A 42,371-nucleotide genomic window follows, 5' to 3' on the forward strand; every position below is an offset into this window, starting at 1 on the left:
ATGAAGCAAAAGAACTTAGTGAAAGCCAAGCGGATTCGGTACCTGAAGGGTTCAATAATAACATCCGTTGGAATCTTGGGCATGTTTATCTGGTTCAAGAGAAATTTGCCTTTGGTTTTACAGAAGAACCGATGCAAGTACCAGACGGATTTACAGAGTTATTCGGAGGAAAAACCAAACCTTCTGATTGGAAGGTGCAACCGCCATCCTTGCCAGAGCTGATTAAAATGTTGGAAGATCAAACAAGCCGAATCAAAGAAAAGTTAAGTGATCGACTGAATGAAGCAGTTGCTAAGCCATTAACTATGCCTTCTGGGTTAACATTAAAGACGATCGGCGAATTTCTTACGTTTTCCATGTATCACGAAGGGATGCATGTTCAAACCATTAAAATGTTGAAGAGATTTACAGCGTAAAGCTGAAATGAATATGGTTCTCAAAACGGGGCTCCAGTTCACATTGAACTGGAGCCCTTTCTCTGTTTTAATCCCTTCTTTTTTGAAAAGAAAACAGCTAAGAATAAACATTATAGCGTATACCCCCTTTTAGAGGTGGATAAACTGGATGAATAACTATTAATTCTTAATAAAAAGAACACAGAATAGCTAATAGACAAAGCGAATGAAATAAGTGATGAAAAACGATCGTTGCAACTAAAAAGAATATGGGTATTTTTGAGCTTTTCCCTCTACTTTGCTTAAATCTTCACAATCTTGGACATACTGTTATTAGCGTAGATGTTACAGACAGCTGATACGATGTCCATGTGAGAGGGGTTTAAAATTTTAATGAAAGTAGTAAGGGCAATAATTATAAGTTTGATAGTATTTATGCTAATTGGGGCTTTTTGGGGACCTATTCGTGAGGGAAATGCGATGGAAGCCTATAAAATTACTGAATCTTCATCTAATGAAGAAGCAATCGCTTCAACACCGGATCAACTCATTCGATTTCACGTCCTCGCTAATTCTGACAGTGAACAGGACCAAGCGCTGAAGCGAGCTGTCCGTGATGCCATTCTCAAAGAAGTTTCTCCAAAGTTGGCAGTCTCTCAGTCATTGGATGAATCACGGCAAATTCTTAAGCAAATTCGTCCAGAGATGGAGGATATTGCCCGTGCGGTGGTAAAGGCCTGGGGTAAGGATTATTCGGTACATACTGAGTATGGGCATTTTAGCTTTCCCACAAAATCCTATGGGTCTTTGGTCTTACCTGCAGGCGACTATGAAGCCGTACGTGTGGTGATCGGAGAGGGGCAAGGATCAAACTGGTGGTGTGTACTTTTTCCTCCGCTCTGTTTTATCGACATTGAGCATTCTACGGCTGTTCAGGTCGATGGAAAACCGGGGATTCCCCTTAATAAGGAGCCCAAAGTTCAGCCCATAAAGCAGACGTCAAAATCCACGGCAGGTTTGCCGAAGGTACGCTTTTACTTTTGGGATCTGATCACTCGACTATTTTAAATTAATCAGGAGCGACTCACTCAGGGAGTTAACAATCCGTTGTTGGGTATCGTTTTAATAGTTTTAACCAAGTTATGGTATAATGAAAGCGTAGCCTCGATTATCATGGTTGACGAATAATTTTGGCTCCAAAAATTATTTTTCTAAATAGGAGATGAGTATTGATGAAAAATGTAATCATGTTTACCAATCAGACTTGACCTTATTGTACGCAGGCGAAAGAGTTTCTCTCGCAGAACAAGATACATTTCGAAGAAAAAAACATTAGTTTAGATACTCAAGCCAGGTTGGAACTACAGCGAAGAAACATTAGTGGAGTTCCTACTTTTATAATTGGTGACGATGTTGTTGTAGGACTAGATAAAGAGAAGATCCTTAAGTTGGTCGATCACCGTGTTATTGAGTGCCAAAAGTGTTCAAAGAAGATGCGAGTGCCCATTAAAAGAGGTAATATCCAAGTGACCTGCCCGAAATGCAATTATGTATTTAATGTACAGACATAGGAATAGCTAAATTGAACAAATAATAGGGACTTTGCCATCCAGCAAGAGTCCCTTTCTTGATTAGGTCTGTTTAACTTTAGGTATATTCCTCCCATAGAATATCTCCGACATTTCTTTGGTGAGACGTTGCTTAATTTTTTTTTTCCCCATTTGGGGAGAGTTCTTTTTTTGCCATACCGAATAAATAATTATCTAAATCAAAATCTTTTAAGAGCATCTTGGTGTGAAAGATATTTTCTTGGTAGACATTAACATCAATCATTTGATAAAGTTCTCTCTTCTCCTTGGATAGATAATTTTGGATGGAATTGATTTTGTGATCTATAAAGAATTTTTTGCCATCAAGGTCACGGGTGAATCCTCGAACTCGGTAATCAAGGATGGCAATGTCTGCGGAAAAACTAGTCACGAGGTAATTGAGGGCTGCTAGGGGAGAAATTTTTCCGCAAGTTGAGACATCAATGTCTGCTCTAAAGGTACTAATCCCTTTATTGGGGTGACTTTCTGGATAAGTGTGAACTGTGATGTGGCTTTTATCGAGATGGGCGACAACAGCTGATGGGGATAGGGTAGCTACCTCTTGGTCTTCAGATACAAGCATTGTAACACTGGCCCCTTGAGGATCGTAATCCTGTTTGGCAATATTTAAAACATGCGCTCCGATGATGTTAGCTACATCTTTGAGAATTCTAGCAAGGCGTTCGGAATTATATTCTTCATCAATATATTCAATATAGGCTTGACGATGCTCGGGCGATTTCGCATAACAGATATCGTACATATTAAAACTGAGGGTTTTAGTAAGGTTATTGAAACCGTATAATTTAAGTTCTCTTAAGGGTTTAATCTCCATTTACATCCTCCAAACTTATTAGTACGATCGAAACAATAACAAAAAGGTGCGCCACTGCAATAAACTGATACAAAGGTTACTCTACGATATTTAGGGTGAAAATATTCAATTTGCTATTTTACATATATTAACATGTATTTAATCGTTGACTCGCTTGTCTCTCTGAGGTATAATATCCCTTGTTCACTATATTCACCGAAATTGAAAAAGTATTTTGAGGTTTTAGGGACATGGAGAGGTGGCTGAGTGGTCGAAGGCGCCCGCCTGGAAAGCGGGTACATTGGGCAACCGGTGTCGAGGGTTCAAATCCCTCTCTCTCCGCCATTTTAGAGGACTTTAGCCAAAGTATTCGACTTCGGCTTTTTATTTTGCTATAATTGATTTAGCCGTACTAGACGGGGAGGTAGCGGTTCCCTGTAACTTGCAGTCCGCTCTAGCAAGGTGGAATTCCCACGATAGGTCCTCGTCTGTGAAGCCGTCTTTGGTAGGCGGCGATGAGATTTTGGTCTTACGCAACAGGACACTCCGAACCGTGTCAGATCTTGACGGAAGCAGCACTAAGGAGAGCGTTTTGTGTGCCGTAAGGTTGCCTGAATCGAGTTTGCTAACCAAGGTAACGTTCGGAGGCGATGGTTCAATCAAGGGTGTACGGCTATTTATAACTGCGATAAAGGTGGGCTATTGTACCATCTTTTTTGGTATATAGCGCACTCTGTTTATTGAGGGTGAAAGTATGGCTTATTTGGCACTTTACCGTGAATGGCGTCCTAAAACATTTGCAGACATAGTGGGTCAAGGGCATGTAACGAAAACGTTGGTTAATGCTCTTAAGCAAGAGAAGATCGCCCATGCGTATTTGTTCAGTGGGCCCAGAGGTACAGGTAAAACAACCGCGGCTAAAATCCTTGCTAAGGCTCTAAATTGCGACCAACCTAATGGGGTGGAACCCTGTAATCATTGTGCTTCCTGCCTCGGCATCGACCATGGTTCGTCCATGGAGGTTTTCGAGATTGATGCTGCTTCAAACCGGGGGATTGACGAGATCCGTGATTTGCGCGAAAATGTCAAATTAAGTGCGATACAAGGGAAACATAAGGTTTATATTATTGATGAAGTACATATGCTGACGACAGAGGCTTTTAATGCCCTGCTCAAGACATTGGAAGAGCCTCCACCACAGGTCATTTTTATCTTAGCAACAACTGAGGTTCAAAAAATACCTTTGACAATTCTATCGCGCGTACAACGTTTTGAATTTCATCGCATCTCAGTGGAAGATATTCATTCAAGACTGGCTGAAGTATGCATGTCTTTGGATCGGAAAGTCGATCCAAATGCCTTCGTGGTGATTGCCCAGAAGTCAGAGGGGGGACTCAGGGATGCCTTAAGTATTTTAGATCAATGTCTTCTCCAGGATGATCCGATCGGAGTAGAAGAGGTTTATCTAGTACTGGGGATGGTCGGTGAGACGTTTAGTGCCGAGTTAGTAGACGCTCTACTCTCCTCTGATTACGGTAAGTGCTTATCTTTTTTATCAGAAGGAATTCAACAAGGGCGTGACCCAAGGCAGATCATTAGAGAACTCTTAGATTATCTTCGCCAAATGCTCTTAACTGCGTCTGCCGGAGAAACCCCTTTGGTAGCACCTCATATTCAAGATAGGTTGATCAAACAGAGTACGCAGATCGGGATTTCCCGAATGTTGCGCTGGATATCGATACTATTACAAGGAGAAGGTCAGCTTAAATATGCCACCAATGCCCGGTTGGCGGCCGAACTCTTGTTGATTCAGACCATCCATGAGAGTATACCCACGGCGTTGAGTGGGCAAGAAGAGATTTTAAAGAGGTTATCCGCGTTAGAACAACAGATTAAGATCACCGGTTCAGTACATGATCCTATTCTTGAAAGGAAGTCACCGGTAAGCTCTAAAACTAATCGGGCAGTCTCAAGTGATTCTTCCCCATCTCCGAAGACTCCTAAGGTAGAAGCCAAAACTGTGGATTTAGGGGAAACTTCGGAAGGGTTCGTAGGTACCTTGAGCATAGAGGGGATTCAGGAGCGTTGGAATGACGTTTTGGACGAAGTTAAAAAACGCAAAAAATCCACTCAAGCCTTTTTAATGGAAGGCAAACCAGTTCAACTTGAAGAAACTACCTTGACAATCCTTTTCCGAGAAGGATGTTCCTTTCACAGGGACAAAGTCAATCAGCTTGAAAATCGTCAGACGATTGAAGAGGTTTTAAAACAATTACTTGGTGTTTCGCTAACCTTGCAGAATTTTATGGTCAGTGAATTTCAAACCAAGGAGACACCAGAAGTTAAGGACTTGAAGAGGCAGGAACAGGCTTTGATTGACAAGGCCAAAGACATGTTCGGTGATGATCTCGTGGTAGTGAGGGAATAGGAGTCTTAGCAGAGGTAGCCTTGGATCAAATTAAACAACAAGAGTATGGAGTATTTAGGGAGCTTAAGATTTAAAAGATAGGAAGTGTTAATATGGCAGGTTTAAAAGGAATGGGCGGCGGTATGGGTGGTAATATGAACCAGATGTTGAAGCAAGCACAGAAATTACAAGAGGATATGGCGAGAGCACAGGAGGAACTCCAAACCAAAACGGTGGATGCCTCTTCGGGTGGTGGAATGGTCCAGGTTGTCGTGAGTGGGAAAATGGAATTAGTAGAGTTAAAAATTAAACCTGAAGCGGTTGACCCTGAGGATGTGGAAATGTTGGAGGACCTTGTTAAGGCCGCATTAAACGAAGGGTTAAGGAAGGCACAAGAAATGGCGAACAATGAAATGGGTAAACTGACCGGTGGTTTAAAGATCCCCGGATTGTTCTAGGTGATCTATGGATTTTTTACAGTACCCACAACCTATGGCAGATCTCATTAGTAGCTTGGCTCGTCTACCGGGGATCGGCCCCAAGACGGCAGGACGGTTGGCTTTTTACCTTCTTCAACAACCACAGGTTTCCGAGGATTTGGCTAAGGCTATTGTTGTGGCAAACCGGGATATTATGAAATGTTCAATTTGCTCAAACTTTACAGATAGAGACCCCTGTGCACTTTGTCAAAATACCCAAAGAGATCAAACATCACTTTGCATTGTCGAGCATCCAAGAGATGTTGTGTCCTTGGAGAAAACTAGGGAATTCAAAGGGCTTTACCATGTGCTCCACGGTGTCCTCTCACCAATGGATGGAATTGGTCCAGAGCAGTTGACCGTCAATCAGCTTCTGAAACGATTAGATGGAATAAAAGAAGTGGTCATGGCTCTAAATCCCACCGTAGAAGGGGAGGCAACGTCTTTATATTTGGCGCGTTTACTCAAACCCTTGGGAATCAAAGTAACTCGCATTGCGCATGGCCTTCCTGTTGGTGGAGATCTGGAATATGCTGACGAAGTAACTATTGCTCGAGCTTTAGAAGGTCGAAGACAACTTTAAATAACTTCAAATCTCAATTACAATTTAAACGGTTATTTTATAAAGAGCATGTTCACTGTTGTTAGGGTTATATCAGTGAACATGCCTTTCTTATTAAGTGGGCAATTAGAGGTTTATTGACTAATTTAGAGTTCTTCTTTGTCCAGCGTGTGCATATTTATAGGACTAGCACTGACAGGACGAGGAGGAATATCCATGACCCTGATCTTTCTTGGTCTGCTAATTTTACTAATAGGCTTTGTTGTTCGTTCTACCCTTGGGAAGCCTAATTTATTTTTGAAGGTTATTATTCATATGTTAGGGGGAATTGTCGGACTCTGGTTGTTCGATTTTTTGCTTAGTATTTTGGGGTTTGCAATTCCCATTAATCTTTTTACGATCATCTTGGTCGGTTTCCTAGGGTTTCCAGGAGTTGTAGCTTTAGGCGTGCTCCAGTTTCTGGGAATCTAACATAGGTTAAATTATCCTACAGTTTTACTGCTGAGGAATTATTTTCAAGATACCTAACTATAAATTATTGACGAATGAAACAATTAAGGGGTATACTGCTTTATAGGGGGACTATTCGGGTCAGAACTGAAATAGTTCCCTTCTGTGTATTATTTTCTGGTCGGTAGGTTGCTCGATGTTAGAAATTAACAAATGAAGTGCGACAGAAATTTGACTATAATGTGAATTATGTTTTTTTTGTACAAACACTAAGGTTATGTTATGCTTACTTATATAAGTGAATTGGCTAGACGGTCAGACCGGATTTCTACAATTGTTTAATTTTTTCACAAGCTACTTTTACTTTTTCTTGGACTTAGGGGTAGCGAGGGTTCGCCCTCCATAAAGCCTTTAAAGTTAGATTAATCACATAATTAGGAGGATACAATAACATGGCAAAAATGAAGACAATGGATGGTAATGAAGCGGCCGCCCACGCGTCCTATGCGTTTACTGAAGTCGCCGCAATCTTCCCGATCACCCCTTCTTCGACGATGGCTGAATTAGTCGATGAGTGGGCTGCACATGGAAGGAAAAATGTATTTGGGCAAGCTGTAAAAGTCGTGGAGATGCAATCCGAGGCTGGTGCTGCCGGTGCGTTACACGGTTCCCTTCAGGCCGGAGCTTTAACGACCACTTATACAGCTTCACAAGGCTTACTTTTGATGATCCCTAATATGTATAAAATTGCGGGTGAGCTTCTGCCTTGCGTATTCCATGTCAGTGCTCGTGCCTTAGCAACCCATGCACTTTCAATTTTCGGTGATCATCAGGACGTAATGTCCGTGCGCGCAACGGGTTTTGCTGAGCTTTCTTCCCATAACGTACAAGAAGCATTAGACTTGGGCTTTATTGCTCACCTCGCATCGATAAAATCTCGCGTACCATTCCTTCATTTCTTTGATGGATTCCGTACTTCACATGAAATCCAAAAAATTGAAGTCCCGGAGTATGAGGAAGTTGCTAAACTCTTAGATATGGAAGCAGTTCAAGCCTTCCGTGACCGTTCTTTGAATCCGGAGCGTCCAGTTCTTCGCGGAACTGCTCAAAACCCCGATATCTATTTCCAAGGCCGTGAAGCGTCCAATGGTTTCTATTCTGTGATTCCTGACATGGTCGAACATTATATGCAAGAATATAAGAAACTCACTGGCCGTGAATATCATCCTTTCCAATATTATGGGGCTGAAGATGCCGAGTATGTCATTGTGGCCATGGGCTCGATCTGTGACACGATTGAAGAAACCATAGACTATTTGGTTGCCCAAGGGGAAAAGGTTGGGGTCATTAAAGTTCATCTGTATCGTCCGTTTTCTAGTGATTACTTCTTTAAAGTTTTGCCACCCACTGTTAAGAAAATTGCTGTTCTTGACCGTACTAAAGAGCCTGGCGCCAAGGGTGAACCTCTTTATTTAGATATTAAGGATATTTTTTACACGAGCGATATTAAGCCAGTGATCGTCGGTGGTCGCTATGGTTTGGGATCGAAAGATACCACACCTTCCCAAGTTTTGGCTGTATACAAGAACCTCAAGGCGGAAAACCCGAAAAATGGCTTTACCGTCGGTATTGTGGATGACGTAACCCATACCTCCTTAGCTGAAGAAGAAATTATTGATACTGCTCCAGAAGGGACTATTTCCTGTAAATTTTGGGGCCTTGGTTCAGATGGTACAGTCGGCGCAAATAAGCAAGCCATTAAGATTATTGGGGATCACACGAAGCTCTTTGTACAAGCTTATTTTCAATACGATAGTAAAAAATCAGGCGGAATCACGGTTTCCCATCTTCGCTTTGGTAAAAAAGAAATTAAATCGCCCTATTATGTTACGGGTACAAATTACATCGCTTGCTCTAACCAAACCTACGTTTACAAATATGACCTCTTAAAAGGTCTAAAGAAAAATGGTATCTTTGTCTTGAATTGCAATTGGAGTGTTGAAGAACTAGAAGAAAAACTTCCGGCTGACATGAAGCAATTCATTGCGAAAAACAATGTAAATTTCTACATTATTGATGCGATAGAGATTGCTGGTAAAATCGGCCTCCGTTCTCGTACTAACATGATCATGCAAGCCGCTTTCTTCAAGCTCGCTAACGTCATTCCTGTAGACGAGGCCATTGACTATCTAAAAGCTTCCGTCGTAAAATCCTATGGTAAAAAGGGCCAAAACATTGTAGATATGAACATCGCGGCGATTGATCTTGGTGTATCTTCCTTTGTTAAAGTGGAAGTGCCAGCGTCTTGGGCTGATGCAGACAATGCACAAGCACAAGCTGCTGCTGCAGTTGAAGAACCTCAATTTGTGAAAGATATTCTCCGTCCAGTGAACGCTATGGCAGGAGATGACCTGCCAGTTAGCACTTTCTTGGGCCGTGAAGATGGAACTTCACCGCTAGGAACGGCTGCTTTCGAAAAACGCGGTATTGCCGTCATCGTACCTGAGTGGCAAGTGGATAAATGTATCCAGTGTAACCAATGTTCTTATGTTTGCCCTCATGCAGCGATTCGTCCGTTCTTATTGAACGAAGAAGAAGTGAAAAACGCCCCGGAAACGTTCAACACTAAGAAGGCAAATGGTAAGGAGGCAACGGGTCTGCAATTCCGCGTTCAAGTAAGCCCGTTGGATTGCACTGGTTGCGGAAACTGTGCCGAAGTTTGCCCTGCTAAAGGGAAGGCCCTTATAATGGAACCTGCCTCTGAACAAATCGAACGTCAAGCTGAGAACTGGGAGTATGCAGTTAGTCTGACAAACAAGAGCAAGCTCTTTGACGTGACTACGGTTAAAGCGAGTCAGTTTGCTCAGCCATTACTGGAGTTTAACGGCGCATGCCCAGGGTGTGGTGAGACAGCTTATGTTAAACTAATTACTCAGCTTTATGGTGATCGCATGATGATTGCTAACGCTACAGGCTGTAGTTCTATCTGGTCCGGAAGTGCTCCTTCAATTCCATACACCACTAACCAAGAAGGCAAAGGTCCCGCTTGGGCTAACTCCTTGTTTGAAGACAATGCTGAGTTTGGCTATGGTATGTACGTAGGGGTTCGTCAACAACGCGAGAAACTGGCTGATTTGATGAAGCAAGCACTTGAGCTGGAAATTAGTGCTGAGCTAAAAGAAGGGTTCCAAGAGTGGCTTAAGGGTTCAGATGATGCCGACGCCTCCAAAGCTGCATCTATTAAGATCCTTGCCGGTCTTCAAGCGTACGCAGGGGATAATGAAGTTCTTGCAGAGATTTCTGCTAAGAAAGATCATCTTGTTAAAAAATCCCAGTGGATCATCGGTGGAGATGGTTGGGCATATGATATTGGATTTGGAGGATTAGACCACGTCTTAGCCTCTGGAGATGATGTCAACGTGCTTGTGGTTGATACGGAGGTTTACTCTAATACCGGCGGACAATCTTCGAAATCAACTCCTAGCGCTGCAGTTGCCAAATTTGCAGCTTCTGGCAAGAAGATTCGCAAAAAAGACTTGGGCGTTATGGCTATGAGTTACGGTTATGTTTATGTCGCGCAAATTGCTTTGGGTGCAGACATGGCCCAAACGCTTAAAGTTATGAAAGAAGCGGAAGCTTATAAAGGACCTTCTTTGATTATTGCTTACGCTCCATGTATCAACCATGGTCTCAAGTCGGGTATGACTAAGAGTGTACAAGAGGCGAAGAAAGCAGTTGATTCCGGCTACTGGCATCTTTATCGCTTCAACCCAGAACTTGCAGATCAAGGAAATAATCCATTTAGCCTTGATTCCAAAGAGCCGACTTCGTCCTTCCGTGAATTCATCATGGGAGAAGTTCGTTATTCTTCCTTGTTGAACACTTTCCCGGAAAGTGCAGAGGAACTTTTTGTGGGCGCTGAGAAGTACGCGAAAATTCGCTATGAGTCCTATAAACGTCTCGCTGACCAAAAGTGGGACTAGAGATAGAATCGAATCGTTTCATTCTTCATTGATCTGAAAGAGCAGGGTTACCTGCTCTTTTTTTCTTGGGTTCCCCTTTAATTGTATATGAGGGTAGACTAGAGGAAAATACAAAGAAAATCTCCTCCAATTTCCTAAAATGTTCGAAAGAACTCAGGGCAGGGTATATCAAAAGTACGCATGGGGAACTATTTAACAGTAGTTCCCCAAACTTTATTTTATGAGTCCATGGATTTACAACTTAACACAAAGAGGTGAGACTCTGAAAAGAATAGTCGAAGCATATGTAGGGGAATATGCCAGTGGAAAAAGTGAATGTGCAGTGAACCGTGCACTAGAGTTGTTACCCTTGCCAAGTGTCCAACATCCAATTACTTTAGTAGATTTAGATACCGTCGAACCAACCTATACCTTGCGTCCAATTCGAGAGGAACTTATAGGGCTTGGACTCGATGTTGTGGCATGGTCAACCGCCGAAACGACGGGATTGGGAGAAGCTGGATCTGTAATTCGTCCGGAGATGCGTTGGGTTCTCAAGCGCCCTGGCAGTCTTATCCTTGATATTGGCTATGGCGTGCAAGGGGCTAAAACTTTGAATATCATCGAAGGAGCTTGGGATGACCAAGACCTCAAGATTCTGGCAGTCCTCAATCTTGGGCGTCCATTAACAGGATCGTATGAAGATATGCTGGATTATGTCCGAGAACTGGGGCCGATACACGGACTGATTAATAACTCCCATTTAGGGGAGGAAACAACGGTTTCCTTTATCCAAGAAGGGGCTCGGGTTGTGTCTGAAGTTGGAGAAGTGCTACATATTCCAGTTGTCGCCACGACAGCGGATGAGAAGTTGCGTGATAAATTAGGTTCTAGTGATGGGTTGGGGCACCCTGTGCGTTATTTGACACGCTTTATGCCCCATGCCTTTTGGTAATAGGGGTTTCAACCCTTTTGCATTTGCTTTAAAAACTTAGGAGGTGTAAAACTAAATATGGCAGGAAAACCAATTGAGGGTGAAAAACGGGCATTTATGACCGGTAATGAAGTTTGTTCTTGGGCTGCACTTGCTGCTCAAGCAGACATCATGTATGGTTATCCGATCACGCCCCAAAATGAAATTATGCATTATTGGACTCGTCTAGCCCCTAAATATGATAAGAGGTTCTTACAGACCGAAGATGAACTCTCGGCTGGTTTTACAACGGTAGGAGGGGTGTTATCCGGAGCCAGAGCATTTACCGCGACGGGTGGACCAGGAAACGTCCTAATGCAAGAGCCTATCTCCATGGCAGAAATGATGCGGGTCCCGACCGTGATGGTGATTCAACAGCGAGGGGGCCCATCCACAGCGACTGTAATCTACTCTCAGCAGGAGGTTAATCTGACAACCTATGGTGGAAATGGAGAAGGTCATCGTATCGTTTACTCAACAGCCACACATCAAGATCTTTTTGACTATACGATTAAATCGTTTAATATGGCTTGGAAATATCGCTTTCCAACCTTCGTGTTAGGGGATGGTTACCAAGCTAAAATGCGTGAATCCTTAACGATTTATGATCCGGAGTTTAGAGGAATCAAAATGGTTCCGTCTGAGCCTTTAGTTGGACAACCTGGTATGCCCGGTGTGGAGAGGGATCCTTCTCTTTTGCGCAATACGTATAACACGGAAGAAGAACTTTATGCCGTCATTAAACAGTATCAGAAAGATTACGACGAAATGGCTCCTCAAATTGTTGAGCATGAGGAATTTGACTGCCAAGATGCCGATGTGATCGTGCTGACGCACGGGGTGGTGAGTCGGTCAGCCAAAATGGCAGTCCGAGAACTTCGGGCAGAGGGTCTCAAAGTTGGGTACTTCCGACCGATCACCTTGCGTCCCTTTCCAACCGAAGCTCTGAAGAAGGCAATCTCCTCGGCAAAACGCATTTTCTTGGCAGAGTCTGCTGAGGGACAATTCTACCGTCTCGTAAGGCAAAGCATTTACGGTGAAACCGTGCCAATGGATACCCTGTTTAAACCGGGGGTCGGGATTACGAGCGAGGAATTGATCGAGAGACTAAGAACCTTTTTTTAGGATGACTGACGGAAGGAGGTATTTGTTGTGACTGTTGAATTAAATATGCCAAACTCATGGAGACAAGAAACGAAACCCCATAAATTCTGCCCCGGTTGCGGACATGGCCTAGTTTTAAAGGCCCTTGGACAAGCAATTGACGAACTTGGGATTCAAGATAAGGTGGTTTTTGGGTGTGATATCGGCTGTTCCCTCTTGGCGTGGGACTTTTTTAACTGCGACACAGTTCAAACTCACCACGGACGGACAACTCCAGTCATCACTGGGGTTAAGCGTGCACGTCCAGATCGTGTGGGCATTGCCTATATGGGTGACGGCGGTGGTTATGCAATTGGATCTCAACACTTGGTTAACGCTGCCATGCGAAACGAGAAAATAACGGTAATACTTGTAAATAACGCCAATTATGGTATGACTGGTGGCCAAATGGCTCCGACCACACTACCCGGTATGAAAACTGAGACAACTCCGTATGGTCGTGATCCGGAAATGACGGGTTACCCGATGCAAGGGCCGGAAATGGTCGCTGCCATTGTTCGTGAAGGGGGCTATGTTGCGCGTGGTTCGATTGCTAATGTTCGTCAGGTAAAAACCTTTGTTAAGCGGGCACTGGAAAACCAATTGGCTGGTAACGGGTTCTCGTTCGTAGAGATCCTGTCCTCATGCCCAACCAACTGGAGTACGAACGCCAAGGACACCTGGAATTTCGTAGAGCAGGAAATGCCCAAATTCTTTAAAGTCGGCGAACTCAAGGTTCCCGCGAAGAAGGAGGAGTAGTTCAATGGCAAATGTCATTAAAATTGCTTTAGCAGGCGAAGGCGGCCAAGGGGTACAATCTGTGGCTCAAATCATGACCAATGCTGCTAATGATGCGGGAAAAGAGGCCCTCTATATTCCAAACTTCGGCGTGGAACAACGTGGCGGTGTTTCCATTGCGTTTTGTCAGATTTCGGATGAGAAAATTGGAGCTCCAAAATTCGAAACAGGAGATATTGTTATTGCATTGAGTGATCGTGCCGTCGTTCGTTGTCAACAGTATGTCGGTCCTGGTACGATCTTTGTCTACGAGGCTTCAATCGAAGGGGTTGACGAGTTCCTACCGAAGAATGCCAAAAAGGTTCTGGCTATTCCGGCTTTGAAAATTGCCAAGGAAGAACTTCATCCGCGTGTCTTTAACGTCATCATCTTGGGAGCAACCCTCAAAGCCACTAATATAATGAGCATGGATGATGCTAAAAGCGCTTTGGAAAAAAAATTAGGGTATAAATTTGAGCAAAATCCAAAGCTCCGTGAGCTAAACTTCAAAGCACTTGAGCGTGGTGCTGAGATTATCGAACAGCTCTTAGCGAGCAAGTGATGTATTATAAGATGCCACTGAGAAAGGAGGGACCCCCCTGTGTCCTTAAAGGATAACGCCATCACGATCGACGGACCCAAAGCCGAATGGACTATTTTCCCTCACCTTTGCAAGGGTTGTGGTTTATGCATCGAGAAATGCCCGGTAAAAACCTTGGAATGGTCTGATAAACTGGGTGTTTATGGAACCCCAGCACCACACGTGAAAGAAGAAATCCCTTGTATCGCCTGCAACATGTGCGAACTCGTTTGCCCGGATGCTGCGATTAAGGTTATTAAAAAAGACGTGCGAAAATAAGTGATTTTCATGGGGTGTCCTTGGAATGAACGAAGAAAAGAACTGCCGAAATTTGACGGCAGTTCTTTTCTTTGTAACATAGGTGAACATTGTGATTTGATGAAGAATAATATGAGCAAAAGAAGATAGAAAGGGGTGCTGGTTACGGGTAGTGTGCCGCTGGTTGGAAATTTCGTACGTGAGTCCTTGGATCTTCACTTGTTTTTTGCCCGGATTATGAGAGAACACGCCATTTTTATGCAAGCTGGTTTTTACCCAAAAGATGTTACTTATGTTCAGCAAGCGGAACAATTTAAGTGTCAATATGATGAACTTCTTAAGGAAGCCATCATGCTGAGTGATTGTACGGCATCTGTGGATGTGCTGAACTCAAGGGAATTGGTAACAGACAAAACGCTTCGTGCAGAACAAAAGACTCAGGAGTTGACAGGGATCTTCATTGATATGGTATTAACGACGGAAGAATTGAAGTTGATACCGGATTTGGGGACGATTCCACCGGGTATCGAAACCCAAGTTAGTGGCTTAAATCAGAAAGCAATGGTTTTAACAACCTCCTTTGCAGAGTTCAAGGCTATGGTATTAGATCAAGTCACCCAGTGCTGTCTGGCTACCAATCTATTTCCTTCACAGCTTGAACATGTCTATAGAGAAGCCTTGTTTTATCTTAAAATTTTGAAACGACTGCAAAACAATCAATTTGTGGATGCTCGTGTGGACCTGCTTGAGCAAGAAGTATTTTGGGATGAAATTATGGGTGAACATGCTGAGTTTGTTGCGCATTTCTTAGATCCGTCTGAAAAGAAACTTTGCCAAAAAGCGAGAGACTTAGCGCGACGCTTTGAGAAGTTGGAACAAAAGATGAAGGGGGAAGGTATACCGGCTTCCGGCTTCGGACAACTAACCCAAAAGAATCTCAGTGCAACTTTAGCCGTTGCCGAATTTAAAGCTAGAGGAACAGAACTCATCCTGGACTGTCAGTTAAAGTCGTTGTTATCCCCCCTCTTAATCGATCATACACTGAGGGAAGCTAACTATTATTTAAGGATTTTACAAACGTGGAAACCTGGGTATCTCGGAAGGGGTTAAAAACACATTCCTTTCTTCGTTTGAGATTTATTAATTTAACTTAGGGGCCGGTTCTGGGCTTACATGCAAGCCCAAGAACCGGCCCCTAACTTGCGCGGGGAGAAGGGGGTTTGGTTATGCGGAGTAGAGAAGAGAACCACAGACTGGCGCATAATCGACTCGTTGTCGGACAAAATAAGCTAGATAAGGGGGGAGAAAACGTGCGCAGCTGGATGAAAATGATCAAAGAACTTACCATTCGCCCGAAGGTGAGGCAGATACGGAAGTCTCCCTCGTATTCTTTTGACGAGGAGCTGAATAAGCCTTTATCCGGACAGACAGTGAAGGAGATCTTATCAAAGAGTAGCGATGTCTTGTTCAGAGAGTTCTTCCTCCAAGGGAAAGAACGTATTCCCTGTATATTAGCTGCAGTGGATGGGCTAGTTGATAAAAATCTGCTGGACCATTTTATTTTAAAACCTCTCATGGTGGATTTGGCAGGACATCAGGAATTAGCTCAAGTGACATTATCAAATGTTGTGGATAAAACACTCCAGAGTCTACTCCCCGGCCTAGAGATTAAGAAAATATCCAAAATGGGAGAAGCGGTTGATGCCATCTTATCTGGCGATTCAGTAATTTTCTTCGGCGACTTGACGGATGCTATCGTCATCGGTGCCAGGGGATGGGCTAATCGCGGCGTTGCTGAACCGATCACGGAGTCGATCGTCAAAGGGCCACGTGAGGGATTTTCGGAAACGCTTCGAATTAATACCTCACTTTTGCGGCGCAAGATAAAACATCCCTCCTTGCGGATAATCTCTTTAAAACTTGGAGATTTAACGAATACCGATCTAGTAGTTACCTATATTGAGAAAATAGCAAGTCCAGATATCGTCTCGGAAGTCCTGAGGAGGATAGGCACCATTAAGATGGATGCCATGCTAGGGAATGGATATATCGAGGAAATGATTGAGGATAATCCCTATTCGCCCTTTCCTCAAATCTCCTTTACGGAGCGTCCAGATGTCCTGGCGGGAAAGCTTCTAGAAGGGAAAGTGGGCATTATTGTCGACGGAACCCCCATAGTACTTATGGTACCAGTAGTATTGACGCAGTTTTTAAATGTGAATGAAGACTATTACCAACGGGCTATGGTTGCAATCCTTTCTCGCTTTGTCCGGTATTTAGGAGCATTTGTATCCATCTTGGCTCCTAGCATCTATATAGCAGTAACGACGTTTCATCAGGAAATTATACCGACAGATCTTCTGATGAGCATATCGGCAGGCCGGCAGGGAGTGCCCTTTCCAGCCCTTCTAGAGGCCTTAACTATGACGGTTGTTTTAGAAATATTGCAGGAAGCGGGGCTCCGCTTACCAAAACCTATTGGGTCGACGATTGGAATTGTAGGGGCACTTGTCATCGGCGATGCAGCGGTGAAGGCTAGCCTGGTCAGCCCACTGATGGTCATAATCATTGGATTGACAGCTGTAGCGAGTTATGCAATTCCAACTTTCGATTTGAGTTTAGCGGTTCGGCTCATTCGATTCCCACTTATGATTTTGGCGGGTATCCTTGGTTTCTTTGGGGTCTCTGTAGGTCTATATGTGATCACAATTCACCTGCTAAGCCTTCGTTCTTTCGGAGTGCCTTACCTAAGTCCGATTGCCCCTTTGCGGATACGGGCTTTATTACAAGATACGTTTGTTCGGGCACCCTGGTGGGCGTTAAAACGTCGTCCTCAACTTTTAGACGTTGAGGAACCCCGATCAGGAGGGAAAGGGAAAGGGTAACGATGGAAAGAATATCTCCGCATCAATTCATGATATTAGGGGCAGCCGTACTTATGGGTACAACGTTTCTCCCTGTAGCATCGATAGTTACTGTAGCCAGTGGACGGGATGGCTGGATGACGGTCTTACCGGGATTTGCCGTTGGAATTCCTTACGGATTAATGGTGCTTTCCCTTCTATCCCAGTATCCTAGCAAAAATCTATTGCAGATTACAGAAATACTCCTTGGAAAATGGATGGGAAAAATCATAGGAGTCATTTATATTTTAATTACAGGTTATTTTGGCGGCTTGTTGCTAGGTCAAACTGGGGATATTTATGAGAGTTCAATTATGCCCTTAACCCCCATCTGGTTGTTCTACTTAGGTGGATTATTACTTGTTTTCTATTTGGTGAGTTTTGGGATCGAAGTATTTGCGCGTTTTTCCGAAGTCATCTTTCCAATAATCGTGATTGCGCTGGCTTTGAATATTGGCCTCTCCATACCGCGGATTGAACAGGGGGAACTTTTGCCTATTTTAAGTGAGGGATTAATACCGCTTTTTTGGGGGGGACTCAAAGTAGCACCCTTTGCAATGGAATATATTCTTTTTTTAGCGGGAATCCTTACGTTTCTACCTACCGGTGTGAAAGAGCTTGGACAATTAAAGACAGGGGTTTGGCGAGCAGTTTTCTTGGTAGGAACTTTAGACATGTTGGTCGTCTTAATACAAATTCTTGTTTTTGGACCGATAGAAACTACCCGTTTGGTATATGGGTTACTTGTATTAGGCAAGATGGTGGAAGTAAGCCGAACAGTTGCTGGAGTGGAATCCTTATTTTTAGGGGTTTGGCTTGGGGCCCTGGTGATAAAGATCAGTGCTTTCTTTTTCACGGCGACCTGGGGCTTAGAAACCGTTTTTTACTTGAAAGGGTTAAAATGGAGACTTGCTACGGGTGTCGTATTTTTGGGGATCGCCTTTGGTTTTATAAGAGGCCCTAATTTGATTAGGGAAATTTCGCTCGTTGACGATTATTTGATTTTACCTTTCGCGTCCGTTTGGATCCTTACCCTTTGGGGAGTCTCGCGTTGGAAGAAGGGAGCAGGTGTTTAATGAGAAGTAATGGGGGAAAAGAACGCAAAATAGGACTTGTATTAATCTTGATTGCCTGCCTTTTGTTTTTAACTGGATGCTGGGGAAAGCGGGAAGTGGAGGAATTGGCGCCTCTAATCGGGATAGGATTTGATCCCGGGCAGAAACCAGGGACTTATATCATTACACAACAATTAGCAAAACCTAAACAAGCTGGGGCAACTGCTGCAGACGTTGAAGATCGGACCTTTAGTATAGAGGCATCGAGCGCCCGGGAAGCGTATGAGAAGGTTTATAAGATCTCAAGTCGCATGCCTTTTATGGGTTCCCTGAAGGTGGTCGTTATTGGTGAGGATGCGGCGAAAGCCGGTTTTAAAGATATCTTGGATTTTGTCCAACGTTTTTCTGAATTTCGCCGGTCGATGTACATAGTTATAGCTAAAGGAAAAGCTCAAAATTTATTAGATTTGAAATTACGAAATGGGCAATTACCAGCTATGAGTATTAAAAATCATATTGAGCAAGGGGAAAATTTATCGACATTCCCGACGGTTCGTTTAGGGCATTATCTTACCGTTTTAGGTACAAAATGTACGGCGCCAATTATCCCTGTGGTAGAGAATATAAAGTCGGGAGACGGAGGCATAAAATACAAAGACGGAAAGGAGGGTGAAGAGATACAGATACAAGGTGCGGGTGTTTTACGAGGGGATCACCTTGTTGATCTTCTCACGGACGAAGAAACCAAAGGGTATATGTGGCTAGATAACGATGTTATACATCGCTTAATCAACACGGTGGGCATCGGAGAAAGTAAGGTTAACTTTGGTGGGCAAGTCCTTAATTCTACGACTAAGTACAAAGTGCCCGATAAAGATGGAACAATAGAGCTGCGATACCAGATCAAAACAGATATTACGGTTGATGAAGTCATGGGATTAAAGAAACAGCTTTCTGAGACGGAGTGGGTGGATCTTATGAAAGAGGCAGAAAAGAGCTTTGCTAAGGAGATTGAGAAAGAATGTGAGCTTTCTATCAAGAAAGAAAGAGAGCTGGGTCTTGATTTTTTGGGAATTGGACGGCACATCGAACAGAAAAATTCGGCGTATTGGAAGACGGTAAAGGATCATTGGGAGGAGAAGATTGCGGACTTCCCGGTTTCAGTCAATGTAGAAGTCACGATTCATCATTCGGGAATGTCAAGCAACAGCGTAACGACTAATTCAACGGGAGAGGGGGAAGAATAGAGGAAGAAGTAAATAGGGGGAATATAAGATGATTATTCATGAAGAAAAAATAGAAGGGCAGGAAACCCTCGTGAACGAGGGAAAAGTTCTCCCAGTGTGTTATCGTTGCGCTCAGGTACCGAAAAATGGGCTATATGATGGTTTCCGAGTTGAGGGAATGTTTTTCTGTTCGGATTGTCAGCAAGAACTATTTACAGCTGAGCAAGGTTCGCCAGAATATCAAGAATTTCTATTTTTAATCAAGGGGCTTCTTTTTTAAACGTATCAGATTCGCATGACACATCACGGTTAATTGCGACTGTGATTTCCCAATATGGATGAAAAATTCCCTAACTTATGTTAAAATGTAAGGAATACCATGTGTCAGGTTTGTGTTCTGTTTACTTAGGTTGAATGGAGGGTCATCGGTGGGTGATCTTGGAGAGGGATTGATCCGTTATCAGAAACAGGGATTTTGCTCTTTCCATACTCCTGGCCATAAAGGTCGACAGGAGTTTTTTAATGGTTTAGACCTTCTGGATTCCGACTTAACTGAGCTTCCAGGGCTTGATATGCTTCATGCACCAAGTGGGATAATTGCTAAAGCGCAAAAACGATCGGCTGAGGTTTTTGGAGCGGAGGAAACGTATTTCCTGATTAATGGGGGAACCGTTGGAAATCAAGCGATGTTTCTTGCTTTGGAAGATACAGCAGATAAACGGGTGGTTGTGGAGAGAAGCTCCCATCGTTCCGTCATGTCGGCCTTGGTGTTAAGTGGCCTGAAACCAGACTACCTTATGCCGACAGTTCATCCGGAGTTTAATCTTCCCTTAGGATTAGATGTGGAACAACAATGCATTTTATGGTCAGAGATGTCTGCCTGTCATGTCACGTATCCCAGTTATTACGGGACAGGCTTTGAATTAAATCGTTTATTGGATGAGAGAAAACGTTTGGGATTAAAGACGCCGATTCTTGTCGATCAAGCCCACGGCTCACATTATCTTGGATCCCTCTTTCCGCCGAGTGCTTTGAAGCTCGGAGCTGACCTTGTCTTACATAGTTCCCACAAGACGTTAAGTGCCTTGACCCAGTCCGCAATGCTCCATGTCCAAGGGGAAAGAGTCTCTCGCACTCGTTTGAGGCAGGGCTTGGAACTTTTGCAATCATCGAGTCCGAGCTATTTGTTTCTAGCTTCGTTAGAAAGAGCTGGAGAATTCGCTTTGGATTTTGGACGGTGGGAGTGTCTTCAGGAAGAAATCGCAAATCTCCATCGAAAAGTGGGCGAAGACTTTCGTATTCTTTCTCCCAAAGATATTGGAACTTACGGCATTCATACCGTGGATTGGTCCAAAGTCCTGATCAATACATTGCCGTTAGGTGTTTCTGCACCTCAGTGTGTGAACTATCTCAGAGAGGAGTTCCGCATTGAACCGGAGTTATGGGACGAGGAAAACATTTTATTTATGTTAGGAATTGGGAACACAGCGGAGGACGTGCGAAGGCTTACGAAGGGGTTAGAGGGTTTAACGCATTTTGCACACTCGGTTGGCCGTACCGAATTAAAAAAGAAAAGGGGAAATGCGAGGAATCGAATCCCTCCTTTACCTCAACTCGTTCTATCTCCAAGGGAGGCTTTCTTTGCGCCTAAACGTCAAATCCCTCTAAAAGAGAGTTTAGGTCATATTGTTGGGGAAACGATCTCTCCCTATCCGCCGGGAATCCCAGTCGTTGTCATGGGAGAAGTAATGACTCATGAGATTCTGGATGCGCTACTCGCGTCTGGAGAGGGGCGATGGCAAGGGTGGGACGGTTTCGAAAGTCAAAGAATCTGGGTGGTCGAGGAGGGGTAAGGGTGAAGATCATGAATCTACAGTTAGCACTTTTGGAGAAGGCGGCACGTGAAGAACGCTTAGCACATCTCTTATTGTTTTATGGAGAAAGTGCTTTGCATCAACGGGAAGTGGCTCTCAGGTTAGCACAGATTTTAAACTGTAGCCATCCTACGCCAGAGGGACCGTGTCAAGCATGTCCATCTTGCCATAAGATTCTTAGTGGAAACCATCCGGATGTTCTGTGGTTGAAACCGCCTAAAACGAGCCTCGGGATCGAGCAGGTTCTTACCTGGCAGGAAAAGGTCTACCTTAAGCATTACGAGGGAAAGTATAAAGTATCTGTTATCGAGCACGCGGAGTCCTTAACATTACCCGCAGCAAATGCTCTCTTAAAGGTTATTGAAGAGCCTCCGGAGCGGACGGTTATTATCTTGAGTGCGGAAAATGCCGAAGGAATTCTACCGACAATCCTCAGCCGTGCCCAGGTTGTCTATTTCCCCAATTATTCTGAAGAGGTCTGGTTAGAGGGAGAGGAAGACCAGCTGGAAGCTGTTCAAGCCTTAGAGTTAAGTGGAAAAAACCAAAATTTGGCGACAGCTATTTTGGAACACGGTGTTTCGTCACTACAAAAGTGGGTAGCAACCTTTCGAACTGTAGTGGAAGAAAGAGATTTTCTTAAACTCTTTCTTCTTTTCCCGATTGACAAGCAGCACGCCAGTCTTTATTTGCAGGTCATGGCGGTTCAGACCCAAGAAGGAATTCAAAAAGGTATCATTCATCCTTTTGAGCTTTTGGCCATCGGAAAAGCACTTGATGTCTTACGACAACAAGTTAATCCGAGACTAGTAATTGAAGTTCTAGCTTTAGAATTATTCCAACAAGGAGGGGCTCTCTGTGATTGAGGTTGTGGGCGTTCGCTTTAAACACGCTGGGAAAATATATTATTTCTCTCCGGGAGACCTTAAGCTTGCTGCATCTGATAAGGTGATTGTGGAAACAGCAAGGGGTATTGAATTTGGGGAATTGGTCATCCCCCCTCGTCAAGTTGCTGACGAGGAAGTGGTTCTGCCTTTGAAGCAAGTTATGCGTAAGGCGACGGCCTCGGATGAACAGTTCGTCGAACAAAATAGAACCAAAGAAAAAGATGCTTTCCAGATCTGCTTGAAGAAAATAGCAGAACATCAGTTACCCATGAAATTGGTCGATGTTGAGTATACGTTTGACGGGAATAAGATTATCTTTTCCTTTACGGCAGAGGGGCGAGTGGACTTCAGGGAATTGGTGAAGGACTTAGCGGCAATCTTTCGGACGCGCATAGAGCTACGCCAAATTGGGGTGCGAGATGAAGCCAAAATGCTCGGTGGAGTTGGTTCTTGTGGGCGGATTCTCTGCTGTACTTCCTTTTTAGGGGATTTTGAACCCGTCTCGATTCGAATGGCTAAAGATCAAAAGCTCTCTCTTAATCCAACTAAAATTTCAGGAATTTGTGGTCGGCTTATGTGCTGTCTTAAGTATGAAAATGGCTGCTATAAATCCGAAGAAAAAGAGCATTGTCCACGTAACAACCCTCAAGCTGGGGAAAAGATGGTTGAAGACATAGATGAACAGACTATCCGGGTAGAGAGCACTTTCTCTCCTAAACCTGATGGGAGAGTGCAACAACGCAACCGGAAAGGGGAAAGGCCTAAGGGAAAGAGTGATCGAGTATGAGCCAGTTGACTCAGGCTCTTACCGAAGTGGAAGAAAAATTACGGTCCCTTCTTGAAGAGGTTAACCGTTTGAAGCCTTATGTACAAGCTTTGGAGGAAGAGAATATAAAGTTGAAACGGGAAATGGCCCTTCCAGAAAAAGAAACGGAACGTGTTATTGCTAATGCTGAACACATTCAAGGAGTCGCGCATGATAATCTTGTGCGACTGTATCAAGAAGGTTTCCACGTTTGCCACCTTCATTTTGGGCAACCATTGGAAGGGGATTGCCTGTTTTGTATGGGCTTTTTGAGGAAGGATTGATAACAAATTTGGGGGATTTGTGGATAACGAGGAGCCGAAAGCATGTTGACTAAAGGTACGTTATATGTATGTGCGACGCCGATTGGAAATTTAGGAGATATCACGTTACGGGTTTTGGATACTCTGCGGGAAGCAGATTTGATTGCGGCAGAGGATACTCGCCATTCTCGCAAGCTTCTGCAACATTTTCAGATCAAGACTCCCCTGACCAGTTATCACGAACATAATGAGAAGAAGAAGTCGTTGGAACTGGCGGAGAAACTTAGAGACGGCCAGACGATTGCGCTTATTTCGGATGCGGGTTTACCGGGTATTTCCGATCCAGGATGTGAAGTCATTCGTCTTTGTCGGGAAGAGGGTATTCCAGTCGATGTTTTGCCTGGACCTAATGCAGCACTCACGGCCTTGGTTTTATCGGGAATGCCGACGGAGCATTTTGCTTTTCACGGATTTTTGCCTTCGGGAACAGGGGAGAGAAAACGAAGCCTTGAACAGATGGTGAATCTACAGCAGACGCAAATCTTCTATGAAGCCCCTCATCGTCTGGTGGCGACCCTAAAAGGAATGTCAGAGTTCTTTGGGGAACGCGAGGCTGCTGTGGTGCGTGAGTTGACAAAATTGCATCAGCAGGTGCATAAGGGCACGGTCTTTGAGTTATTAGAAACCTTCGAAGAAACCGCACCCCGTGGGGAGTGTTGTATCGTTATCGCACCTTACGTCCCTGTTAAACCGGTTGGGGGCCCAGAAGAATGGTGTCAAGAGGTTAAAGAAGGAATAAATCGAGGGTTAAATAAGAAAGATGCCATGAAAGAAGTGGCGAAGCGCTATGGGGTAAGAAAGACTGAGGTTTACCAGGCGTTATTGGATGCGCCGGCCAAGGATGGCCAAGTGTCCCTGTAGCCATGACTCAAACAAGGATGTTTGAGATTAGACACCGCCATGGATGGCAAGGTGTCGTGAGGGCGGGAAGGGACCCACCCAAACGTTACACGTTCAGATTGGTGGAAAAAAAGAAGGCCTCAAAGGCCTTCCGAGATAAATTCACCGTTTAGAATAAATTTATCAATTAATAAGTTGGATTTTCGTCTATGTAATGAGCATTTTGAAATTATACGGCTTTTGAATCGGATTCTACATTGCCAGCAACGATTTCTCCCATGGCTGTTGCACACTCACGGCAGACGTTTTTACCATGAAAAAGTTGATTATAGCTGGCATTACCACAAAAGACACAAGCAGGCTCATACTTCTTAAGAATGATCTTTTCTTGATCCACATAGATTTCCAGAGCGTCTTTTTCGTCAATACCCAAAGTGCGGCGAAGCTCAATCGGTAGAACAATACGTCCAAGTTCATCTACTTTTCTCACGATTCCAGTTGATTTCATCATCGGATTTACCCTCCCCTTACAACAACATTCGACAGGAAACTACAACCTTATGATACCAACTGTTCCATTTAAAGTCAACCATTTTTTGATACCCAATCCATATATTTAAGCATTTTGTACATACTAATTCTTAATTGTGGATATACTTGACAAATCTGAGTTTCTATACTATTAATTCCAAAGATATTGAGATGGGAGACGTGAAGGTGAAATATTATATAACAACTCCAATTTTTTATCCGAATTCAAGTCCTCATATTGGAACAGCTTATACGACGGTTGCGGCGGACACGCTGGCCCGGTATCATAGATTGTTAGGGGATAACGTTCATTTCCTCACGGGCACGGATGAAAACGCCCAGAAGATTGTCCGTACAGCCGAGGCACACCACACGGACCCGAAAATTTATGTTGATGGCGTGGTAGATCGATTTAAGGAACTTTGGAAAGCCTTAGATATTTCGTTTGATGACTTTATTCGAACGACAGAGGAACGTCATCAAAAAGTAGTTCAACAAATTTTCACTAAACTATATGAACAAGGAGACATCTATAAGTCGGAGTATTCCGGCTGGTATTGTACTCCTTGTGAAACATTCTGGCTGGAAAATAAGTTGATCGAGGGTAAATGTCCGAACTCGGATTGTGGTCGAGATGTGGAGCTACTCAAGGAAGAAAGTTATTTCTTCCGTCTTTCAAAATATCAAGATGCCCTGCTTAAATTTATTGATGAGCATCCGGAATTTATCCAACCTGTGTCCCGTCGCAACGAAATGATTCGTTTTATTGAAGGTGGTCTAGAGGATCTTTGCGTTTCGCGTACCACGTTTCAGTGGGGAATCAAAGTCCCGTTTGACCCCAAACATGTCGTGTATGTATGGCTGGATGCCTTGATTAACTATATTTCAGCGCTCGGGTACCCTGATGGGGAAAACTATCAGCAGTATTGGCCAGCGGATGTGCATATCATGGGAAAGGATATTGTACGTTTCCATGCTGTCATTTGGCCAATTATTCTTATGGCTTTAAATCTTCCGCTCCCTAGAGCGGTCTACGGGCATGGCTGGTACTTAACTAAAGATGGCGGAAAAATTTCTAAGTCCCGCGGAAATGTGCAGGATTCCTTCGAATTGATTCAAAGATATGGCTCAGATGCCATCCGTTATTTCTTGTTGCGCGAGATGCAAGTGGGCACTGATGGAACGTACTCTGAGGATAATGTGGTTGAACGAATCAACAGTGATCTGGCTAATGATTTTGGGAATTTCATCTCTCGCAGTTTGGCTATGGTTGTCAAGTACCGAGATGGGGTTGTTCCTGGTTCTAGGCAAAACGGGCCTCTGGAGCAGGAACTGAACGTCTTGAGTCAAGAGGTTAAAAAGGCAGTCGAAGAGAGTCTCAATGGGTGTGACCCAGCGAGTGCGCTGGAACAAATTTGGCATTTTGTGGCACGCTGCAATAAATATGTCGATGAAACAGCGCCTTGGGCACTTGCAAAGCAAGAAGATCAGCGAGACCGTTTGGACACTGTCCTTTATACCTTTGTGGAATGTATCCGGATCATGGCGATTCTGACGGCCCCATTCATGCCAGGATTACCACCTAGAATTTGTCCGCTTCTCGGCAAGGACGAGAGACTCATCCGCTGGGAAGAAGCGGATCAATGGGGCATCATAGAAGCCGGAACTCGTGTGCAAAAGGGAGAACCGCTTTTCCCGAGAATTGATGTATCGCAATATACGACAGCAGGGGAGACGAAAACAGTGAATCAAGACCAAAACCAAGCTCTGGAGCAAATCGAAGAACATGTTCCAGCGCTCGAATTTGAGCCTATCAAAGAAGAAATCAGTATTGAAGAGTTTGCCAAACTGGACTTACGTGTTGCAAAGATCCTAAGTTCCGAGAAAGTAGAAAAGACGGATAAACTGATGAAGTTGGAAGTCGAAGTGTCAGGTGAAGTACGCACGGTGGTTTCGGGTATTGCCAAGCACTATGCCCCAGAAGACCTTGTAAACCAACATGTTGTCTTGGTCGCCAATTTGAAGCCCACCAAGCTGCGAGGAATCATGTCTCAAGGCATGATCTTGGCAGCCTCACAGGGAGAAGTGTTGGAAGTTCTTACGGTCAACAAAGATCTTCCCGGAGGGGCGCGGGTCAAATGATTTGGGATACACATGCACATTTAGATGATCCTGACTATTCTGAGGACTTTCAAGAAGTCGTGTTGCGAATGAAGTCCTATGGGATTTCGCGCGTGACAAATGTCGGATATGATCTTGCTTCTTCGGAACGATCTGTGAAACTCTCTCAAGACTATGATTTTATATATGCGGCGATCGGCATACACCCTCACAACGCCGAAGGAATTACAGCGGAAACTTGGGAAAGGCTTAAAGGGTTGGCGAAACAACCGAAGGTATTGGCCTGGGGCGAGATCGGACTAGATTATTATCGTGATCTTTCTCCGCGCTCGATTCAAAAAGAAGTATTTATTCAACAGATTAAATTAGCCAATGAGGTGGGCTTGCCTATCGTGATTCATAATCGGGATGCCCATCAGGATGTTTTGGAGATTGTTAAGGGCCACCCCCCAAAATATGGGGGGGTATTCCACTGTTATTCTGGGTCTCGGGAAATGGCAAATATTCTTTTGAAGCTAGGATTCTATCTATCTTTTGCTGGACCAGTGACGTTTAAAAATGCTCGGCATACAGTTGAGGTGGCCGAACATGTCCCAATTGATCGTATCTTGGTAGAGACTGATTCTCCGTATTTGACCCCCGAACCGCGCAGAGGAAAGCGCAATGAGCCAACATATGTAAGAGAAGTTGTTAAGAAAATCGCTGAGATCAGAAACTTACCGTTTGAAGACGTTGCTTTGCAAACTATGCGCAATGCTGAAACAATTTTTAAGCTTGTTAAAAAGGACCTTCGTTAGAGAAGGTTCTTTTTTTAGTTTGCTTCATAGGTTGTGTTAAGGGGGGATAAAATGTATTTGCTACCGGTTACCACCTATTCCGATTATTGGCGTGCAACCAGAATTTGGAGCTCGTACATTGGCGGGCTGGCAGTGTTCGCTGTCGGTACGCAGTATTCAACGCTGACCACTTCGGATAAAACGCAAACTACGCCACTGCCAGTTCAGGTAGCTAAACAATTCTTAAGCTCAAAGGAATCCGGTTTAGAAGTAGGCTTTTCGGAATCCCGGCTGAGGGCACTTAATCAGAGTAGCCGAGGAGTACTTGGTCAAGGCACACAGCAGAGGATTAGCCAGCCAAGGAGTAGTAACAAGCCAAGAGGCAATAGTAGCCCAGGAAGCTAGTACTAGGTTGACGAGCAAAACTAAAATTGAAGACAAAGAAATCCCATTTGAAACTCAATATGTAGAATCGGATGAACTTCTTCCTGGTAAGAGTAAGATACAGGAGGTAGGAGAAAAGGGAATATATCGCCGGGTAGTGAAGACGTTCGAGGTCGGTGGAAACCCTGTGGATCAGCGAGTGCAATCTACTTTCGAGCTTAAAAGCCCGAAAAAGGAAGTAATTCTTCAGAATTCCAAACCAGTTCCTAAGAAAAAAGTGGTTATTCAGAGATCTACATCAGTTGCCGATGCAGCACTTGAATTAGATAAATCAAATATTCAAAAAACACTGACCGTTGAGTCGACGGCTTATACGCATACTGGCAACAAAACGGCTACGGGTGTTGAACCACGAGAAGGGTTGATTGCGGTCGATCCGAAGGTCATTGCTATGGGAAGCAAGGTTTACGTAGAAGGGTACGGATATGCTATAGCCGCAGATACAGGGGGAGATATTCGTGGAAATCGAATTGACGTGTTCTTCTCGAGCTTGCGTCAATGTATCGACTGGGGGAGAAGACCTGTTCATATTTATGTATTAAATACCATATAATGTAAAATAATTTTGACAACAGACTACTTATCTATTAAAATGAAGTTGCTAGGCTATTTAGTTTTTGGAGGGATTCAATGTTTGTATTAATTCGAACCCGGGTTTTATCCTTGGTTCGGACGTCTCGTATTGCTCAAATGGTCGTTGCCGTCTTTGTTATTCTGCTCATTGCAATTGGGACACTCGCTTATAATTCTAAAACAATCGAAGCCCACATTGATGGAAAAACTGTTCAAATTACGACAATTTTTGGGACGGTCGGTCAGGCACTTGCCCATTCAAATTTGGAGACTTATCCTGAAGATATCGTAACCCCTTCTCGTGACACAAAGATCACCAAGGGATTGACAATAGAAATTACGAAGAGTGTGCCAGTTCATCTCTCAGTCGATGAACAAAATTTTGTGACACGGACTTCAGCAAAAACTGTTGGAGAGGTTCTTGCCGATTTGTCGAAGCGTTACGGGCTTCAGATTAAAGATGTTGATGAAGTCAATGTCCCACGTACGGCTTTAATCGCGGACCAAATGGAGATTAAAGTGCGGAGGACTATCCCCATTCTCGTGAGTGCGGATGGCAAGAATGAAAATACCTATATTGCGCCTCGAACCGTGGCAGATGCGCTCAAGAAACTTGGCATTGTCCTGGGAGTCAAGGATAAAGTCTCGCTGCCTCTTGATCACATGCTGACGGCTAATGAGCAGGTGCATGTAGTTCGGGTTGCGGAACGAATAGAAACTGTTAAAAGCGAGGTCCCTTTTCAGATTGTTACCCAGCCAGGGGATTATCCAGTCGGGTTACCGGACAAGATTGTCAGTCGCGGTTCAAACGGCCTTCAAGAGCAGACGGTAAGGATGACGCTAGAAGATGGTAAAGAGGTTGATCGTGAGATACTTGGCCAGCGCGTGGTTGTAACTCCTACCAATCAAGTGATTTCTCGTGGTGCGCAAACTTCAATTTCGCGGGGCGGTAATGTTATTAATTTCAAGCGTGCCTATGTGATGACAGCAACAGCCTATTGTGAACCTGGAGGCAGAACAGCTACGGGGGCAGATGTCCGTTGGGGGATTATTGCGGTTGACCCTAGCGTGATTTCCCTGGGTAAGAACGTCTATGTGGATGGTTATGGAGAGGCTCGTGCCTTAGATACTGGTGGAGCAATTATCGGTAACCGCATCGACCTTTACATGAATTCTCAAGAGGCAGCGGCAGCATGGGGTGTTCGCAAAGTAATGGTGTATGTTAAATAGTTAAGAACAGGGGGACAGGTACGTCGTTTGCTTGCAAACGACGTACCTGTCCCCCTGTTTCGCTCGCTCCCTGTTCCGCTTCTAACTTGATTTATCAGCACATACTCTTTAATAGTATTGAAACGGGGGAGTGCTGAATGCGATGTCCTATGGTGATCTTGGGTAAAAAATCTGCAGTTTTACTTGTACTTGGCGTGATGGGGATGCTGATGTTTTCGGTATTTTGGCAGGGCTCGAGTGCTGTGGTTAGCCATTTCGGGGGCCACCACGTGGTGATGCTCGACCCGGGGCATGGAGGATATGATCCCGGAACGATCACTTCTCAGGGTGTTTATGAAAAAGAAATTAATCTTCAGATTGCACAAAAGGTTAAGGAAATGCTTGGGCCAAGTGGAATTGAAGTTTTTCTTACTCGGGAAGAAGATATAGACTATGTTCCGGATGGTGTCAGAGGAAAAACGACAAAGAAGCAAATTGACTTAAATCGACGCATTGAACTGGCGAAGGAGGCCAAAGCAGATGTTTTTGTCAGCCTGCATGTCAATGCAACAGCGTCGGGGCAGCAGTCAGGTGCGGAAACGTTTTATCATTATCGGTCAGAACCTGGAAAAAGTTTAGCTGAATTGATTCAGCAAGAATTGATTAAAATACCAGGAATGAATCGTAGAATTGCCAAGCCTGGAGATTTCTATGTTATCAAAAACACGAGTATGCCTGCGGTCATAGTAGAAGTGGGTTATTTGTCCAGCCCAAAGGAGCGGAAAAAACTTCAACAATCATGGTACCAAGAACAACTATCCCGTGCTATTGCTAAAGGGATTGCCAATAATTTTGAAATCCATAATTAACCTTAGATGGATAAAAATAACGTTTATTATTCAGATACATAACGCCCTTTGAAGCGGGGAAAATAAAGTCAGTTACCGAATCTAGATTAAGGAGTTGAAGCGCAGCATGAAACGGTTTCTGACTTTTATGATGAGCAGTGCCCTTGTTTTGGGCCTTGCCTTGACAGGTTGTACCAATGTATCCCCTCCTGCTTCTCCTAACACCCCAGAGAAGACCACACAAAGTACAAAACCGCCGGAAGCAGAGGCTGGTGCAACACGAGATTCCGTAATAGGGCCTGAGAAGCGTGTGGTTATGGGATTTTACACTGATCCGGAAGGACCAACCCCTGGCTCAAAGGACTCAATGGTCAAAAATGCAAAATTATTGGATGAAGTTGCATTTTTCTGGTACTCCTTTGATGCAACCGGTAAAGTCATTCCGAACGGTAAAGTTGATTTAAGTATTAAGCAGAAGGCTCAAAAAAGTGGGTCCAAAGCCTATGCCCTGGTGCATAACATGAATTTAACTGGGGGTGTTGGCTTTGATGCTAACCTTGCTCACCGAGTTTTATCCAATCCTGCAGTTAGGGCAAACTTAGTGACAAACCTGGTCAATTTGACGACAAAAGATGGTTGGGACGGAATTTCTGTGGACATCGAAAAGACCCCTCCTGGAGATCGCAACAACTTTTCTGCATTTGTGGCTGAGTTGGGAAAAGCGTTAAAAGCCAAAGACAAAGTTTTGAACATTTCTATTCCGGCTAAATTTGTGGATTATCCTTCTGATTTGTGGTCAGGTGCTTATGATTATGCGGCGATTGGAAAGGCTGCCGACCAAATCATTCTAATGACATATGATGAGCATGGACTAGGAACGACCCAAGGGCCCATTGCCTCACAAGGCTGGGTAGATCGCGTAATTACCTATGCAGTTGGGAAAATACCTAAAGAGAAAATTGTGATGGGTCTCCCCGTTTATTCCTTTGACTGGGGATCGAACAAGCCCTTAATGCCAGATTATCTATCCCATAGTCAAACAGTTGATCGTGCTAAAAAGCATGGGGTACAAATTCTAACTGATCCAAGTGCCAAGGTTCCACAATTTACCTATACTGCCAATGGGGTTCGACATGAAGTCTTCTTTGAGAATGCCGCCAGTTTGAAGATAAAAATGGAGTATGCGCTCAAACACAAATTACATGGGGTTGCAATTTGGCGTTTGGGAATGGAGGATCCTGCGATCTGGGATTCACTTATTAAAACGTATGGGACAAATAAAGAAACGAAAAAATAATAATAGAGTTTAAACTCTATAAAGGACGAAAGAGGCATTTTCTTTCGTCCTTTATAAGTTTCCAACTGAAAATTTGAGTCTTTGAACATTCTCAGTTAAGATAGAGAGGGGAAACGGAGGAAATCAAGGAATGATTAAGGAACTTATAGTGGTTGAAGGAAAAAATGACGCTCATGCGGTACGACAGGCCCTCGGGGAAGTGGATGTCATTTGGACGGAAGGGTTTGGGTTGACTAAGAAAAAGTTAGAATACATAGCAGAAATGGCAACTCGTCAAGGGGTGATTGTCTTGACGGATCCCGATACGGTTGGAGAGCAAATTCGCAATCGTATTAGGACTTATGTTCCTCAGGCCAAACATACTTATTTAACTAGGAAAGTGGCAACAAAGCAAGGAGATATTGGGGTCGAAAATGCAGCACCCCATGACATACGTCAGGCTTTTGCCCATATTCAACAAGAGCAGGGAACATCCAGTGAGAATTTTACAATGGAGGATTTATTCACAGCTGGTATAGTTGGATCAAAGCAAGCGAGCAACTACAGACTAGCACTAGGACGGAAGTTGGGAATCGGGGATACCAATGCCAAACAATGCTTACATCGGTTGAACCGTTTTGGAATATCGCGCGAGTTGTTTTTTCAAGCGATGGAGGAGGTTCGTGATGGAGAGCGCAGCTGAATATACGCTACGACTCGTCAAAGGAGGGGCCCGTGCCCATAAATCGATGGGCCAAGTGTTCCTGATGAGTGATGAAGTGATTAACAGGATTGTATCAGCTTGTACCTTACAGCCGGGTGTTCCACTTGTGGAAATTGGGCCTGGTCTTGGGGTATTAACCCGGGTCTTAGCCCCGAAGGTGGAAAAGATGTGGGCGGTTGAGTTAGACAAACAAAAGATTAGTATTCTTAACCGGGAATTGAAAGGGTTGCCTATTGAAATTGTCAATCAAGATGCTTTAAAGGTGAATCTCGATGAGTTATGGGGAGCACAAAAAGGGTATTTAGTTGGTAATTTACCCTACTATATTTCAAGCCCACTCATCATGCACTTTCTCGACCAAGGGGACAGTTTGAGTGGGATGACGATAATGGTTCAGAAAGAAGTGGCTGATCGGATTGCTGCACCACCAGGGAGTAAGACCTATGGTATATTGTCAATTGCAGTTCAGATTTCAGCTCAAGTTACAAAAGTAACGGATGTTTTGCCAAGTGCATTTTGGCCCGCTCCAAAGGTTACTTCTACCGTCATCAGATTAGACCTTCGCCCTTATCAGGGCTTTGACGTGGATAAAAAGGACTTTTTCCGGGTGGTCAAAGCGGCTTTTAGTCAGCGGCGAAAAACTTTAGGGAATTCCCTGGCTGGCGGCTTAGGGATGAAAAAGGAAGAAGTTATCGAACGGATGCAGAGCGCAGGAATCTCGGATGGGCGGAGAGCCGAATCATTGAGTATTGAGGAGTTTCAAGTGTTAACAAGGGTTTTTAAGCTCTCCTAGGCGGAGAGTTTTCTTTATTTGAGGGCATAAAAGACCAGAAATATTCACACTATAAATAAGCTAAGTCAGGGCAAAAATGTTAAGGATTACGGAGGGTGAAAACTAGGAGTGGGTAGAACAAAAAACGATCGCTTCATGAAATGGTCAAGTATTATTGCCACTCTGGCGACAACCGTATTAGCACTTACGGCATTAATCACCGTTTATTTGACGGTTGCAGCTTGGAAAGTACAACAAAATGCTGCGCGCCCTTATTTCGTTCTTAAAGAGTCTCCAAAAGTTGATCTGGGCAAGGAGCTCGTTCTAGAATTGAAATTCACGAATGTTGGAATACATCCAGCTGTCGATCTTTCCAGCGAGACGATTGTCTTTGATGATCGTCTCGCTGGAAAGCCAATTCACCATGATGAATCGGCGATTGTCAACGAAATTCCTAAAGATTCCTCGTCAAGCTTGGTTATGACTGTCGCTAGTGATGAGATTTATCCACAACAACCAAATATTAACGGTCAGTATGTGGTTATTGACATACAATATGCGGATCCCATCTTGAATAAATCCTATAATCAATCGATTTATTTAAAGTGGAACGGGGTTATAGAGGGGAAAATACAACCCACCGTGCACGTGCGGATGGATGAGAAGGGAAAGATTCTAACCTATTTTCAGAACCATAATATTGATCCTAAAAAAAGGAGTAGTTAATTTTTATATGAATTTAGAGGGTCCAGGGATTATAACGTGCTGTTCGTAAAACATGTCCTGCGGCTTTAAAGATTGTTCCCAATGCTCAAGGAGATCAAAACGTCGTTCCGGGTGGTAGCCCAGTAATTCGTGTTTCCCGAGCGTTCGAGACAAAGGGGTATTTTGACTTAGTGCTAATCCCATGAGGCAGTCCCCGATAATGGTTTCGGCAATTAGACGAGCATGACGGCGGTGTTTCCTTGGAGAGTGCAATGCTTCGTGGGGGATGGATGTGGTGACTTTAATACTAAGACTGCTTTTCTTTGCCCAAAACAAGGTGAGTGGGGGAATTGCAATGGCTTGGAGAGGAAGGACTTGCAAGGCATGTTCTGAAAGGGCATGGGGCCCGTGTGTAGGAGTTGCAAGGCCGAGAGTTTTCAAGAGGTCAAGTTCCCGGTTCAGCTTGGCTCGAAATCTCAGGACGAGATTGGCAAGCTTTTGACGATGTGTGATATAGGGGTAACAATTGGTTAGTGCAACATCAATCCCAGATTCAACGGCTGTAATGAGGTGAAGAAGATTTTGATAGATATCTCCAGACATATCCCCATCGACAAAAAGGGCGCCTTTGACACCTAAATGACGTGCATAGAGCGCTCCGACTGCACGAGGTATATCAATTCCTAAAGGTTCTGTGAAATATAGGATGTGAAGCCGAGGATCGGGTATTGAGCGGGCAAGTTCAAATGTCCGATCCGTGCAGCCGTTGATAACCAAAATAATGTAACTGACTGGAAGGCGCAAAATGGTGGTCAAAGCTGCCAAGATGCTTTTTTCTTCATTTTTGGCTGGAATGACTACCGCGAACATCTTAGTTCCCCCTTTTTATCTTAACTTGTTATACTATATGCCGTTTGCCTTTGTTCGACATAGTATATAGCGTAAAACTATAAAGGGAAAAGGAGGTTCATTCATGTTGCATGTCGGGGATACTGTTGCTCGGCTTTCACATCAACAAGATATTTTTTTTCACATTGATCAGATTGACCAAAATCTAAATGGCGAAGGTTCGGCGATTCTTAAAGGGCTTAATCTAAGATTACTTGCAGATGCACCGCTTTCAGATCTAATTTCGAAGAGCCCGTTTGAAGTTGCCAACTATGAGCGTGTTGATAATAAAATGATTTATCAAAAATTACACAAACTAACGAGCCAAAGGAAAACAGATCAGGACGATCATAGGGAGTTCTTTGAGATTCCGGGACGGGTGTTGCAGCTTGACGGCGACCAAGATTATTTAAACCAATGTATCAAGACCTATGGACAAATGGGAATCGAGGCCAAGGGGATCTGCAAGTCTGAGAAGGAACAACCAAAAGTAATTCGTAAAATCTTACAAGAGAATCCAACAGATATCCTGGTGTTGACAGGTCATGACGGGTTTATCAGTGGGAAAAGGGACTTTCATAGTATGGATAGTTATCGGAGTTCACGTTATTTTGTCGAATCTGTAATGGAGGCGCGCCGTTTTCAGCATAACCGAGATAACTTGGTAATCTTTGCAGGAGCTTGTCAATCTAACTATGAAGCGATTCTTTCTGCAGGGGCGAATTTCGCGTCTTCTCCGAAACGCATGCTAATCCATGCCTTTGACCCGGTATTTATCGTAGAGCGAATTGCGTTTACCCCTACAGACCAGATTGTTTCCGTGAAGGATGTTCTCACGCATACGATTACAGGAACGGATGGGGTCGGAGGGGTTGAGACACGGGGGCAAATGCGGCGGGGGTATCCGAGGAGCCCTTATTAAGCGAGGGAAGCAAAGGGACGGTTCTCACGCTTCCTTTTAGGAAGCAGGAGAACCGTCCCTCCGCTTCCCCGCTTCCCCCTTTGCTTCCGTTAACGTTGAATGATTACGGGGGTTCCGACTTCGACCCGTTGGAATAAGTGTTCGACGTCGTGGTTATGCATGCGGATACATCCTTTGGATACGGCTTGCCCAATACTTGTCGGGTTATTGGTTCCATGAATACCATAATGGGGAATAGAGAGCCCCATCCAGCGACTGCCAAAAACACCACCGGGAAAGACTGTTTTAGTGGCAATGGTGTAGTGGCCAGGGGGTGTGGGAGTGGCTCCTTTACCCACTGCAATCGGATAATGCCTAATTAGCCGGTTTCCTTCATAAAGCTCAAGTTGTCGACGGGTCGTATGAATGACGATTGAACGACTGGGCATTGAGCAGAAGCCTCCTTTCTTACGCTAAGGGGGTATATCTCATGTTATGTGAGTGATTTCTGAATGTTCGTTGCATAATTTGCCCCATTTTATGTGGAAAATAAACGGACTGGAGGGATCAGATTGTCGGAACATGTGGAAGGAAGACTACTTATTATCGGTGGAGCAGAAGATAAAAAGAACGAGTGCAAAATTCTTAAGCGTTTTGTTCAAGAGTCAGGTGGTCGGAAAAGCCGTATTACGGTTCTGACGGCTGCGACAGAATACCCACTTCAAGTAGGGACCGAGTACCATGCTTTATTTCTCGAACTGGGAGCTCAGGAGGTACAAGTTCTTGATGTTTCAGACCGTACCCAGGCGAATAGACAAGGGATCGGTAAGGAATTTGAAAAGTCAACCGGAATTTTTTTTACAGGAGGGGATCAACTACGGATCACTGGTTTGCTAGGGGGGACGTTACTGGGGCGAATGCTCCAGCAGCTCTACGAACAGGGAATCATTATTGCGGGAACGAGCGCAGGGGCCTCTGTCATGTCAGATACGATGATTGTCGGGGGAGAAGCGGGAACGGCGAAGAAGAATACTTTAACGATGGCACCGGGATTAGGATTACTTCGGTCCGTAGTGATCGATCAACACTTCGCTCAGCGCGGTCGAATCGGTCGGCTTTTGTCGGCAATCTCTCAAAATCCTTACGTGCTCGGTGTGGGAATTGACGAAGATACAGCCATTCTAGTGCAATCCGATGCGCGTTTTTCGATCGTTGGCAGCAATACGGTAACTGTGGTGGATGCGTCTCCTTCAACGACAACGAATGTGTCGGAATCGACGCCAGGCCAAGCCCTGGTTTTAAGTCCTGTTTTAATGCATGTTCTATCGGATGGCTATAGTTTTGATCTAAAACGGCGTATATCCTTACTTTAGTTGAGAACGAATAACTCAATAAAGGAATACCAGAAGGAAAAAAGGTTAAAACTAGGTGAGTATAATATCCATTGCAGCCGAAGGAGGAACAACAGCATAATGGAGATTAGAGAAATCCAAGCGATCGAAGGGGCTAATGCTTTTAGTCATAGGCCCATTATTCGAGCGATTGTGGATCTCCAAGAATGGACAGAACGCTTTAGTAATGAATTGGGAGATTTTCGTCTTCGCCTCGTCGAGAATTTACCGACCCTTGCAGATCACTATTGTTCAAGAGGTAAACTTGGTGGATTCTTAGAGCGTTTAGAAGAAGGAACCCTTATCGGGCATGTCATTGAACATGTAACCATAGATCTTTTGACACAAGCCGGACAAACAATTAAATACGGTAAAACTATGGGGATTTTAGAACATCCTGGGTGGTATGAGATCATCTTCAATTACGAAGCAAAAGAAGGAGCTATTGAGGGATTTAAACAAGGGTTTGCTCTTGTAAAAACTCTTCTGGAACAGGGTCCTTTTGATGTAAGTCAGGCCGTAAATCGTATCAAAGAGGTGATGGCTGATTACGAACTGGGGGTTTCAACGCGAGTTATCGTTGAGGCATGTCAAGAGAGGGGAATTCCAGTTCATCGCCTCAATGAGGGTAGCTTGTTGCAGCTGGGGTATGGTCGTAATCAACGACGTGTCCAAGCAACCATAACCGGTGCGACGTCTAGTATAGGGGTAGACATTGCCTGTGATAAGGAAATGACCAAGAAAATACTGAGTGAGGGTGGGGTCCCAGTCCCTTGGGGATATATTGTTAGGACAGAAGAGGAGGCTATTCAGGCCTTTCGAGATATGAAAACACCCGTTGTCATTAAGCCCTTGCACGGAAACCAGGGGAAAGGGGTAACTCTTCGACTTAAGAGTGTAGTAGAAGTCAGAGCGGCGTTCAAGGTCGCCCAAACCTATGGGGATTGGGTGATTATCGAAGAATACATTGCTGGACAGCATTATCGGTTGGTGGTGGTTGGGGATCGCTTAATAGCTGCTGCCCAAAGAATTCCTGCCCATGTATACGGGGATGGCTCATCATCGATAGAGGAGCTGGTGGCCCAAGCGAACGCTGATCCGCGGCGGGGAGATGACCATGAGAAGGAGTTAACTAAGATCAAAATTGACCCTGTGGTGGTCCTGACTCTTGCTCAAAAGCAATTGACACTATCCTCAGTTCCTGAACTGGGCGAAGTAGTGTATTTGCGGGATAGTGCGAATTTGAGTACCGGAGGGATCGCCGAGGATGTGACGGACCTTGTACATCCTGATAACGTGGATTTAGTCGTCAATACGGCGAAGGTGATTGGCTTAGATGTTGCGGGAATTGACTTAGTGATTGAGGATATCAAAGAGTCCTATCGTGAAAAAAATGGGCATATCATTGAAGTCAATGCAGCGCCGGGGATTCGTATGCACCATTTTCCGAGCGTGGGTAAGGCACGAAATGTGGGAAAGGCCATTGTCGAGCAAGTGTTTCCTGCAGGAAATGGCAGGATTCCAATTATCGCGATTACGGGCACGAATGGAAAAACGACAACGACTCGGATGATTGGTAAAATGCTTGCAGACCAACAGCTTCTAGTAGGTATGACGTCCACAGATGGGGTATATATTGATCAGAAACTGTGGGTTAAAGGGGATATGACTGGGCCAGAGAGTGCAAGGACTGTTTTGAGGCACCCTGATGTTCAGGTGGCCGTTCTAGAAACAGCAAGGGGCGGAATACTACGTGCTGGTTTAGGATATGACTATGCGGATGTAGCTGTAATAACAAATGTTTCCAACGACCATCTAGGTCAATATGGTATAGAGACCATGGAAGACATTGCTCATGTTAAGAGTTTGGTGGCAGAGGTTGTTAGACCTCATAGTTACGTGGTATTAAATGCCGATGATCCTTATGTAGTGCAAATGGCTCAGCGTACGAAAGGAAGAGTTATCTTTTTCAGCACAGAAAAGGATAACATTCATGTACGTAAACATTTAGGGGTAGGCGGTACTGCAGTCTTTGTGCGTCGAGGTATGATCTTACTTTGTCAAGGTTCGGAAAGTTTTCGGATCTGTTCTGTGAAACAGATTCCTGTGACTTGGGAAGGAAAAGCCAAGCACAACGTCCAAAATGCCTTGGCAGCAATCGCGGCAGGATGGGCTTTGGGGTTAAGTGCTGTGACAATTCGCCATTCTCTGCAACACTTCTCATCTGATGCGGAGCACAATCGAGGACGCCTGAATCTGTATGAATTAGATGGAGTACGTGTTTTTATTGACTATGGACATAATGCCGCGGGGATTGAAGAAGTTGCTAAGACTCTTAAACAGTTTAAAGGCGGATCTCTTGTAGGCTGCATAACCGTACCGGGTGATCGACCGGATGATTCGATACGTGAAGTGGGTCGCATAGCAGCACAGGGTTTTAAGCGTCTAATTATTCGAGAAGATGCAGATTTGCGTGGACGTAAACCAGGTGAAATTGCGCAAATTCTCTATGAGGAAGCAGTACGGATCGGCATGAACCCCAACAAAATACGGATCGTACTTCCTGAAACGGAGGCTTTTCGTCAGGGATTAGACAGTTGCGTTCCGGGGGACACCTTCGTCATGTTCTACGAGCACATCGAGCCGATCGAAGAAGAGATTCAGAGAAGAATGAAATTACAGAAGGTTGTTGCCTTTGACTCTACACCGAAGGTCGTCGGGGTGTAGTTTTGAGAAATTGTTAATTGAGAATAGTTATGTGAATTGAAGGGACGAGGAATATCTTCGTCCCTTTTTATACCAAACAGAAAGTATAGCTTTCACTAAGGCTTGGCGTCAGCCAAGTTTTCTTTATTCAAAGATTTTTGCTAAGAAGAAATGCTGGAACTCCAACCCGAAAATATGTATAATGAAGGTTAATACATCCGTAACGTTCGGAAAGGGTAAGGCAAATGGAACAAACTTTTCTAACAACGTTCGCATACGCCAAGATTAATCTGGCCTTGGCAATTCGCGGAATTCGGGAAGATGGGTATCATGAACTTCAAAGTGTCATGCAATCCATCGACTTGCATGATATTGTAAGGATTCGTCGTCGTGGAGAGAAGGTTGTATGTCGGTGCGGGGCATTAAGTGGTCCAGGAAATTTGGCGCATAAAGCAGCTGAGCTCTTTTTGGAACAATGTGGTCAGTCTGAAGGAATAGAAATCGAGATTCAGAAAAATATTCCCATACAGGCCGGACTAGCTGGAGGGAGCACGGATGCCGCAGCGACACTTCGTCTACTAAATCAACTTTATGGGAACCCTTTAGGCAAGGACGTACTCCTCAAGCTTGCGGAGCAATGTGGAGCAGATGTTGGATTTTGTCTTCAAGGCGGCACAATGTGGGCAACTGGGCGAGGAGAACGGCTGGAATTATTGCCTACCGCTCCAGAGATGGACGTTTTGTTAGTTAAACCGTCGGCTGGCGTGAAAACAAGAGAAGCTTACCATCGATTTGACGTGTTTGGGCAGGGTGGGAGTTTATCGAGGACGGATTGGGAAAAGGCCTTAAATCAGGATTCGGCGCAGCAAATTGTGGAGTTGCTTTATAACGACTTAGAGCCCGCTTCAATTCAAATGGTTCCGGAAATTTTGGAACTTAAACAGCTTTTACTAGAGGAAGAGTGTTATGGGTCCTTAATGTCTGGAAGCGGTTCTTGTGTCTTTGGAATTGCTCAAGGAAAACAGCACGCTCAAGAAGTCGCCAAAAGGTTGAGAAAAAAAGGCTTTCAAAATGTTTGGGTTACAAGAACAGTAAGCGGAAATTAAAGGTTGAAAGGGGAGGCATTCGTGGGAAAACGTTTGGTGCCGGTTATACTTGACGGGTATAAACCATTACGGGAGATTGTGTTTGAATCTATGCGTGATGCAATTCTCAGTGGAATTCTTGAGCCAGGAGAACGGTTGATGGAAATCCAATTGGCCGAAGAAATGGGGGTTAGTCGAACCCCGGTGCGTGAGGCAATTCGGAAATTGGAACTTGAGAATTTTGTAGTCATGATTCCTCGCAAGGGGGCATATGTTGCAGGTGTCTCCTTAAAAGATGTTGCCGACGTTTTTGAGATTCGTTCTGCATTAGAGGGTTTGGCAGCAGGGCTAGCGGCGGAACGGATAACGGAAGATGAATTGGAACAAATGGAGCAGGCGCTTTTTTATAGAGCCAGCGAGGGTGAAATGGATTTGGAACAGATTGTGAAGTCGGATACGGATTTTCATGCTTTAGTTTATAGGGCCAGCCGCAATGAACGGTTGGTACAGATTTTAGAAAATTTACGGGAACAGATTCAACGTTTTCGTTCAACCTCACTGGCTGTTCCAGGGCGCAACAAACTGGCTATTGAGGAGCATAGGATGATTGTCGAAGCCTTAAGAAATCATGATACTGAAGAAGCACAGTCTTTGGCGATGGCCCATATTGTGACAGCTGAGAATGTAATGTTTGAGACTCTTAGAAAGAATGATACGGACAAGGTGGATCAATAATCGTGGAGAAGATGAAAAGGGCGGAACGGATGGTGGCCATCACCCAAGTGTTGATGTTAAAACCGAACGTTCTAACTCCGCTAACCCTATTTGCAGAACGGTTTGGTACAGCTAAGTCCACGATTAGCGAAGATTTGATAGCAGTCAAGGAAAGCCTTTTGCTTTCAGGCCAGGGTCATCTTGAAACAATTTCCGGGGCGGCAGGAGGGGTACGCTATATTCCTGAGATTTCCAAGAACGAAGCTACTGAATTTCTGGGCAAGCTTGCTGAACGTTTGAGCGACAAGGATAGAATTCTGGCGGGCGGTTTTCTATATATGACGGATTTGTTGTTCGATCCAGCAATTCTACGGCAAGTGGGCCTTATTTTTGCAGGTGCTTTTAGAC

Annotated in this window: 42 protein-coding genes, 1 tRNA gene, 1 other RNA gene and 1 pseudogene (1 of these 45 running past the window's edge); 41 read left to right on the forward strand and 4 right to left on the reverse strand. The window is 44.3% G+C overall.

Annotated elements, in window-relative coordinates; all coding sequences use genetic code 11:
- The 3 genes from DSOL_RS01165 to DSOL_RS01175 all read left to right on the forward strand — a co-directional run.
- Positions 1-416, forward strand: the 3' portion of a protein-coding gene (locus DSOL_RS01165; RefSeq protein ID WP_075363056.1) for a DinB family protein. Its footprint begins 52 nt before the window's first position; the window shows 416 of its 468 coding nt (coding positions 53-468); its start codon lies off the left edge, out of view; the stop codon is at positions 414-416.
- Positions 417-788: 372 nt separating this feature from the next.
- Positions 789-1,463 (forward strand): stage II sporulation protein R, encoded by a 675-nt coding sequence (gene spoIIR, locus DSOL_RS01170; protein ID WP_075363057.1) that lies wholly within the window; start codon positions 789-791, stop codon positions 1,461-1,463.
- A gap of 164 nt (positions 1,464-1,627) precedes the next feature.
- Positions 1,628-1,966 (forward strand): glutaredoxin domain-containing protein, encoded by a 339-nt coding sequence (locus DSOL_RS01175; protein ID WP_083642264.1) that lies wholly within the window; start codon positions 1,628-1,630, stop codon positions 1,964-1,966.
- Between the two features lie 130 nt (positions 1,967-2,096).
- Here DSOL_RS01175 and speD read toward each other — a convergent pair whose 3' ends face one another.
- Complete coding sequence (gene speD, locus DSOL_RS01180; RefSeq protein WP_427854363.1) at positions 2,097-2,819, reverse strand: adenosylmethionine decarboxylase; 723 nt, start codon at positions 2,817-2,819, stop codon at positions 2,097-2,099.
- A 232-nt stretch (positions 2,820-3,051) separates the two neighbouring features.
- On the opposite strand from speD, the gene DSOL_RS01185 reads away from it, so the two are divergent.
- The 22 genes from DSOL_RS01185 to rsmI all read left to right on the forward strand — a co-directional run bounded on the left by DSOL_RS01185 (position 3,052) and on the right by rsmI (position 24,320).
- Positions 3,052-3,143: transfer RNA gene (locus DSOL_RS01185), tRNA-Ser, on the forward strand.
- Positions 3,144-3,205: 62 nt separating this feature from the next.
- Positions 3,206-3,471: signal recognition particle sRNA large type (gene ffs, locus DSOL_RS01190), an RNA gene on the forward strand.
- A gap of 81 nt (positions 3,472-3,552) precedes the next feature.
- Positions 3,553-5,226 carry a DNA polymerase III subunit gamma/tau gene (gene dnaX / locus DSOL_RS01195; RefSeq protein ID WP_075363058.1) on the forward strand — a complete coding sequence of 558 codons (1,674 nt, stop codon included), beginning with the start codon at positions 3,553-3,555 and terminating at the stop codon, positions 5,224-5,226.
- Positions 5,227-5,318: 92 nt separating this feature from the next.
- Positions 5,319-5,663, forward strand: a complete 345-nt coding sequence (locus DSOL_RS01200) for a YbaB/EbfC family nucleoid-associated protein (protein WP_075363059.1) — start codon at positions 5,319-5,321, stop codon at positions 5,661-5,663.
- A 7-nt stretch (positions 5,664-5,670) separates the two neighbouring features.
- Positions 5,671-6,267 carry a recombination mediator RecR gene (recR, locus tag DSOL_RS01205; RefSeq protein WP_075363060.1) on the forward strand — a complete coding sequence of 199 codons (597 nt, stop codon included), beginning with the start codon at positions 5,671-5,673 and terminating at the stop codon, positions 6,265-6,267.
- A 195-nt stretch (positions 6,268-6,462) separates the two neighbouring features.
- Positions 6,463-6,717, forward strand: coding sequence for a pro-sigmaK processing inhibitor BofA family protein (locus DSOL_RS01210; RefSeq protein WP_075363061.1), 255 nt, complete (start codon positions 6,463-6,465; stop codon positions 6,715-6,717).
- Between the two features lie 431 nt (positions 6,718-7,148).
- Complete coding sequence (nifJ, locus tag DSOL_RS01215; protein WP_075363062.1) at positions 7,149-10,679, forward strand: pyruvate:ferredoxin (flavodoxin) oxidoreductase; 3,531 nt, start codon at positions 7,149-7,151, stop codon at positions 10,677-10,679.
- A gap of 322 nt (positions 10,680-11,001) precedes the next feature.
- Positions 11,002-11,613, forward strand: coding sequence for a hypothetical protein (locus DSOL_RS01220; RefSeq protein WP_345788353.1), 612 nt, complete (start codon positions 11,002-11,004; stop codon positions 11,611-11,613).
- A 57-nt stretch (positions 11,614-11,670) separates the two neighbouring features.
- Positions 11,671-12,756, forward strand: a complete 1,086-nt coding sequence (locus DSOL_RS01225; RefSeq protein WP_075363064.1) for a ferredoxin oxidoreductase — start codon at positions 11,671-11,673, stop codon at positions 12,754-12,756.
- Between the two features lie 45 nt (positions 12,757-12,801).
- Complete coding sequence (locus DSOL_RS01230; protein WP_427854366.1) at positions 12,802-13,533, forward strand: thiamine pyrophosphate-dependent enzyme; 732 nt, start codon at positions 12,802-12,804, stop codon at positions 13,531-13,533.
- Positions 13,534-13,537: 4 nt separating this feature from the next.
- The gene (locus tag DSOL_RS01235) at positions 13,538-14,113 is read left to right on the forward strand and encodes a 2-oxoacid:ferredoxin oxidoreductase subunit gamma family protein (protein ID WP_075363066.1); all 576 of its coding nucleotides are present in this window, start codon (positions 13,538-13,540) and stop codon (positions 14,111-14,113) included.
- 39 nt (positions 14,114-14,152) lie between these two features.
- On the forward strand, positions 14,153-14,410 hold the full coding sequence (locus DSOL_RS01240) for a 4Fe-4S dicluster domain-containing protein (protein WP_075363067.1): 258 nt from the start codon (positions 14,153-14,155) through the stop codon (positions 14,408-14,410).
- Between the two features lie 135 nt (positions 14,411-14,545).
- Complete coding sequence (locus DSOL_RS01245; protein WP_075363068.1) at positions 14,546-15,499, forward strand: DUF2935 domain-containing protein; 954 nt, start codon at positions 14,546-14,548, stop codon at positions 15,497-15,499.
- Positions 15,500-15,699: 200 nt separating this feature from the next.
- Entirely contained in the window at positions 15,700-17,274 is a 1,575-nt protein-coding gene (locus DSOL_RS01250) for a spore germination protein (RefSeq protein WP_170871414.1), read from the forward strand.
- Positions 17,275-17,276: 2 nt separating this feature from the next.
- Positions 17,277-18,368 (forward strand): GerAB/ArcD/ProY family transporter, encoded by a 1,092-nt coding sequence (locus tag DSOL_RS01255; RefSeq protein WP_075363069.1) that lies wholly within the window; start codon positions 17,277-17,279, stop codon positions 18,366-18,368.
- The gene (locus DSOL_RS01260) at positions 18,368-19,594 is read left to right on the forward strand and encodes a Ger(x)C family spore germination protein (RefSeq protein ID WP_075363070.1); all 1,227 of its coding nucleotides are present in this window, start codon (positions 18,368-18,370) and stop codon (positions 19,592-19,594) included. The genes DSOL_RS01255 and DSOL_RS01260 overlap by 1 nt, the downstream gene beginning before the upstream one ends.
- Positions 19,595-19,622: 28 nt before the next feature.
- Entirely contained in the window at positions 19,623-19,853 is a 231-nt protein-coding gene (locus tag DSOL_RS01265; protein ID WP_075363071.1) for a sigma factor G inhibitor Gin, read from the forward strand.
- Positions 19,854-20,001: 148 nt separating this feature from the next.
- Complete coding sequence (locus DSOL_RS01270; RefSeq protein ID WP_075363072.1) at positions 20,002-21,426, forward strand: aminotransferase class I/II-fold pyridoxal phosphate-dependent enzyme; 1,425 nt, start codon at positions 20,002-20,004, stop codon at positions 21,424-21,426.
- 11 nt (positions 21,427-21,437) lie between these two features.
- Positions 21,438-22,310, forward strand: coding sequence for a DNA polymerase III subunit (locus DSOL_RS01275; protein ID WP_075363104.1), 873 nt, complete (start codon positions 21,438-21,440; stop codon positions 22,308-22,310).
- The gene (locus DSOL_RS01280; protein WP_075363073.1) at positions 22,303-23,118 is read left to right on the forward strand and encodes a PSP1 domain-containing protein; all 816 of its coding nucleotides are present in this window, start codon (positions 22,303-22,305) and stop codon (positions 23,116-23,118) included. The genes DSOL_RS01275 and DSOL_RS01280 overlap by 8 nt, the downstream gene beginning before the upstream one ends.
- Positions 23,115-23,420, forward strand: a complete 306-nt coding sequence (locus DSOL_RS01285) for an initiation-control protein YabA (protein WP_075363074.1) — start codon at positions 23,115-23,117, stop codon at positions 23,418-23,420. Before DSOL_RS01280 ends, DSOL_RS01285 begins: the two co-directional genes overlap by 4 nt.
- A 42-nt stretch (positions 23,421-23,462) precedes the next feature.
- Positions 23,463-24,320: a 16S rRNA (cytidine(1402)-2'-O)-methyltransferase gene (gene rsmI, locus DSOL_RS01290; protein ID WP_075363075.1), complete on the forward strand. Its 858-nt coding sequence runs from the start codon at positions 23,463-23,465 to the stop codon at positions 24,318-24,320.
- 208 nt (positions 24,321-24,528) lie between these two features.
- Here the strand turns inward: rsmI and DSOL_RS01295 are convergent, their stop codons facing one another.
- The gene (locus DSOL_RS01295; RefSeq protein WP_075363105.1) at positions 24,529-24,807 is read right to left on the reverse strand and encodes an AbrB/MazE/SpoVT family DNA-binding domain-containing protein; all 279 of its coding nucleotides are present in this window, start codon (positions 24,805-24,807) and stop codon (positions 24,529-24,531) included.
- Positions 24,808-25,016: 209 nt separating this feature from the next.
- Between DSOL_RS01295 and metG the strand changes: the two genes are divergently transcribed.
- From metG to DSOL_RS01340, 10 genes are all read left to right on the forward strand, one after another.
- Positions 25,017-26,972: a methionine--tRNA ligase gene (gene metG / locus DSOL_RS01300; RefSeq protein ID WP_075363076.1), complete on the forward strand. Its 1,956-nt coding sequence runs from the start codon at positions 25,017-25,019 to the stop codon at positions 26,970-26,972.
- Positions 26,969-27,748 carry a TatD family hydrolase gene (locus tag DSOL_RS01305; protein WP_075363077.1) on the forward strand — a complete coding sequence of 260 codons (780 nt, stop codon included), beginning with the start codon at positions 26,969-26,971 and terminating at the stop codon, positions 27,746-27,748. The genes metG and DSOL_RS01305 overlap by 4 nt, the downstream gene beginning before the upstream one ends.
- A 51-nt stretch (positions 27,749-27,799) precedes the next feature.
- Positions 27,800-28,132: a hypothetical protein gene (locus DSOL_RS27060; RefSeq protein ID WP_139314351.1), complete on the forward strand. Its 333-nt coding sequence runs from the start codon at positions 27,800-27,802 to the stop codon at positions 28,130-28,132.
- Between the two features lie 7 nt (positions 28,133-28,139).
- Complete coding sequence (locus tag DSOL_RS01310; RefSeq protein WP_235838659.1) at positions 28,140-28,724, forward strand: 3D domain-containing protein; 585 nt, start codon at positions 28,140-28,142, stop codon at positions 28,722-28,724.
- Between the two features lie 77 nt (positions 28,725-28,801).
- Positions 28,802-29,974, forward strand: coding sequence for a resuscitation-promoting factor (locus DSOL_RS01315; RefSeq protein ID WP_075363078.1), 1,173 nt, complete (start codon positions 28,802-28,804; stop codon positions 29,972-29,974).
- Between the two features lie 137 nt (positions 29,975-30,111).
- Complete coding sequence (locus DSOL_RS01320) at positions 30,112-30,822, forward strand: N-acetylmuramoyl-L-alanine amidase family protein (RefSeq protein ID WP_075363079.1); 711 nt, start codon at positions 30,112-30,114, stop codon at positions 30,820-30,822.
- 106 nt (positions 30,823-30,928) lie between these two features.
- Positions 30,929-32,098 carry a glycosyl hydrolase family 18 protein gene (locus tag DSOL_RS01325; RefSeq protein WP_075363080.1) on the forward strand — a complete coding sequence of 390 codons (1,170 nt, stop codon included), beginning with the start codon at positions 30,929-30,931 and terminating at the stop codon, positions 32,096-32,098.
- 130 nt (positions 32,099-32,228) lie between these two features.
- Positions 32,229-32,780, forward strand: coding sequence for a ribonuclease M5 (rnmV, locus tag DSOL_RS01330; protein WP_075363081.1), 552 nt, complete (start codon positions 32,229-32,231; stop codon positions 32,778-32,780).
- Positions 32,764-33,594: a 16S rRNA (adenine(1518)-N(6)/adenine(1519)-N(6))-dimethyltransferase RsmA gene (gene rsmA / locus DSOL_RS01335; protein WP_075363082.1), complete on the forward strand. Its 831-nt coding sequence runs from the start codon at positions 32,764-32,766 to the stop codon at positions 33,592-33,594. The genes rnmV and rsmA overlap by 17 nt, the downstream gene beginning before the upstream one ends.
- A 135-nt stretch (positions 33,595-33,729) precedes the next feature.
- Positions 33,730-34,299, forward strand: a complete 570-nt coding sequence (locus tag DSOL_RS01340; RefSeq protein ID WP_075363083.1) for a hypothetical protein — start codon at positions 33,730-33,732, stop codon at positions 34,297-34,299.
- 3 nt (positions 34,300-34,302) lie between these two features.
- On the opposite strand, the gene DSOL_RS01345 is transcribed toward DSOL_RS01340, so the two are convergent.
- The gene (locus tag DSOL_RS01345) at positions 34,303-35,148 is read right to left on the reverse strand and encodes a glycosyltransferase family 2 protein (protein ID WP_075363084.1); all 846 of its coding nucleotides are present in this window, start codon (positions 35,146-35,148) and stop codon (positions 34,303-34,305) included.
- Positions 35,149-35,251: 103 nt separating this feature from the next.
- Here DSOL_RS01345 and yabG point away from each other — a divergent pair, with 103 nt between their 5' ends.
- Positions 35,252-36,088: a sporulation peptidase YabG gene (gene yabG / locus DSOL_RS01350; RefSeq protein WP_075363085.1), complete on the forward strand. Its 837-nt coding sequence runs from the start codon at positions 35,252-35,254 to the stop codon at positions 36,086-36,088.
- Between the two features lie 89 nt (positions 36,089-36,177).
- Here the strand turns inward: yabG and DSOL_RS01355 are convergent, their stop codons facing one another.
- Positions 36,178-36,516, reverse strand: a complete 339-nt coding sequence (locus DSOL_RS01355) for a L,D-transpeptidase (protein ID WP_075363086.1) — start codon at positions 36,514-36,516, stop codon at positions 36,178-36,180.
- Between the two features lie 123 nt (positions 36,517-36,639).
- Between DSOL_RS01355 and DSOL_RS01360 the strand changes: the two genes are divergently transcribed.
- The 5 genes and pseudogenes from DSOL_RS01360 to DSOL_RS01380 form a co-directional block, all read left to right on the forward strand.
- Complete coding sequence (locus tag DSOL_RS01360) at positions 36,640-37,440, forward strand: cyanophycinase (protein ID WP_075363087.1); 801 nt, start codon at positions 36,640-36,642, stop codon at positions 37,438-37,440.
- Between the two features lie 99 nt (positions 37,441-37,539).
- Positions 37,540-40,185: a cyanophycin synthetase gene (cphA, locus tag DSOL_RS01365; protein ID WP_075363088.1), complete on the forward strand. Its 2,646-nt coding sequence runs from the start codon at positions 37,540-37,542 to the stop codon at positions 40,183-40,185.
- Between the two features lie 224 nt (positions 40,186-40,409).
- The gene (gene ispE, locus DSOL_RS01370) at positions 40,410-41,270 is read left to right on the forward strand and encodes a 4-(cytidine 5'-diphospho)-2-C-methyl-D-erythritol kinase (protein ID WP_075363089.1); all 861 of its coding nucleotides are present in this window, start codon (positions 40,410-40,412) and stop codon (positions 41,268-41,270) included.
- A gap of 21 nt (positions 41,271-41,291) precedes the next feature.
- The gene (locus DSOL_RS01375; RefSeq protein WP_075363090.1) at positions 41,292-41,984 is read left to right on the forward strand and encodes a GntR family transcriptional regulator; all 693 of its coding nucleotides are present in this window, start codon (positions 41,292-41,294) and stop codon (positions 41,982-41,984) included.
- A gap of 2 nt (positions 41,985-41,986) precedes the next feature.
- Positions 41,987-42,371 (forward strand): annotated as a pseudogene (locus DSOL_RS01380) (pur operon repressor); the annotation flags it as partial.

The organism is Desulfosporosinus metallidurans (assembly GCF_001936615.1).
Lineage (GTDB): Bacteria > Bacillota > Desulfitobacteriia > Desulfitobacteriales > Desulfitobacteriaceae > Desulfosporosinus > Desulfosporosinus metallidurans.

Coding starts and splice junctions, on each gene's coding strand:
- spoIIR (WP_075363057.1), top strand. CDS start 789: ATGAAAGTAGTAAGGGCAATAATTATAAGTTTGATAGTATTTATGCTA.
- speD (WP_427854363.1), bottom strand. CDS start 2,819: ATGGAGATTAAACCCTTAAGAGAACTTAAATTATACGGTTTCAATAAC.
- dnaX (WP_075363058.1), top strand. CDS start 3,553: ATGGCTTATTTGGCACTTTACCGTGAATGGCGTCCTAAAACATTTGCA.
- DSOL_RS01200 (WP_075363059.1), top strand. CDS start 5,319: ATGGCAGGTTTAAAAGGAATGGGCGGCGGTATGGGTGGTAATATGAAC.
- recR (WP_075363060.1), top strand. CDS start 5,671: ATGGATTTTTTACAGTACCCACAACCTATGGCAGATCTCATTAGTAGC.
- DSOL_RS01210 (WP_075363061.1), top strand. CDS start 6,463: ATGACCCTGATCTTTCTTGGTCTGCTAATTTTACTAATAGGCTTTGTT.
- nifJ (WP_075363062.1), top strand. CDS start 7,149: ATGGCAAAAATGAAGACAATGGATGGTAATGAAGCGGCCGCCCACGCG.
- DSOL_RS01225 (WP_075363064.1), top strand. CDS start 11,671: ATGGCAGGAAAACCAATTGAGGGTGAAAAACGGGCATTTATGACCGGT.
- DSOL_RS01230 (WP_427854366.1), top strand. CDS start 12,802: ATGCCAAACTCATGGAGACAAGAAACGAAACCCCATAAATTCTGCCCC.
- DSOL_RS01235 (WP_075363066.1), top strand. CDS start 13,538: ATGGCAAATGTCATTAAAATTGCTTTAGCAGGCGAAGGCGGCCAAGGG.
- DSOL_RS01255 (WP_075363069.1), top strand. CDS start 17,277: ATGGAAAGAATATCTCCGCATCAATTCATGATATTAGGGGCAGCCGTA.
- DSOL_RS01260 (WP_075363070.1), top strand. CDS start 18,368: ATGAGAAGTAATGGGGGAAAAGAACGCAAAATAGGACTTGTATTAATC.
- DSOL_RS01265 (WP_075363071.1), top strand. CDS start 19,623: ATGATTATTCATGAAGAAAAAATAGAAGGGCAGGAAACCCTCGTGAAC.
- DSOL_RS01275 (WP_075363104.1), top strand. CDS start 21,438: ATGAATCTACAGTTAGCACTTTTGGAGAAGGCGGCACGTGAAGAACGC.
- DSOL_RS01285 (WP_075363074.1), top strand. CDS start 23,115: ATGAGCCAGTTGACTCAGGCTCTTACCGAAGTGGAAGAAAAATTACGG.
- rsmI (WP_075363075.1), top strand. CDS start 23,463: ATGTTGACTAAAGGTACGTTATATGTATGTGCGACGCCGATTGGAAAT.
- DSOL_RS01295 (WP_075363105.1), bottom strand. CDS start 24,807: ATGAAATCAACTGGAATCGTGAGAAAAGTAGATGAACTTGGACGTATT.
- DSOL_RS01305 (WP_075363077.1), top strand. CDS start 26,969: ATGATTTGGGATACACATGCACATTTAGATGATCCTGACTATTCTGAG.
- DSOL_RS27060 (WP_139314351.1), top strand. CDS start 27,800: ATGTATTTGCTACCGGTTACCACCTATTCCGATTATTGGCGTGCAACC.
- DSOL_RS01315 (WP_075363078.1), top strand. CDS start 28,802: ATGTTTGTATTAATTCGAACCCGGGTTTTATCCTTGGTTCGGACGTCT.
- DSOL_RS01320 (WP_075363079.1), top strand. CDS start 30,112: ATGCGATGTCCTATGGTGATCTTGGGTAAAAAATCTGCAGTTTTACTT.
- DSOL_RS01325 (WP_075363080.1), top strand. CDS start 30,929: ATGAAACGGTTTCTGACTTTTATGATGAGCAGTGCCCTTGTTTTGGGC.
- rnmV (WP_075363081.1), top strand. CDS start 32,229: ATGATTAAGGAACTTATAGTGGTTGAAGGAAAAAATGACGCTCATGCG.
- rsmA (WP_075363082.1), top strand. CDS start 32,764: ATGGAGAGCGCAGCTGAATATACGCTACGACTCGTCAAAGGAGGGGCC.
- DSOL_RS01340 (WP_075363083.1), top strand. CDS start 33,730: ATGAAATGGTCAAGTATTATTGCCACTCTGGCGACAACCGTATTAGCA.
- DSOL_RS01345 (WP_075363084.1), bottom strand. CDS start 35,148: ATGTTCGCGGTAGTCATTCCAGCCAAAAATGAAGAAAAAAGCATCTTG.
- yabG (WP_075363085.1), top strand. CDS start 35,252: ATGTTGCATGTCGGGGATACTGTTGCTCGGCTTTCACATCAACAAGAT.
- DSOL_RS01355 (WP_075363086.1), bottom strand. CDS start 36,516: ATGCCCAGTCGTTCAATCGTCATTCATACGACCCGTCGACAACTTGAG.
- cphA (WP_075363088.1), top strand. CDS start 37,540: ATGGAGATTAGAGAAATCCAAGCGATCGAAGGGGCTAATGCTTTTAGT.
- ispE (WP_075363089.1), top strand. CDS start 40,410: ATGGAACAAACTTTTCTAACAACGTTCGCATACGCCAAGATTAATCTG.